A 57,671-nucleotide genomic window follows, 5' to 3' on the forward strand; every position below is an offset into this window, starting at 1 on the left:
AACATCCAGACCCGGCTTCACAGTCACCGTGCCATCCTCGTTAACAGTCGCCCACGCCGGAGCACCCTCACCGGCTGCGAACTTCGCACCCTCAGCCACGTCCTCCGGCTTCGCAGCGGTCTGCTCATCACCCTGCTTCACGGTCACATCCGTGTACTGCGGATCGTGGATCTCGTTAGCGGGCTTCACGGTCACGGTAACCACAGCAGTAGTGCGGTCAGCAGAGTCATCTCCGTAGATGACCGTCACCGGGATCTTGTACTCGCCCGGCTTAACCTCGAGACCCGGACGTGCCTCGAGGCTGCCTTCTTTGTTCAGAGTGACCCAGTTCGGTGCGCCTGCACCCAGGGAATACTCAGCGTCCGCAGTGCTGCCCTCAGGAGCAGCAACAGTGGCGGTCTCTTCCTGCTTTACCTCGATCGGCTTGTAGGTCGGATCATGTAGCTCGTTGATCGCGCGCTCCGTGACCGTGACCTTCAGCTCGCCATTGTCGATAGTGCCATCGGGGTAGGTGATGGTGACTGGTACGTCGTAGTTCTGCGGAGGAACATCGCCATCTGGGTTCAGTCGAACTACGCCCTGGTCGTCGATTGTTGCCCAGCTGGGAGCATCCTCTGCCAAGGCAAACTTCGTGCCCTCTGGCAGTCCTTCGATAGCGGGGGACTTTGCGGAGCGGTTCGCTTGAACGGTGATACTACCGAGCTCAGGGGAGTAGATCTCGTTGTCCGGCTTCTTAGTGACAGTCACCGTAGCGGTTACATCGTCCGTGGAACCATCCGTGTAGGTAGCAACAACTGGGATCTGGTAATTGCCAGGCGCGACCTGCAGGTCCGGCTTTACAGTAATGGTGCCGTCCGGGTTGACGGTCGCCCATGCAAGAGCGCCCTCTCCAGCAGCGTATTTCGTACCCTCGGCAGCCCCCTCCGGTGCAGCAACTGTCGCGTTGCTCTCCTGCTCCACCTTGGTGGTGCCGGTGTACTTCGGATCGTGAATCTCGTTCTTCGGCTTCACAGTAACGGTGACGTTCACAGTGGTGTCATCGCCAGACTTATCCGGGTAGGTCACCTGCACCGGAACGGTGTACTTGCCCGGCGCAACATCCAAGCCCGGATTCACAGTTACCGTGCCGTCAGCGGCAACCTTCGCCCATTCAGGAGCACTAGCACCAGCGGTGAACGTCGCACCCTCAGCCACGTCCTTCGGAGCCTCGACGGTCTCCGTATCCTGCTGCTTCACGGTCACATCCGCGTACTGCGGATCGTGGATCTCATTATCCGGCTTCTTCGTGACGGTGACCTTCAGCTCCGTCTTATCGGCGGACTGATCCGGGTATTTAACAACAACCGGGACAGTGTAATCGCCCGGCTTAATCTCCAGCCCCGGCTTCACGGTCACAGTGCCGTCGGTATTCACGGTTGCCCACGCCGGGGCACCCTCACCGGCTGCAAACTTCGCACCCTCAGCCACGTCTTCCGGCTTCGCAGCGGTCTGCTCGTCACCCTGCTTCACAGTCACATCCGTGTACTCCGGATCGTGAAGCTGATTATCCGGCTTCTTGGTGACAGTCACCGTAGCGGTCAGATTGTCCTTGGAACCATCGGCGTAGGTGGCAACAACTGGGATTTGGTAATCGCCAGGCGCAACCTGCAGGTCCGGCTTTACAGTAATGGTGCCGTCCTCGTTGACAGTCGCCCACGCCGGAGCACCCTCACCAGCAGCGTACTGCTTAACATCACCAGCCCCTTCCGGTGCGGCAATAGTCGCGTTGCCCTCCTGCTCCACCTTGGTGGTGCCGGTGTACTTCGGATCGTTCAGTTCGCTCTTCGGCTTAACAGTGACCTTCACCTTCACCACGGTGTTATCCACGGAGGTATCCGGGTATTTAACAACAACCGGGACAGTGTAATCACCCGGTTTAACGTCCAAGCCCGGGTTCACAGTCACAGTGCCGTCCTGACCGACGGTCGCCCACCCCGGAGCCTCTGCACCCTTCGCATAGGTGGTACCCGACGGGGCAGCAGCAGAGTTTGTGGAGGTCGCCGTATCCTGCTGCTTGACCTCAATGTCCGCGTACTTGGGCTCGTTTGCCTGAGCGTCGCTGCCCACCTGAGTCGAGCCCAAGGTCTTGAACTGATCGGTCATGCAGGTGACCTTCAGTCCTGGGGTCTTCCAGAGTAATTTGCCAGCGATACCTTGCCCCCAAACCATGTTGCTGGCGCTAACACGCCCCAGGTTATCCAGCTTCGGGTACTTCTTCGGCGTCTGGACTGCAAGGGTCCCCGAGCTCTTCGCCTTGAGCTTAAGCTTGAGCTCCTGGTAGCTAATCGTAACCTTGCTACCAGACTTGCTGGGCTGCATCATCCCATAGACTTCCAGGAGGCGACCGTTCAGCGTAGTTCCAGGCAGATTAGATTCGACCAATTCTGCGTCTGCGGAAAGAGCGAAACGAATCCTATTCGCCTTGGTGTTACCTTCCTCAAAGCTAGGCTGTCCGGGCACGGCGTCAGCCTGCTGATTCACGATGGACACCGGATCGATTTTGATCGTGACATCAATTTCCTCGCCCGGGCGGGCACTCTCAGGCATCGTCACGTGCATGCCAGTCGAGATGTCATAGTTCTCATTTCCCATACCCCCACCGGCATAGACGTTACAGCGGAAATCCAGGTTCGTATCCTGCGTCTTGTTGGCGGTCGCGGCCTGGGCAGCGGATGGGGACAGTGGAGATTCTGGAACCGCAGAGACGGTCAAGATCATGCTGGCTGCAGCCGCGACAGCAATCATTGCGCGGCGGGAACGAAGGTGCATCATAAGTGCTTCCTCAATTTAGAATGAGTCAATCCGAAAGCATGACGCGGCAGAAGCGTCATTCGCTGCTGAATTTACGCCCCACTCCCAGGAAGTTCCACCCGTATTCATATTCAATCTTAATCTATTACTAATTTTTACCCCCGTTTCCTTATCAACCCCCGCTCCCACTACTCTTAATCGTCCCACATCTCCGGCGGCTGCCACGGTCGATCCACCGTCGGACGTAGAAATGCAATGGCCGACTCACGCGAGTAGCCACAGATCTGCAGGGCGTCCACAATAATCGAGCGACACTGCGCCAACACCACCGTGCCCGACAACCCCGTCCCCTCCGCAATATGCAGATCCGCCTCCGCACCAAGCTTTTGCAGGGCGCGCACGATCTCCGGGATCTCCACCGCCTCATCGCGCGTACCACGGGTGCCGCCCTCGGCGAACAACGCACCCAAATGCCCCAATTCGTTGGAAATGCTACGCATCAGCTCAATCATCTCCTCCGGTGGCTCGATCTCGTCCAGCATCATGATCTCCGCCCGGCGCGCCAGCACGCGCGTGTTGCGCATGACATTATCCACGGGCACCAGGATGCGGTTCATCGTCTTCGCATGCCGTCTGGCCGTCCAATAGATCGGGGATACCGCCACCACTTCCGATCCCCCGCCCACGTTCGTTAGCAGTGCATTAACGTTGGTCTGCGTACCGCGGGCAACCTCCAGCGCCTTGGTAATCTTCTCCGCCTTGCGTTCCTCCATCCCCTGAGCCACATCATCCAACACCAGCGAGGCCTTAGACACCAGCGTGGAGACCTCCCGCCGGGCCGGGCGCAGCGGCGAATTCGGCACCAAGGCCAGAACCAAAATGCCAATCACACCACCAACCAGCGCATCCACCATGCGGTCGAAAGACCCCGAGGTGCCCGGAGGCAGGATCGTCGCCACCAACACCGCAGAACTGGAAGCCTGAAAAGCCACGGAGACGGACTTATCCACGAACGTCGCCACCAGAATTGCCACCAGCACCACCACTGAGACCTGCCAGTAGCCACTGCCGATATTGCTAATCAGCACATCACCGATACCCACACCCACCGCGGCGCCCAGCACCAGCTCAAAACCACGGCGCAAGCGCTTACCTGCGCTAACCCCCAAGCTCAACACCGCAGCGATCGGCGCAAAGAAAGCCTGCTGGTGGCCGCAAACCTGCACCGCAATAAGCAGCGCCAGCCCAGCACCGATTGCACACTGGATCGCAAAGACCAGACCCTCACGCACGCGGATCATGCCCTGCACAGGAGCAATGCGACGCAGGTTCCGCGCAGCGGCACGCACGCCGGGGCGCAGGCGGTTGGCCGGCTCGCCCCACATTTCCTTTGCGGTTCGTGGCCGCCGTTGTGGTTCTGCCATGCCCGCCAGTCTAGGTGGTCACATCCGCCCACACTGCCAGATGGTCCGTGCCGAGGATGCGCTTAGTCCCGCCACCCAAGCACTCACCGGTAGTCATGATGTGGTCCAGCCGAACCACAGGGAACACCGCCGGCCACGTCGGCGTGTGCGCCAGGTGCCCCGTACAGTCACTGAGCTCAAAATCGCGGTAGCGCGGGTGGCTGCGCGTAGCGTTGAAGTCGCCAGCCAGCACCAGATGGCGTCGGGAATTGGCCCAATCACTCAAGTTCGCCAGGTCGCGCTCCCACGCCGTACGATACTCCTTGACCGGCGCCACTGCGTGCACACCCACGAACTCGCTGTTGCCATGCAGCGGCGCGTTCACCCGGGGTGTTTGGAAACGGGTAAGGTCGCGCACCATGTTGCCGTGCGCCCCTGTTTTTTCTTTATATGACGCCGACACCAAGCCCACGACATTATCCGCCCGATCGTTGCCAGGCCGCGGCTTAGTCAAAGGCAGATAGCCAGTTTCCTCCGCTACGCTATCCACTTCCTCTTCATTCGTTTCCAAGAGGAAGACGACGTCCGGTTTGAGTTCCTCAATCGCACGGGCGATTCGCTTATCGTCAGCTTTCCCCCAGTATGTGTTGAGGGAAAATACTCGGGTGGAGTTGTGGGCGTCCGAAAAATTGGGGGCAGGTACGCGCGGGACGATCAAGACCGCCAACACAGCGAGCACCGCGCACAGCGCCGCGCGGCGAACTGAATTCAGAATGCCCAGGCCGGCGGCAGCCAGCACTCCGGCGACCCACGCGCTGGCTTGGATTTCCGCGACAAAGGGCCACGATGCGGTGGTTTGCGCGGGCCATAGGATGCTGGACATCCAGACGATCGCCACCACGACTGCGGCGATGCACAGGTTGCGGTTCGCCGCCGGGTGGGGCGTCGGCTGGGAGAATGAACGGCGTTTGCTCAATTTCCTATTGCAGGGGGATCACTAGCGCTCAGTAGAAGAGGCACCGGAGCCATCCAGCCCCAGGGCTGGAGCTGCGGCAGGATCACAGTCGTGCAGCAAGTTCAGGCAACGCACGACCTCATCGTCCTCACCGAGGGCGCGGGCGGTCTGCACCAATGCGCCAATTGCGCGGAGCACTCCCCGGTTAGGTACGTGATCCCAAGGCACCGGACCGGTGCCACGCCACGCGTTACCGCGCAGCGCATCGAGGCCGCGGTGGTAACCGGTGCGAGCGCAGGCGTAGGCCTGTACGGGCTGTCCTTCGGCCAGTAGAACCTCGGCCAGGGCGGCCCAGGCACCGGAATCCTTCAAGTTGGCGGAGACGGCCGCCTCCAAGGACTCGCGGGACTGTGCGGATGATTCCACCGCAACCGCACTGGCTAGTTCCTCCGGCAGACGCACCTCCGGGTGCTCTGCGCCGAAGAGATCTCGACTGTGACGAATCTGTTCTGCCATGGCTCCAGCGACGCTTACTTTGCGACGGAGGTGCCGGCAGAGTGCAGGTCGTTGCAGGCCTCAACAACGCGGACGGACATCGCTTCCTCAGCCTTCTTCAGGTAGGAGCGCGGATCGTACACCTTCTTGTTTCCGACCTCGCCGTCGATCTTCAGCACACCGTCGAAGTTGGTGTACATGTGGCGTGCAACCGGGTTGGTGAACGCGTACTGGGTGTCCGTATCAACGTTCATCTTGATAACGCCGTAGCGCAGCGCCTCTTCGATCTTCTCCTTCTCGGAGCCGGAGCCACCGTGGAAGACGAAGTCGAACGGCTTGTCGCCCTCGGACAGACCCAGCTTCTTCACGGCAGCCTTCTGGCCCATGTCCAGAACCTCCGGGCGCAGCTTCACATTGCCCGGCTTGTACACGCCGTGGACGTTGCCGAAGGTTGCGGCCAGCAGGTAACGACCGTTCTCGCCGGTCCCCAGAGCATCGACAGTCTTCAGGAAGTCCTCTTCGGTGGTGTACAGGTTGGCACCAGCCTTGGCCTCCACGCCGTCCTCTTCGCCACCCACGACGCCGATCTCAACTTCGAGGATGATCTTAGCCTTCTGCGCATCCGCCAGTAGCCCCTTGGCGATCTCCAGGTTCTCGTCGATCGGAATAGCGGAACCGTCCCACATGTGGGACTGGAACAGCGGGTTCTCGCCTGCCTCCACGCGCTTGCGGGAGATCTCCATCAGCGGGCGCACGTACTCGTCCAGAACTTCCTTCTGGCAGTGGTCAGTGTGCAGAGCAACGTTCACGCCGTAGTGCTTCGCAGCCTGGTGTGCGAAAGCCGCCAGAGCCTCCGCACCAGCAACCATGTTCTTCACGGCCAGGCCAGAACCGAACTGGGCGCCGCCGGTGGAGAACTGGATAATGCCGTCGGACTCAGCATCTGCAAACCCCTTCAGAGCTGCGTTGATGGTCTCTGAAGAGGTGCAGTTGATAGCAGGGTATGCGAAGCCATTTTCCTTCGCATTGTCCAGCATGTCGCGGTAGACGTCGGGGGTTGCAATAGGCATTTCGATGCTCCTTCAAATCCTTGACTAAGGCAGGTTGGTCTCCGCCAACAATTATGCCGACAAATTCCACACCGTGCAGTCGCCTCCGGTGAATACTCCCCCTACTCCCCCGGAAGATTCGCTTGGATAGCCTTCGGGCTTGCCTACTGGCCCGCCTGGATCGTGCGTACTACCGCTTCCATGAGCATCCAGCCGGAAAGCTGCACCGAGAGGTCCCTTTCTGCAATGTCAGAGCTCGCTACCGCCCCGGCAATTGTCGCCCCGACCAAGCCGCCGGACTGTGGCATGGTCGCATCCGTTCCCCAATCTGCGGAGAACACCGGCAGGCCATCGACCTCTAGCCGGTAACGCCACACCTTTTCGGCTGTGGCCAACACAATCCGCCGGGCTATGGCCACAGATTCAGCGCCGTGCCGACCTGGCGTCGGAACGCACTCAACAACAAGAGAAAGATAACGCGCAAGAATGCCATTAAATAGGCCGCCGTCCCCGCCCGCCGTGCGCACGTTAATGGCACCGTCGCGGTCGGTTAGGTGCGTTTCGATTGCGCGGAGGAGGCCATGGATGCGGGTGATTTCTTTGACGCCCACTTCTGAGACTTCTTCATCTCCAACCCCGGCGGCGCGTCTGCGCGCACGGGCGAGCTCCACGAGCGCGCCCAGAGTGACACCCTGACAATAAGGGTGCACCGCTGTGACGGGTTCTGGGCCGGCCATCCGCATGTGGATACCGTCCATGACCAGGCCATCTTCGTTGATGAGGTTGTCGAAGGTCCAGTCGACGAGCCGTTCCGCGGTGTCGATGTCTCCATTGCGGGCGGCCAGAATGGCAGCGGGGCCGTTGGTGGGGACGTTGTAGAAGGTCTCATTTGTGCGCCACGGCAGCACGCCGGTGAGGCTGTCCACGCCCTCGAATATGTTCTCCATCAGGGGCTCTAGGTCGCGCGGGGTGCCGAGTTTTTCCTGGATTTTGGGGGTATTTGCCACCCGCTGCAGGGCCAGCGCGAGCCACGCCTTGTCATCGTAATAGTGGTTGGCGGTCAGGCGGCTGATGTTGCGGAGCCGCATGGCGCGGATGTGGCGCTGGATGGCGCGGATCCGCGAGCTGGTGGGGCGGCGGAGAGCAGCATCGATGACGTTGTCGATGTAGTGGGCTTGCCACCAGTAGTGCCAGCGGACAAACATGCGATCGCGGGTGGTCGGCGGCCAGGCGATGACGCCCAGCGTGGTCCGCGGGATACCCCAGAGCCGGCTGGCGTGGCGCTCGTTAATCGCCTGGTAGGCCAGGTCTGCGCGGTGATCCCAGAGTTCCAAGAGTTGCTGTTTGGGATCGGCTGCGGCTGTAGTTTCCTTGTCACCAGCGGCAGCCTTGACGTCGCTTTTCTCTCGCTTGTCTGGAAGTTTGAACACTTCTGCACACCTCACTAGGTTGTCGCACTTCTGCTGTTCCGCCGTAGTGCCCCGGCTTCCACTGCAGACCAGTCTATCTACAGGCTCTCCGCTGCTGCATGCTGCTGTCCGCTGCTGCATGCCCGCAATCCCTGCTTCCCAGCCCTCATTACAGCCCCCTTCACAGAGGAAAATGTCGCTAGAACGGGAATGCGTTAAAGACAATCTCTTTCAACTACACAAACATGCAGGTCACGGCGCTAACGCTTTGTGCCAACCAGCCTGCACAACCAGCAGATTCCCGATTCAACGACATCCCCCCCCAAAGACGGCCAAATAGCCCCAGCTACCAGGCCTTATCCAGGTCCGCATGCTGGCGGATCCATGTATGCATCGCAATCCCCGCCGCCACACCGGCATTAATGGACCGCGTCGAGCCGAACTGTGCAATCGACACCGTCATGCGGGCAGCGTCCTGCGCCTCCTGGGAAACACCCGGCCCCTCTTGGCCAAACAGCAGCAGGCAGCGCTCCGGCAGTTCCGCAGTTTCCAGCGGAACGCACCCCGGGGTGTTATCCACCGCCACCACAGTTAGCCCCTCCCGGGCAGCGAACTCCAACACATCCGCAACCGTCGCATGATGCTGTAGGTGCTGGTAGCGGTCAGTGACCATCGCTCCCCGCCTGTTCCAGCGCCGCCGCCCCACGATATGCACGGTATCCACCGCAAACGCATTGGCAGTGCGCACAACCGTGCCAATATTCGAGTCGTTTTCGAAGTTCTCGATGGCGATATGCAGCGCGTGCCGCCGCGTATCAATGTCCTGAATGATCGCGGACTGCCGCCAATAGCGGTATGCGTCAACCACGTTGCGTGTGTCCCCGGTATCCAGCAGTTCGGGGTCGAAGCGCGGATCCGTCGGACGGGGCTGGTCGGGATACTCATCCTCCCAGCGGCGCACGCCATGGGGATGCTCCAGCCATTCCGTCGGCCCGGGCTTATCGTGTGCTTCGGGTGAAGTGGGCGTCATAGAAAAACTAAGCAAGCCCCAGGTCAGACAGGCCCAGCAGCGAGCGGTACTCAACCCCCTCGGCCTCAATAACATCCTTGGCGCCCGTCGCGCGATCCACAACTGTGGCCACACCAACAACAGTCGCGCCAGCCTCGCGAGCTGCGGCAACGGCTGTCAGCGGCGAATTGCCGGTAGTCGTCGTGTCCTCGACGATGAGCACTCGCTTGCCTTCAATGTCCGGCCCTTCGATACGGCGCTGCATGCCGTGCTTCTTAGCCTCCTTGCGCACAACAAAAGCGTCGATGGATTCCCCATCTGCGTGCATAATCGCCGTCGCCACCGGGTCCGCGCCAAGAGTTAGTCCGCCGACGTGCGCGTAATCCCAGTCCGCAGTCAGTTCACGCAGCAGCTCTCCGATCAGTGGAGACGCCTCGTGGTGCAAGGTAGCGCGACGCAGGTCAACGTAGTAGTCGGCCTCCTTGCCGGAGGAAAGCGTTACACGCCCGTGTACGACCGCCAGCTCTTTCACGAGTTCAGCAAGGCGCTGCTTCTTAGCTTCATCAATCATTGCGGTTTCTCCTTCTGGTTGCTGCTGGCTACTGCCTGGTTACTGCTGCTTACTGCTGATCGTCTTCGACGATCTCGCCGTCGACGGTTTCGTACTCGATCGGTTCGATAGGTTCGGGGCGGGCGTGGCGTGCTTCTGGCGCGCGATGACGCCCCCTGCTCCGTCGCCGTTGCGTCACAGGAGACAGGCGCACTGCAGTGGACTTAGTCTCCTCGACTTCCGCGAACTCATCGAAGTCCTCGAGCTCATCAAAAATTGTGGCTTCTTCCGCATCATCGCGGATGACCCGCGCGTATTGGGAAAAATGGGAGCTCATGTGTTCCGGATCTTCGCCCAGTCGCGGGATGCCTCCATCGCGGCGGCGCCGGCGCCCTGCGTGTGGGTCGTCATCCGCATCTGCGTCGTCGTAATCGCCTACGGCGAAGCTTTCGAAGCTTTCTGTATCCCCGCCTTCCCAGCGCGCGTGCGTTCGGGAGGGGAAGGCCACCGGCTCAGCGGGGCGAGTGATGTCGGGGCGTTCTGGGTTCGGCACCTCGGAGTGCGCGGCAACCTCTTCGGCCTGCTCTTCAGCAGCGCGGGCGGCGGTCGTGTCGGCTCCCTCGCCTTCAGCAGTGCCCTCGCCCCCGCTGCTGGTATTGCCATCTGGAACGGCCCGCAGGTGCGCGCGACGAGAGGAGGTCTCTGCAGCCTGCTCCTCAATCGCTTCCTGGTTCACCGGATCATTGGTGTGCACTTGCAGTGGCCCGCCAGGCAGCGGTCGCAGCTGATCGGCCACGAACATCTCCAACGGCGCACTGGTATGTGCCGGGGGTAGCACCATCGCGGCATCCACCAGCGAGCGCAGCTGTGGGAAGATCGCCTGCCACACGTGGAAATCTAGTTTCCGGGAGACCCGCACTACCGTCCAATTCTGCCCCCACGCCACATCCGTCGCGACCTGCGAAAGCGCGGCCAGAGCATCCTCCACGCGGGCATCCAGCATGCGGTCGAGCGCGCGGACGTCGGTGGTATAAGCCGCGAACGGCGGCTGATCCAGCAAGTCGGTTCGCCGCATACCCGCAGGTTGCGCTCCCCCTGCTGAATAAAGCACCTGAACTGGTGATTCTTCCACTCGCCGCATAGCCATCAACGTGGAAGAACCGAGGTCACCGATATGCACCTGGTGCCCGTCGATGAACCCGCTCACAACCTCTCGCAAGGTTGGCACCCCGCGCTGGTGGTCGCCGGTGATGGTGACGGGCCAGTCCCGCGCAACCTCACTGTCTTCCTTTGTGTATTCGAAGCCGTTGTCGGCTGCCCATTGACGACGCCGCCTGCGGGGAAAACCGAAAGCCGCCATCGCTGGCGCGGGAGCGGACGAGCGCGCGGGAACAGGTTCCTTTTCAGGCGTTTCCTCTTCCCCAGACCAGTCGTCAAACTGGGGGCCATCCCACGCCTCAGACCACTCTTCACCGTCTGGGTTGTCGGTGCTGTCTACAGCGTCCCCGTAATCCGGGTCGTCCTCCCAGTACTCGTCTTCCGGGTAATCCCCGTCGTACCCGTAATCCTCAAAGTCCGAGTATTCCTCGTAGTCCTCGTACTCCTCGTTTTCCAAGCCCTTTTCCAAGCCCTCTGGGTCTTCGGTGTGTACTGCGCCTTCTGCGCCCTGCGCTACGCCAGAGCCTGCGCCCTCGGCCTTTTTTGCGCGCAGCAATAACCACACGGCGAGGCCCAACAAGGCCAAGCCGAGGAGTAACGCGAAGATGGAACCGCCCATAGAGACTGTGAGGAAAGCTGAGGAGTTGGAGTACTGAGTACTAAGAGCTGACTTACTCGTTAGCCGCCTGGTAAGCCTCAGCGTCCATCAGATCACCGGACTCGGTGACCTTTACCTCGTACAGCCAGCCCTCGCCGTAGGGATCCTCGTTGATCAGGCCAGCGTTATCCTCCAGCTCCTCGTTGATAGCTACAACCTCGCCGGAAACGGGAGCGTAAATATCAGATACAGACTTGGTGGACTCGACCTCACCGAAAGCCTCGCCAGCCTCAACCTCAGTACCGACCTCAGGCAGTTCAACGAAAACGATGTCGCCCAGTGCCTCAGCGGCGATGTGGGTGATACCCACGCGCACGGTCTCGCCCTCCACAACGGCGGAGGTGTTAACCCACTCGTGCTCCTCGGAGTACAGGAAATCAGTTGGCAGTGCAGTCATTGTTTTTAGCCTCTCTTTTTCAAACTTTTGCGGTTATTTGTGGTTATCTGCCCAAACCATACACCAGCGGACAGACAACCCTTTTTCGTTACTTTTCGCGGGAGTAGAACGGCAGCGCCACAACCTTGTATTCGAAGCGCTTACCACGAATATCTACCTCAACAGTTGCACCCTCGGCAGCCGCACCGGAATTCACAGCAGCCTTCGAGACATACGCCATAGCCACCGGGTGTCCCAACGTCGGCGACAGCGCGCCGGAGGTCACGGAACCAATCGTGGTCTCGCCTTCCGCTGCGTACACCTCGTATCCCTCGCGGGCAGCGCGGCGTCCTTCGCCCACCAAACCGATCAGGGTCTGCTGGGTGCCCTTGTCCTTAGCGGAAACGATGGCGTCACGACCAACGAAAGAATCCTTGGACTTCGTCGCAGCAAGAATACCCAGCCCTGCATCAACCGGCGTCAGCTTCAGCGACAGCTCGTGGCCGTACAGAGGCATGCCCGCCTCCAAGCGCAGAGTGTCGCGGCACGCCAGGCCGCAAGGCAGGCCGCCCAGCTGTCCGGCCACGTCCATAGCCTTCGTCCACACAGCCTCCGCGCCATCGTTGTCCACGATCAGCTCAAAGCCGTCCTCGCCTGTGTAGCCAGTGCGCGCAACCAGTACCGGCTGGCCTGCGGCAATCCCCTGGAATGCCGCGTAGTAGCCCAGCCCCTCGATGGCCTCTGCCACGGTCTCGCCCGCACCGGATGCCTCAGGAGCTTCCACCACGTTGTCTACGATTTCCAGCATCGCCTGCGCGGCCTTCGGCCCCTGTACGGCGACCATAGAGGTCTTCTCCGACTCGTTTTCAACCTCTACATCGAAACCTTCGGTACGGCTCTGAAGTGCGGAAACTACGTTATCCACATTGCCTGCATTCGGCACGATCAGGAATTCATTATCTCCCAGGCGGTAGGTAATCAGATCGTCGATAATGCCACCGGATTCGGTGCAGATCATCGAGTACTTCGCCTTGCCGATCTTTACCGCGGACAGCTTGGAGATTAGCGCGTGATCCAGGTACTCCGCCGCCTGCGGTCCAGTCACGCGTACCTCGCCCATGTGGGAAAGATCGAATACGCCCACGGACTTACGCACTGCGTGGTGCTCATCAAGTTCGCTGCTGTACTTCAGCGGCATATCCCAACCGCCGAAATCGGTGAAGCGAGCGTCCAGCTTCTTGTGTACTTGGTACAGCGCGGTCTTCTTTAGTTCGGTCATATCTTATTCTCCTTCTTCTCGTTTTTTATGACGCCCCTAGGCCCCAACGATCCTTAGTCTTCGTTAATTGCGAAGTCTTCCAAGGGCGGGCAGGTGCACACGAGATTGCGGTCGCCATAAGCATTGTCGATACGACGCACGGGCGTGAAGTACTTGGTGTGCCGCAGGCTGGCCACTGGGTATGCGGCCTTAGCGCGGCTGAAGTGTCCACCGGATACAGCTTCCTCGAAGTCGTCCCGCACAACAGAATAAGCGGTAAACGGCGCATGGCGCAGAACGGACTGCTCGGCGGTCACCTTTCCGTCGATGATCTCCTGGATCTCGTCGTAAATGGTGACCATGGCCTCGATGAAGCGGTCCAGCTCCTCCTTATCCTCCGACTCGGTGGGCTCCACCATCAGGGTGCCGGCCACGGGGAAGGCCAAGGTCGGTGCGTGGAATCCGAAGTCCATCAGACGCTTGGAGACATCCTCCGCGGTAATGCCGGAGGCCTTCGTCAGCTCGCGCAGATCCAGGATGCATTCGTGGGCGACCAGGCCGGTATCGCCCTTGTACAGCGTCGGGTAGTACTCCTCCAGCTTTCGGGAAACGTAGTTAGCGTTGACCAGCGCCATGCGGGAAGCCTCGGTCAGTCCCTCGTCACCCATCAGAGCAATGTAGGACCAGGTGATCGGCAGCACGCCTGCGGAACCGTACAGGGCACCCGAAACCGGCTGACCAGTTTGCAGGGCGGCATCCCCGTCCAGGACGTCGGCGTTCGGGTCGGCGGGCAGGAACGGAATCAGGTGCTCCGCTACACAGACCGGGCCAACGCCCGGGCCACCGCCGCCGTGCGGGATGGTGAAGGTCTTGTGCAGGTTCAGGTGGGATACGTCGCCGCCGAACTCGCCCGGCTGGGCCAGACCCACTAGGGCGTTCAAGTTGGCACCATCGACGTACACCTGGCCGCCAGCTTCGTGGACCTTCTGGCACACGTCGCGCACCTGCTCCTCGAACACACCGTGGGTGGAAGGGTAGGTCAGCATGATGGCGGCGGTCTGCTCGCCGTACTTCTCCAGCTTGGCCTCCAGATCCGGGACGTCGATAGAGCCGTCCTCGGCGTTCTTCACAGCAACCACCTTCAGGCCCGCCAGGGCTGCGGAGGCGGCGTTCGTGCCGTGTGCGGAAGCCGGGATCAACACAATGTCACGCTGGTCGTCGCCACGGGACTGGTGGTAGCGGTGGATAGCCAGCAGACCTGCGAACTCACCCTGGGAGCCCGCGTTTGGCTGAACGGAAACCTTGGCGTAACCAGTGATCTTCGCCAGGCGCTCTTCCAGATCCTCGATCAGCTCAATCCAGCCCTGTGCCTGCTCCGTCGGAACCTGCGGGTGAATGCCCGCAAAGCCCGGCCAGGTGATGGGCTCCATCGAGACCGCTGCGTTCAGCTTCATGGTGCAAGAGCCCAGCGGGATCATGGTGCGATCCAGCGCCAGGTCGCGATCGGCTAGCTTGCGCATGTAGCGCATCATCTGAGTCTCGGAGTCAATGGAGGTGAAAATCGGGTGGGTCAGGATCTCCTCGTCAGCCGCGCGCAGCACGCCGGCCTGCCCCAGTGGCCCGGCGGTAACGTCGAAGCCCGCGGAGGTGACGTCGCCGGTGCGGGAACCCAGCACCTCGATCAGCTTGGCAATGTCCTCATCCGTGGTGGACTCGCCCACCGAGATGCCGACAAAGGAATCATTGACCTGGCGCAGGTTGTAGCCTGCCTCTGCTGCGGCGCGCAGAGCCGTGGGGGCGTCGCCCAGAGAGGAACCAGACACATCAACGGTGACAGTGTCAAAGAAAGTATCGTGCGCCAAGGTCAGGCCAGCCTCGGACAGACCAAGTGCCAGGGCGGTCGCACGAGCGTGGATGCCCTCCGCGATTGCGCGCAAGCCAGCCGGGCCGTGCCAGACCGCGTAGAAACCGGCGACGACAGCCAGCAGAGCCTGGGCGGTACAGATGTTACTGGTGGCCTTATCACGGCGAATGTGCTGCTCGCGGGTCTGCAGAGCTAGACGATAAGCCGGGGTGCCCTCTGCGTCCACGGATACACCCACAATGCGGCCCGGCAGCTTGCGCTGCAGGTTCTCGGTGCAGGAGATGAAGCCTGCGTGGGGGCCACCGAAGAACAGCGGCACGCCGAAACGCTGAGCCGAACCGACGGCGATATCTGCACCCTGGGAGCCGGGAGAGGAAAGCAGTACCTGAGCCAGTAGGTCGCAGGCGACCGTTACCAAGGCCCCGGCGGCCTTTGCTGCACCAATCACACCGGACAAGTCGCGCACGCGCCCCGTGGAGCCGGGGTTGGAAAGTACGACGCCTACCAGGTTCTCGTAGTCCTCGAAAGAGACATCATCAGCCAGATCTGCCACCTCCACCGGAATGCCCGCAGCCTCGGCACGAGCCAGGGTGACGGTGATGGACTGCTGGTGCAGGGCAGAATCCAGCAGCACCACGCCGCCCTTCTTAAAGGCCTTTGCGTTGCCGCGTGCCATCAACTGCACGGCCTCAGCCACGGCAGTGGCCTCATCCAGCAGGGAGGCACCGGCGACCGGCAGACCGGTCAGATCCTGCACCATCGTTTGGAAGTTCAGCAGAGCTTCCAGGCGACCCTGGGAAATCTCCGGCTGGTACGGGGTGTAGGCGGTGTACCAGCCCGGGTTCTCCACCACGTTGCGGCGGATAACGGCCGGGGTGATTGTGTCGTAGTAACCATTTCCGATCAGCTGCTGCTTCTGCACGTTCTTATCGGCGAACGCACGCAGGGCGGCGAGGGTATCAGTCTCGTCCAAGGGCTCCGGCAGACCGATCGGGCCGGCCTGGCGGATGGACTTCGGCAGGGCATCATCGGCCAGCGCGGCGGTGGATTCATAGCCCAGGTAGTCCAGGATCTCCTTGGTATCAGCCTGGTTCGGGCCGATATGACGCTGAACGAAGGGGGCAGAGTTACGGCGAGTAGCAGTAGACATTGCTTTTTCAGGGACTTTCCGGTCGTAAGTGCACGGTCGTAAAAAGGAGCCCTCCCCACTCTGTCGCTTGTACCTGAGAGCTTCACCCGGGCAACCCGGCTTTTCTCCTTCGGCGCCCGCGTGCACACGACTGCGCGCAGGTCTTTCCAGAGTTGCCTCACTGCGACGGTTCTTGGGGCCTGAGAGTGTCCCGGGGAGGAATTGCTCCGTCGGCGGCCGACGCGGTTCAAGCGCCGAGCCTCTCCCACCACAGCTAAAAGCGGCAAAAACATATGCAGTTTTCCCCCACATCATAGCGGGCGTGGGTCGGATCACTAAAGAATCCCAGCAATGGGGAAAATCTCATTCTGGCTCCGTACCCCCGCTTGAACCGCCAAAATGTTACGCATGGCAAAACTTCCTAGCTTCCTCCCCCACGCTCTTCCCGCCGTTAACGGCGGAGTCGCAATCGTCACTGGCGCGTCCTCGGGCATTGGACGCGCCACCGTCGCCGCCCTCGCAGAGCTTAAATCCAGAGCTGCTCCAACCTCCACGACCACTTACGCCCCAACCCACATCATCGGTACCAGTCGAAACCCCGACACCATCACTAACCCTGTCGATGGGGTCGATTACCTCCCCCTCGACCTGGCTGACCCTGCCAGCATCGACGAGTTCACCTCTTCTGCCCTGAGCTACGGCCCACCCACTGTGCTCGTCAACAACGCTGGCGAAAGCCAATCCGGCCCCTTGGAAGAGCTCCCCTATGGTGCCCTGCACCGTTTATTTGAGATCAACGTGCTGGGACAAGTGGGCGTCACCCAGAAAATCCTGCCGGAAATGCGACGTAACGGAGCAGGACGCATCGTGATGGTCGGCTCGATGCTGGGCTCATTTCCATTGGCCTACCGCAGCAGCTATGTCGCGTCGAAAGCCGCCATCAAAGGCTTTGCTTTCGCCGCCCGGCGCGAAGTCAGGCCATTTGGCGTGGGCATTTCCGTGGTCGAGCCTGGGTCGATCAACACGGGGCTTTCCACGCGGCGCACCAAGTACGTGGATCTTAATGGTCCCTACGGCGCCGAGTTCTCCACCATGCTAAAGAACCTGGATAACAACGAAGCCAATGGCATTTCGGCGGAGCGCGTGGCCATGGAGATCCTCAAGCCCATCACCACGCCTCGCCCTCAGCCGCTGTATGCGACGGGGTCGATGGCGCCGGTGGTGTTCCCCCTTTCCCGCGTGCTGCCGACAGCGGCTATGCATTGGCTCATCAATCGCAAGCACGGACTCTAAGACTCTTAGCTGTGCTAGGTTCTAAAGCTGGTGTCCCAGACGTCCTCGACCGGCTCCTCCTCCCAGCCAAAGAACTCATCGTCGAAATCGCGACCGCGACGAGTAGACCAGTCATCCCAGGGTGCGGCGAACAACGCCAAAATGCCCGCTCCCACAATTCCCGTGATCATCAGCGCCCCGGCCAACGTGATCAACCAGATGGTCGAGTGGAGATAGAAGACGAACATCAGCAGCAACGTTCCGATCAGCCCGACGGTCGCCAGCACAACGTATAAGCGATTCACAGGGTGCCGTCGGTGCCCGTAGCTATTGCGCATGGTGGCCAGAAGCGGCCATACCTGCACCCCAATCAGCACGACAAAGAAAACACCGGCGATCTTCTGAACCTGTTGCGGGGTGAAGATATCCACCGCACCGGACAGCGCCAGGAGCATCCCCAGCGTCGCAACCATGCTCAGAAATTTACGTACCATCGCCCGCGGACACCCCTACACCCAAAACAGGTTGTCGCCGCCCATCACGGGCTCGCCCGACATCACGTCTATCTTTATTTCCGACGCCCCCATCTGCAGCCCCAACACCATCACTACCGGGTCGAATCCCATCCGGCCCAGCTCCCGGGGAGTGTAAGTGCATAGGGGTGTTCCCTGTCGTACTATGTCGCCTTCCTGGACATGTACATCGAAGCCTTGCCCACCAAGGCGACCGGTATCCACGCCGAGCTGCATAAAGATGCATGGCTGGTCGGCCAGCATTTCCGCATGGCGGCCGTCTATGGCATGGGTACCAGAATCCGGGCGGAGGGTGGCTGGCAATGACTGGGCTTGAATGACATACATGTTCGGCGCCACGCGCTTCATCATTCCGCCAATGGGTGCGAGCGCTTGTACAACCTCCACGCCTGCGTCGGGGATTACGGCTATACCTGCGCCGATGGTGCCAGTGGCCAGCACGGGGTCGGGAACGGAATTGAGGCTAACGGCAGTCCCCGCCAGCGGGGTCACAACGGGATACTGAACTGGCAGCTCCTGTTGCAGGCCGGGCCTACGGGGATCCTGTGCGAAACGGGGATCCATACCTCCAGAGTCTAACCGCGTGCGATGGGTCGCGAGGAGGAAGCGGACCATTGAGACCAACCTCCTACGAAGTTTTTGGCTCCTGGCAGTCCCGCGTACTCCATTGCGGCAATAAACAGCGAGGAGTGCAGCCCGGATCCGGAGTAAACACACACGTCCTCACCACTGGTCACACCATGGTTGGCAAGGATCTGCCGGATCTCCTCCGGGGATCGCACCTTGCCGCTGGCGCTGCTGTCGCGCTCGCTACGGTTCTGGAATAGTTCCTTAACCGGAATGTTGATGGCTCCCGGAATGCGACCGGCCTGGTGGTCGAAGCGTTCCTTCTTGCCAGTGAAGCGAGAATTCTCGCGCGCATCCACCAGGATGTGATTCTCGCGCCACTCATTCACCTCGTCGAGTTCAAGGGTGGGCATGCTACCCGCACGAACCTCAGTGGTACCGCGGCCGCGCAATGCACCGATTCCGCCTGCGACGTCTCCGCCCGCCGCCTCCCACGCGCCTGTGCCGCCGTCGAGGATGCGGACGTTCTGCACACCTGCCCAACGGAAAACGAACCAGGCGCGAGCTGCATAGAGGTTGGCGCCGGCGTCATAAATGTATACAGGGCGACCATCCGTAATACCCCAATCGTTAAAGCTCTTCTGCAGCTCCTCGGGGGCGGGCAAAGGGTTACGTCCGACATGGCGGGAAGGGATGGAGGCCAGGTGCACCAGGGGGTTACAGAACATGGCGCCGGGAATGTGCTGGCCTACATAGGCCTCCCAGGCGCTGTTTTCGGTGCGCGCCCAGTGCGAGTCGATCACGGTCATACGCTCGCCCCGTTTGAATGCTTCTAGCATTTCCTCGCCGGTGACGAAGGGGCTAGCGGGCAGCTGTTGGGCAATAGGGTTGCTCATAGTTGCCAAGTCTAGAACCCCGCGTGCGCCGATGTTGCATACGTGTGGCTACAGTGGCGCTCCGTTACTCCGGTGCCCTATTGTTTATGCGCCTTACTCTTGTGCCACCGCGGCAGTTTTGCCGGGACGCCTTCCTGTTCTTTCTGGGAACCAACCCCGCACCGCCGCAAATCCGATGATCGCAATCGCTGCCACCGTCGCAATCCCCCCAATACCCCAAGCGAGTCCGGCTATCACGGCAATGGGTGCCACAAAATTCATGCCGATTTCGAAGGGAGCGAAGCCGACGTAGGCAATGCCATATTCATTCATGGTGCCGGACTTCAGATCCGGGTCCACGATCTTTAGCAGTGCAATACCTGTAGCCACTGCCGCGGTTGCCCAACCCCAACCAAAGATGCCGCGTTCTAGCCACTGATCGCCGAAGAACATTGGAGCGAAAACGAAGAAGAACAGGCAGCAGTAGGCAATGCCCAGCACGAACAGAATCAGCAGGGGCACTAGGTAGTTAGCCACCGCGTCCGGCTTAATTGAGGCAATGCCGAAGGCGATCATAAAGTCCGTCGACGCTCCGGAAATGGACTTCACGGTTTGCTGATCCAGGTACTTCGGACGTCGAATCACATGCAGGAAGACCTTGCCTCCGATACCGACCACGAAGGCCAGGGCAAACAGCGGTACGGAAACATCCGGGAAGAAGTGCCCGATGATCTGCTGACCGATGTAGGCAAACATGACGGTCACTGCAATGAAACCCGCATGCAGGGCAAGCGGCTCGATCGAGGATGGGTTTGTGGTGGCTCGGCCGATCGAGGGCTGTTTTTCCTCGTCTTCAATGTGACCCGAACGCAGTTCCCATGGCAGTTTCTCCGGCAACGTGGATGTGCGACCTGTTCGGATGCCCCAGTTCGCGAAGATGATTCCACCAATGATGGCGGCCAGTGTGCCGACGGTGGCGGAGGTAAAGCCCAAGGACATGGCGGCGTCCGCACCATGATCCCCAAACGCGCCACCGACGGCCGCAGCAGTTCCGAATCCACCTACGAAGCCGACGGGCAGCATCATGCCGAACCACTCCGGGGTGTCGAAGATGGGACCGAAGATGAAGATGCCTAGCAGGATGAATAGGCCCCACTGGCCGAGGAACATAGAGGTGGAAAATCCCCACATGTTCTTCGCTTTCGATGCATCGTTCGACGCGAAGGACATGCTGTACGGCATCGAGGCGAACACCACGGCAATTAATAGTGTGGAATAATCGCCGAGGGCTCCCGAGAACGGCAACCATCCCAGCACCTCGGGGCCGAAAATCAGAGCCAGCAGACCCGCAGTAATCGGCGCGGGAATCAGCAGGTTGCGGAACCATTCGAAGTGACGCCTCATAAACGTGCCGATAATCAGTAGCACCGAAATCATGCCGACATCCATCAGCAGGTCAAAGACCGTAAAGTCCACGAGGGCTCCTCTTCACTGTTTCTCTTCTCTTCAACGTTGCTGGAAGTCTATCGCACCTTCTTATCGACGCCCGCACATCCACCTCGCTCGTACGCCAGACAACATGCTGAGTGTTCGGTAAGTTAAGGCTGTGCATTTCTTTGTGGTCAGAGGAACAATTCGCCGTTGCATGGCATTTCACACCACGAGCCACTAACTGTCGAGAAGAGAAGGAGATCCCTCCCCATGACCATCACTCACGCTCCCGCCCGCTTCACCAACTTGGCCAAACGCATCAGCGCTGCTCTCCTTGCTGGCACGTTGGCTATCACCGGCCTTAGCGCCTGCTCCTTCAACTACGGCTTTGGAGGGGAAGACAAGGTAGCCAAGGAGGACGTTGAGAAAGAGATCTCTAAGCTCGTAAAGGACAAAGCCGGAAAGGCCCCCGAGAGCACCGAATGCCCCGATGGGCTTAAAGCCGAAGAAGGCGCCAAGCTGGAATGCAAGTTCACTTACTCCGGCGCCACCTACTCGGTAGACGTCACCGCTACCTCCGTCGATGGCAAAAAGGTCAATTACGACATTCAGGTCGCCGATCAGCCGGACTAAATCTAGTCAGAAGCGCTAGAACAGCCCAGAAGGCTCGTCCGAATAAGACCACAGCAGGTTCTTGGTCTGCTGGTAGTGCGCGAGCATCATCAGGTGAGTCTCGCGCCCCAGACCGGACTTCTTATAGCCGCCGAAAGCCGCGTGAGCTGGGTAATTGTGGTAGTTGTTCACCCACACTCGGCCAGATTGAATCGCGCGACCAGCCTTGTAGGCAGTCGTTCCATTACGCGACCACACACCTGCACCCAGACCGTATTCCGTGTCGTTGGCGATACGCATAGCCTCGTCAAAGTCCTTGAACGTGGTGACGGCCAGCACGGGCCCAAAAATCTCCTCTTGGAAAAGGCGCATGTCATTCGTGCCCTTGAAGATGGTGGGTTCGATATAAAAGCCACCGCTGCGACCCGAGATCTCATTAATGCCGCCACCGCATAGCACCTGCGCGCCTTCTTCGGGGCCGGCCTGCAGGTATCCAGTGATCTTATCCATTTGCTCCTGGGAAGCCTGCGCGCCCATCATCACATCCGTGTCCAGGGGATTTCCGACATTGATGGACTTCACTCGCTCAATGGCTAGTTCCAGGAACTCTTCGGCAATATCCTCCTGCACCAGCGCGCGGGACGGGCAGGTGCAAATCTCGCCCTGGTTGAGTGCGAACATAGCCAGGCCTTCCACGCACTTAGCGCGGAACTTGTCGTCGTGATCCATGATGTCGCTAAAGAACACTGACGGGGACTTCCCGCCGAGTTCCAGGGTGACCGGGATGAGCTTTTCCGCCACGGCCTTGTTGATGATTTTGCCGACTTCCGTGGAGCCGGTGAACGCGATCTTGTCGATGCGGTCGGAAGCAGTCAGCGCGGCGCCTGCTTCAGTGCCCAGTCCGTTGACGATGTTCAGCACACCCTCCGGGATGATGTCCTGGATAAGCTCCGCGAACAGCAGGATGCTGGCGGGGGTCTGCTCGGCGGGCTTCAGCACGATGGCATTGCCGGCAGCCAGAGCTGGGGCGAGCTTCCACGCCGCCATCAACAGCGGGAAGTTCCACGGGATGATCTGCCCCACCACACCCAGCGGCTCGTTGAAGTGGTAGGCGATGAGGTCTTCGCTGATCTGAGATGTGCGATCTTCCTGGGCGCGGAGGGCGCCGGCATAGTAGCGGAAGTGGTCAACAGCCAACGGAAGATCAGCTGCGAGAGTTTCGCGTACCGCCTTACCGTTGTCCCAGGTCTCGGCGACGGCCATCATCTCCAGGTTCTCTTCAAGGCGATCAGCAATCTTCAGCAGCACTCCGGCGCGATCCTGCACAGAGGTCGCGCCCCAACTGGGCTGAGCTTTTTCTGCGGCGTCGATGGCCTTCTCGATGTCAGCCGTCTTCGAGCGTGGAACCTGGCAGAACACCTCACCGTTGATGGGCGTGACGTTGTCCATGTATTCGCCATCGACGGGTGGTACCCACTGGCCACCGATGAAGTTGTCGTAGCGCTCCTTGAATTTGACGAGGCTTCCTTCGGTGCCGGGATCAGCATAGACGGTCATGCGCGTGCTCCTTGCGGTAACGAGATGGAATATTGAAACTGCAAAAGCTCCACCCCGAATACTCGGAGTGGGAACCTTTTGTCAGCCAATATAGTGACGCTCGTCACTTTTCACGACCATGCTGTTTTTATATTTATGTCGCCGACGGCCCCCGACCGTCACCAGCCTTTAGACCTCACCATCAGCAGCTCCGAGGGAGGTGATGACCAGACCTGCAGCCTCGTCGCCACCGCGATCAACGTCCACGCGCACCGTATCGCCGTCGCGCACGTCCCCAGCCAGTAGCTTCTTAGCCAGCTGGTCACCGATCGACTTTTGAATCAGTCGGCGTAGCGGCCGTGCGCCATAGGCTGGATCGTAGCCGTGCTCGGCCAGCCACGACTGGGCGTCATCAGTAACATCCAAGGTCAAACGGCGGGCCGCAAGGCGATCCGCCAGAGCGCGCACCTGGATAGACACGATGGACTTCAACTGCTCGGAAGACAGTGGCTCGAAGATCAGCACGTCATCTAGTCGGTTGATGAACTCCGGCTTGAAGGCGCGCTTCACCGCCTCCATGACCTCGTCGTCGGTACCGCCAGCACCAAGGTTAGAGGTCAGGATCAGGATGGTGTTGCGGAAGTCCACAGTCCGCCCCTGACCGTCGGTCAGGCGACCTTCGTCCAGCACCTGCAGCAGCACATCGAAAACATCCGGGTGTGCCTTCTCTACCTCATCGAACAGCACCACCGTGTACGGGCGACGCCGCACCGCTTCAGTTAGCTGGCCACCTGCGTCGTAGCCGACGTATCCCGGAGGAGCACCGACAAGGCGAGCGACGGAGTGCTTCTCGCCATACTCCGACATATCGATGCGCACCATGGCGGTCTCGTCATCGAAGAGGAAGTCAGCCAGAGCCTTCGCCAGCTCCGTCTTACCCACGCCCGTCGGCCCCAGGAAGAGGAAGGAGCCCGTCGGACGATTCGGATCAGCCACCCCGGCGCGTGCACGGCGCACTGCATCGGAGACCGCATCAACGGCGCTGTTCTGGCCGACCACACGGCTGCCCAGAACACGCTCCATGTTCAGCAGTTTCTCGGTCTCACCCTGCAGCATCTTGCCGGCGGGCACGCCAGTCCAGGCGGAGACGACATCGGCGATGGTGTCGGGCGTGACCTCCTCGGTCAGCATCATGCCTTCCTGCTGCTCAGCCACAACCTTCTCCGCTTCAGCCAGCTTCTTCTCTACGTCCGGAATATGTCCGTAACGCAGCTCAGCAACCTTGGCGAAGTCACCTTCCCGCTCGGCGATCTCGGATTCGCGACGCAGGTTATCCAGCTCCTCCTTCAGCTCGCGGAGGTTATCGATACTGCCCTTTTCGTTTTCCCAACGGGCGGTCAGCCCAGCGAGCTTTTCCTTTTCATCGGCCAGCTCGCTGCGCAGACGCTCCAGGCGATCCTTGGAAGCAGCGTCCGTTTCCTTGGCTAGTGCCATCTCTTCAATTTCCAGGCGGCGAACCACGCGCTCTACGTTGTCGATCTCCTCTGGGCGTGAGTCGATTTCCATGCGCAGGCGGGATGCGGCTTCGTCGACCAGGTCGATAGCCTTATCCGGAAGGAAGCGGCTGGTGATGTAGCGATCCGACAGGGTTGCCGCCGCCACCAGCGCGGAGTCCTGGATGCGTACGCCGTGGTGCACCTCGTAGCGCTCCTTCAGGCCACGCAGGATACCGATGGTGTCCTCCGCGCTCGGCTCACCAACGTATACCTGCTGGAAACGACGCTCCAGCGCGGCATCCTTTTCGATGTACTTGCGGTATTCGTCCAGGGTGGTTGCGCCGACGAGTCGCAGCTCACCTCGGGCCAGCAGGGGCTTGATCATATTGCCCGCGTCCATCGCGGAGTCGCCGCCGGCGCCAGCACCGACGATGGTGTGCAGCTCGTCAATGAAGGTGATGACCTCGCCCTCGGCCTCCTTGATCTCATCCAGGACAGCCTTCAGGCGCTCCTCGAATTCGCCACGGTATTTTGCGCCGGCAACCATAGAGCCCAGGTCCAGGCTGATCAGCTTCTTGCCGCGCAGGGACTCCGGGACGTCACCAGCTACGATGCGGCGGGCCAGCCCCTCTACGATTGCGGTCTTACCGACGCCGGGCTCACCAATGAGCACCGGGTTATTTTTCGTGCGACGGGAAAGTACCTGGACAACTCGCCGGATCTCCTGGTCACGTCCGATGACCGGGTCGATCTTGCCCTCGCGGGCGCGTGCTGTGAGGTCGGTGGAGTACTTTTCCAATGCTTGGAACTGCCCCTCCGGCTCTTCAGTGGTGACCTTTCGGTTACCGCGCACAGATTCAAAGGCGCCACGGATGGCCTCGAAGGTCGCGCCCGCCTCGTGCATCGCCTTTGCGGCGTCGGAATCACCCTTGGCGATACCGGCCAGCAGCACCTCGGTGGAGACATAGGTGTCTCCCAGCTGCTCCGCCAGTTCCTGAGCGGCGGTCAGTGCGTTCAGGGCATCACGGTTGAACTGCGGGTTTGCCATCTCGCTACCGGATGCCTGCGGGTATCCAGCTACCAGGTTCTTAGCCTTGGCTGCAATGGTCTGCGGCTGTACACCTGCAGCCTGCAATACGGGCAGGGCAATGGAATTATCCTGCTCCAGCAGCGCAACAAGCAGGTGCGCTGGTCGGATGTCTGGGTTGCCCTTGGCGGAGGCATCCTGAAGTGCAGCCTGCATTGCAGACTGGGTCATGGTGGTGGGGTTGAAGCTCGACATTTCTACATCTACCTCCTGCGGCTTCATTCAGGTCGCGCTTGCACGCTCCCGACTTTACTTGAGTACACCTCACTCAACCACTACAAGCTTGAGTCTATTCCGCTCAATTTACGTATATGAGTGTGATTTACCCCACAAATTCACCCCCGGCCTAGTTTTCTATACGAAAGCTATCGTTTCCTCGCGCTCCATTGGGTTAGATGAAGGTTATCCAAATCGGAAAATCTCTACATATATCCGTAAAAGGGGTGAAGGGATCATGCTCAGACTCCACAAGAAGAAAGCACCCGCCCGCCAAGTAGCCTCCGCCATAGCTGCTACAGCTTTGGCACTGGCGCTTCCCGGCGCGCTTACCGCCTGTTCGGACTCCTCCGCTGAACCTTATGGTCCAGGCAGCACCGCCAAGTTGAAGATGGCGGACAGCTACTCAATCACTCACCCTGTCGGCAAAGGTGGCACTCAACCTTTTCTCGATCAGGTCGAAAAAGACCAGTCAGTAGACATCGAGTACTTCTCTTCAGGGCAAATGGGCAAACAAGCAGACATCCCCTCCGTGCTCCGCAGTGGTGTGGTCGACCTGGCAGTCATCTCTCCTTCCTATGTCAGCTCCAGCTTTCCTCTCAGCAGCGTGGGCGATCTTCCGGGTTTTAGCTCCGATGCATGCGTGACCGCCTATGCACTTCGCGATCTAGTGAAGCCAGGGGGCGTCCTTTATAAAGAAGAACTCGAACCCATGAAGTTCATGCCGCTGTGGACAGGTTCGATCCCAGGCTACGAAGCGATGACCGGCGGCAAAGACCCATCTCACCCCGCCAACTTCCACGGCGCGGTACTGCGCTCCACGGGCGGCGCACTAGACCGCGTGATTGATGAGATCGACGCAGCAGGTGTAAGCATGCCCATTGGCGACATGTATGAAGCAATGTCGCGCGGCACAGTAGAAGGCACACTCGCCAGCCCGATCTCGATTACTCCCTACGGGTTGGAAGACGTCATACACGCCAGCACGTACGGAGCCCAACAGGGCAACTTCACCTTCTTCTACGGCATCAACCTAGATACCTGGAACCGCCTGAACGATCAGCAGAAGAAAGTGCTGACCGATGCGGCCGATAAATCACAACAGTCTGTCTGCAAGGAACTCAATTCCGCCCGTGAAAAGTCGGTGCAGAAGATGAAAGATGCCGGCGTGCAGTTCTACGACGTCACCGAAGACCAAAACGCCAAGGAATGGCAGAACATTTCGCAACCAGTTTTGGACAAGTGGATCGAGGTTGCCGAATCCAAGGGTCACCCAGCTCAACAGGTCGTGGATGACTTCAAAGCCGCCCTCAAGCGCCATGCACATCGTGCAGAGACGAAAGAGGCAACAGGAGAAGGAGCAGAAGAAGGGAAGGAGCAGTCATGACCAGTAGCAACTTGGTCCACCCCGGCCATCACGGCACCGCCGAACGCAGCAAATACGGCTACCAAACCCAGGATCACCCGGGCTTCGACAAGGTACAAAACACCATCTCCGCGGTATGTGCCTGGATCGCGGGCGCGGCGATTTTAGGGCTGGCGCTCGTCACGCTCGCTGAAGTCATTGCGCGCGAGTTCTTCAGTTCTCCCCTCGGCTGGAATATCTCCGTCACGGAGCGCTATCTACTTCCCATTACTGCCTTCTTTGGGCTGGTCACCACCTATCGAACGGGCACACATATCGCCGTGGAGTCGCTTTTCAACAAACTCCCGCTCCGAGTGCAAAAGACCATCCTGCTGCTTATTCATCTGGCTGTGGTTATTTCCATGGTGTTCGTCTTCATCGGTGGGTGGAACCAGACCTACATGGTGTTTACCCTGCACCACGCCACCCTTCCAGGCATGGCCGATCTCGCCACTCCCGACTGGACTTACCGCGTGATCGTGCCAATTGCAGCCGCGCTGTGCGCCTTTGTGGCGGCGCTGGATTTTCTCCGGGAGCTCATCACCCCATGGGATCACCCCTACACCGACTACGAACCCGGCGAGGAAGAGGTTTAAACCATGCTTGCGCTTACTATCGTTGTGCTGCTGGTCGCGCTGATTATCCTGCGCGTCCCCGTCAGCTTCGCCATCTTCGGCACGGCCACGGTCGGACTCATCGCCCTCGGCGGAGTCGAGCTGGCCATCGCCACGATGGAAACCTCGCCGTTCGCCGCCGTGCGTTCAAACTCTCTATCCGCTGTGCCCCTGTTTATTCTGATGGCGCAGTTGATGTTGATGTCTGGGCTCCTTAGTTCTGTTTTTGACGCCGCCAAGGCGCTCGTTGGCCGTATCCCCGGTGGTACCGCCATCGCCTCCATCGGCGCAGGCACCGCATTCGCAGCCGTCTCTGGCTCCTCCACCGCCGCGGCCGCCACGCTGGCGCAGACGTCCTCTACCCGCATGATCGATGAGGGCTACCACAAGGGCACCGCGACGGGCTTGGTGGCAGTGGTCGGCACGCTGGCAGCCATGATCCCGCCCTCGATCATTTTGGTCTTCTACGCGATTACCGCAGAGGCTCCAGTAGGCGATGTCCTGGTCGCGGGCTTCTTCCCTGGCTTGATGGTCGCACTGGGACTGGTATTGGTCATGTACATTGGCTTCCTCAAGGATCGCTCCCGTGCACCACAAGGCGAGCCGGTTCCCTTCAAGGAAAAAGGCCTCCAGCTGTTGAAATCATCCCCATTGCTGCTGATCTTCCTGGCGGTAGTCGGCTCCATCTTCACCGGCATCGCCACGCCCACCGAGGCCGCCGCCCTGGGCGTGCTGGCCGCGCTGATCCTGGTAGTCGCGAAAGGTCGTTGGGACCGCAAACAATTCGGACTTACTGTGCTGGAAACGGTGAAGACCACCGGCATGATCTTTGCCATCATCATGGCCGCTCACGTGCTGGGGCACTTCCTCACCGAAACCCGCGTGACCCCGAAGCTGGTCAGCGCCATCGGCGAGTCCTCCCTGCACCCGCTAGTGGTCATGGTTCTGATCGGTGCTGTGTACCTGGTTCTGGGCTTCTTTATGGATCAGATCGCCATTATCGCCCTAACCGTGCCGGTTACTCTGCCCATTGTCGAATCACTGGGCTACGATCCGGTCTGGTTTGGTATCTTCATCGTGCTGCTGGCCGAGACCGGCATGGTCACCCCGCCCATGGGCCTGAACGTATTTGTCGTCTCGAAGGCCGTACGTATCAACCCCATGATCGTGTTCAAGGGAGCATTCCCCTATGTCGTGATCATGCTGGTCATCGCCCTGGCTTTCCTGCTGTGGCCCCAGCTGGTGCTGTGGGTGCCGGAGTTAGCCGCTTAAGCTGGCCCGTGCCCATCGGGTATGGGGTTCCTTTCTAAAACACTAGAGAACGCATAGTGCTCAAAACCTGTTTAAGCTGCAGAGCATCCATTAGCGTTTACCCCATGTACAAAGATCGCTACATTATCCTGCAAGCATCCACCTTCACCGAAGAGAATGTGGATCCCGACCTTTTTTTCGACCGGTTTCGCTGGGCCGAATTATCCCTGGGTTTTTCCTACACCGGCGATTCCGACGGAAAGGTAATCCCTCTTAGCCTTTGGGAAATTAATGATGCTACCCACGACACTATTGAAGATCTGCAGACTATTCGCGCACACTTAACCGTGCGATCGAAAGAGGATCGCTTCCCTCTTCGCCCGTTATTTGCCGTGTGGGACTCCGCATTGCCAAGTTCCGCATTTTCAGCTCTCCACTCCATCAGTATGAGCGCGATTTCCGACTTCGGCATACCTTCAGTTTCCGATATCGAAGCTATCTCCGCTTGCGAGCGAAGCGTCAACGCATATGAACAGGACGAACCATGGGCCAGCTCCGTCAAATTGCTCGAACAGACCATCTCTCGTCACCACATGAAGCAACGAGGGAAGATCACCGCATTCTTCGGTGGAAAAGAGGTTTCCAAGGAGGCGTACTACGCGGAAAGCTTTCGCCCCGCACTAATCTCCAGCGCCTTTGAAACCATCTTGCACGCCCTCCCCCAGGGAGAGGACTGGCGAATCACCGCCACTTCTTCAACGACGAACTCAGCTTAAGCTGCTAACGGTTCCAGCGGGCACTGTGGCGTCTTAAAACCTCAATAATCCGATCCGCGTCGCGCGCGATCTGCTCGGTCGAGGCAATGACGGACACCGAGGCCACCGCCACCCCCTGACTCTCGACACGCACGGCCACACCATCCGCGCCGTTCAAGGCCACACCAGGAGCAATACACTCGCCGGTCGCGCGCATGTCTGGGTACCAGCGCTGGAACTTATTGATGGTCTCCTGCGAGCTTTCGGAAGCAGCCAGAATCCCCCACACTTGCTCGTGACCCAGCCCGGAGAGGATCGCCCACCCTGCCGACGTTTCGAGCGGCGGGCGCTGCAGACGGTTCTGCGCCAGATACTCGAACTCAGGATCCGACAGCGCGTAGTCGAGGTAGTAGACGTTGTCACCTACCAATGACGCCAACACGGCGATATAGCCCGTCTCTTCCACCACATCTTCCAGCATCTCGTGGGTGACCTGATCCACGGGTCGGCTACCGGCGAGGGTGCTCAGCAGGTAAGGGGCGAGGCCCAGGCGGAAGGCTTTATCCCGTTCCTCCAGGTATCCGGCCGCGACCAGACCATTTACCAGGGATTGGGTGGAACTTACCGGGGCGCCGATGGCCTTGGAAATGTCCGTGAGCCCGCGCGGCTGCGGATTGCGGGCCACGAACTCCAGGATGTCCGCGATCCGGTCGACGGTGCGGTGATGGGATCTACCGGGCTGCTGGTCGACGGGAAAGGGGAACCGGGACGCGTCGGGCATTGAGGGTTCCTTTCGGCTAGGTAGTTGACGTAGAGGGAACGGCGTAGCGAGAGCAACGTCGGGAGCGTGACTCAAACGATAGTAAAGGAAGATTTCACAAAAACCTTTCGCAACGAAATCACTTCCTCTACACTCAATGGTACACAAATCAGTATCGGAATCCCTATATATGTAAGGAACTGACTGGCATGACCTCCTCACCGCTCGACCTCACCTCCTTCAACAGCCTGCTCTCCGACGAAGAGCGCATGCTGCAGGAAGCCATGGCGGACTTCGCCCAGAAAACTCTCAAGCCCAATGTGCAGGAATGGTTCGACAAGGGTACCCTGCCCGCCAAGGAACTCGGCCCGCAGTTCGGGCAGCTCGGCGCTCTGGGCATGCACCTGGAAGGCTACGAGTGCCCCGGCGCCTCCGCTGTCGCCTACGGCCTGGCCTGCATGGAAATCGAGGCTGTCGATTCCGGCCTGCGTTCCTTCGTCTCCGTCCAGGGCTCCCTGGCTATGTTCGCCATCCACCACTGGGGTTCCGAGGAACAGAAGGAAAAGTACCTGCCGAAGATGGCCGCCGGTGAGTACCTGGGCTGCTTCGGCTTGACGGAGCCCGACGCCGGATCCGACCCGGCGTCCATGAAGATGCGCGCAACCCGCGACGGCGACGAGTGGGTCCTCAACGGCACCAAGATGTGGATCACCAACTCCCCCGTCGCCGACGTGGCCGTTGTGTGGGCTCGCACCGAGGACGGCTTCGCAGGTTTCATCCTGGAAAAGGGAATGGAGGGCTTCACCGCCCCGGAAATCCACAAGAAGCTCTCGCTGCGCGCCTCCATCACCGGCGAGATCGTGCTGGACAACTGCCGCGTACCGGATTCCCAGCGCCTACCGAAGATCGACACTCTCCGCGGCCCGCTGACCTGCCTCAACGAGGCTCGCTACGGCATCATTTGGGGCGCCCTGGGTGCCGCCCGCGACAGCCTGGAAACTGCCATTGAGTACACCGAGACCCGCGAGGTATTCGGCAAGTCCCTCTCCAGTTACCAGCTCACCCAGGCGAAGCTGGCCAACATGTCCGTCGAACTCAACAAGTCCGTCCTGTTAGCCCTGCAGCTCGGCCGACTAAAGGATAAGGGCGAACTCGCCCCGCACCAGGTTTCCGTCGGCAAGCTGAACTCCACCCGTGTGGCCCTGGAGATCGCCCGCGAGTGCCGCACCCTACTGGGCGCTTCCGGCATCACCCTGGAGTATTCGCCGCTGCGCCACGCCAACAACCTGGAATCCGTGCTGACCTACGAGGGCACCGCAGAGATGCACCAACTGATCATCGGCCAGGCTCTCACCGGCAAGGGCGCATTCCGCTAAGTCCCGCGCACCCCAGCCTCACCCCACTCCAACCCAACCCTCCCCAACCAGAAAGGCACAAATGGGCCCCCTTGAAGGCATCGTCGTGGCCGATTTCTCCCGCGTCCTCGCCGGCCCCTACGCAACCATGATGCTGGCGGACATGGGCGCACAGGTCATCAAGATCGAGCGCCCCGGCATCGGAGACGACACTCGCTCGTGGGCACCACCCGTCAACACCCAGGGCATGTCCACCTATTTCGCGGGTGTGAATCGCAATAAGAAGTCGGTGGAGATCGATCTCTCCACCGATGAGGGCCGCCAGCAGGCCCGCCGCATCGCCGAAGAAGCCGACATTCTGGTAGAGAACTTCCGCCCCGGCACGATGCAGCGCATGGGATTGGATTATGAAACACTCCGCCAGCACAACGAAGGCCTGATCTACGCCTCCCTCTCCGGCTTCGGCTCCGGCAAGGGCGCAGACATCGGCGGCTACGACCTGATGGTGCAGGCCGTCGGCGGCCTCATGTCTATCAATGGCGAAAAGGACCACCCCGTGAAGGTCGGCGTAGCACTCGTTGATGTACTTACCGGACTGCACATGGGCATGGGCATCCTCGCGGCGCTACATTCCCGCACCTCCTCCGGCAAGGGCCAGCACATCGAGATCAACCTGTTGCACACTCTGCTTTCCTCCCTAGCCAACCAGGCCAGCGCGTTCGTCGGCGCGGGAGTCATTGGTAAGGCCATGGGCAATACCCATCCCTCCATCGCCCCCTACCAGGTGTTTAAGACCCAGGAGGGCGACCTCGCCATCGCCGCCGGCAATGACTCGCTATACCACCGAACCTGCCGGGTGCTGGGGATTGAGGAATATACTGATGACGCCCGCTTCGCCACCAACAGCGACCGAGTCGCTCACCGCGCCGAATTGGCTGCAATCATCGAACAGGCATTGGCTCAAGGCAGTGCGCAGGAATGGTTTGAGAAGCTGCGCGCCGCTGGAGTCCCCGCAGGCCCGGTAAATAACATCAAACAGGCTTTTGAATTCGCCGAATCCCTCGGGCTGGACCCGATCGTGGAGGTCGAGGGCATGCGTAGCGTGCGTAACCCGATCAACTTCTCGGAGACCCCCGTCGAGTACCACACAGCACCTCAACAGCTGGGCAATCAGGCGTTCCAATAGGGGAAGTTCCCATTCACAGGTTCAGGTGAGACAATGAGGGCAACCAGCCGGCCCCTCACCCGGTTGCCTCAACCCGCCCCTGGAGAGCAAGGAGACTTCGAGTCCGTGGCACGCCACTCTTCACAAGACGAATACACCTTCGCTGAGTTGCTCGCGCTCATTGAGGAACACCGCCACGATCTGACTCAGCTCACCCGCGCGAAGCTGAATTCCATGGATCTGAGGCCCCGACCTGTGCACTTTCCGCACGTCGCGGGCACTGAGTACACCAATCCCTCCCCGGATTTCTCCCAGACTTTGGATCTAGATGAGGTATATCTGGATCGCACCATCCGCTTCGTTCTCCGCGGCATCACCCGTGGCGGCGAGTTCGCCTCTGCCCAGGGGGAATTCCTGGTGGCGACGGGCAAGGATTTCCGCAAGTTCGGCATGGGGTCGGAGCATTATGCCGCGCTAGAGTCCGCGTTAGTGGAGGCCATCGGCGAGCATATCGGCGTCACCAAAAAGCTCAGTGACACGATCAACCTGGGGTGTAGCCTGCTTGCGTATGGCGCAATCGAGGATGAGGAAGCCGAGCTGCCCGCCACCTCTGCCGCGAAGGTACTCGAGGTTCTTCATCCCTGTGACGCCGTCGCGGTGGTCCGCACACAGGTCGATCCGCCGTTGCCGTATTGGTCGGGTCAACATGTGGAGGTGCGCACTCCGCACACCCCCGAGCTGTGGCGTGCGCTGTCCCCCGCTATCCCTTTTAATGAGGACGGATTGGTGGAGTTTCACGTACGCGCGGTCGGACCGTTTTCCCGTGCAATCGTGGAGGGCACCCAAGTCGGCGAGCAGTGGGTGCTGGCTAACCCTTATGGGGATCTGCAGATTTCGGGGGAAAAGCCGGTGGTGATGGTGGCGGGCTCCACGGGTTTGGCTCCGGTGCGGGCGATTCTATTGGATCTGGTTCAATCCGAGGAGCGGCCTCCCAAGGTGCAGCTCTTCTTCGGGGCACAGAACCCGGACGAGCTCTATGAGTGGAAGAGCCTGGTGGCCTTTGAGGAGGCTTTCGACTGGCTAGACGTGTACCTGGTGGTGCAGAACGACGAGCCGGCGGCGGAAGAGTTCGATGCTTTCACTGCACGTGGCCTAGTAGGCGAGGTGGCTGCCGAACAGGGCGCATGGCGAGATGCCGAAGTGCTGATCACGGGAAACCCAGACATGAAGCAGCACACTGTGGAGGCTTTCCTGCGTGCGGGCGCGAACCGAGAGCAGCTGCGCTTCGACGTACCGCACAGCTAGTGCATTACTGCACTATTTCTCTTTGCTCTTCAACCTCACCGATCAGATCGACCCCTACGCCGAGTTCGCGATCGATGCGGTGGCCATCGAGGACCGGGAGAGACTTGCGAACCTTGTCCACGTAATTCGGGTCAATATCGATGGTCAGCACCTGTGCGGCATAGCCAGTCTCCGCTAGCCGGGCGCCGTTCGGGCCGATGGCCACAGAGTGGCCGATGCCGGTAGGACCGTCCGCAGTGCCGTAACGCTCCGGTGAACCAGGACGCGCCATTCCCGCGGCGATCAGGTAGCTAGTCGAATCCAGCGCACGGGCTGCCGTAAGCTCGCGCCACTGCTCCAGCTTCCCAGGACCGTCCGCCCAGCTAGAGGGCACAATCATCACCTTGGCGCCCGCGGCTGCCATGGCCACAAAGTGCCCTGGGAAGCGGATGTCATAGCAGGTAGCCAGCCCCACACCCACGCCGCCGACGTCAATAACCACGCGACGCTCCCCGGGCTTGACGGTGTCCGACTCTCGGTAGCCGAAGGCATCGTAGGTGTGAATCTTGTCATAGTGCGTCACATAATCCGGTCCCGCGACCAGCAGGGTATTGTGCACGCGGCGGAACTGATTGGCCTCCGGGGAGTCGCTGGGCTGCTCAGTTACCAGCTTCCCACTCGGAGTGCGATAAACGGTATCCGCCGGGGTGAACATGCCGACAACGGCGGTCGTCCCGTGCTTCTTGGCCGTATCGATCACCGCCTGGGCGAAGGGCCCATCCAGCGGTTGGGCGACTGTATCCAGCCGTCCGCTATCGAAGGGGAACATAGCCGCTTCCGGGAAAACGACCAGGTCAGCACCATTTGCCGCACCGGACGCAATGTACTTCAGGACGCGAGCCAGGTTAGCTTCCACATCCGGTTCGGCCTTCATCTGGATGACAGCGATACGCATACAGACCACCCTAGCGATTCTGCCGACATCGTGCGCTCTTTTGCCTTCCGCTTACCGAAGGCCTGTGGATAAAACTGAGTTATCCACAAGCTCCCAGGTTTTCTCTTTATTGACGCCCCTTGGTCTCCCTACACTCCCTTTTCAAAAGCACGGTCTAAAGATGCGTAGAGCACAGGGGGTTTGCATGCAATATTCGGCAATGGGGTTTCTAAATTATCTGGACACAATGGAAATCGATTCGGCAGCGGTACAGAAACGATGCGAGAAAATCACTGAGAACGGCGTGCAGTGCGCTTCGGCTGGCTATTCGGTGGCGAACGCAGAAGCTCCTGGAGTGCCTGGCGGATCAACAACCAGTGGAATTGCCACGGCGGCGGATAAGCTCCACGCAGCTTTCACCGGTTTCGGCCGGCAATTGAGCACAATGAGCCAGAGCATTAGCGCCTTCACCAACGACGTGGACTTCGCCGACAATGATGGTTCCGATGCACTCTCAGGAGCGAACCGATGAACGAGTATGGAGGTTCCGGTTCCAGTAGCTTCGGAAAAACAGTCACGGTCCACGATGTGGAACATGCCAATGTAGAGGCTCTGCGCACCGCCGCCGGACTGTTTAAAAGCAGCGGCGAGAAGACCTCTCGCCATGCAGGAGAAGCGCGAAAGACAGCCCAATGGGAAGCCGACTGGTCGGGGCAAGCAGCCGATGCAGCTAAACACGCCACTGATTCAGCGGCGAACCAACTGGACACCGCTGGTTTTAGCAGCAGCACAATTGGGAAAGTGGCGAATATTCACGCCGATATTCTTACCCCCACCAGGTTGGCAGTGAGGACGACGGTAGGGCTTGCCCGGATGGCACTCATGTCCGTCCAGCAGGATGGTGAGGTGTCAGCTAAACACCTTGGATTGATTCCCGGAATCGGCGAGGCTGCACAAAGCATGGCTCTAGCGCTAACGAATGTTCTGCGCGGGGCGCTGAAGTTGGCGGGTCTGTTGGATCGAGCCTCGGGCGGAATCATTCATTCGATCAGTAACTCCGTTGCCCTACCCCGAAGTGATTTTGCAGAAGGCGAAACCGAAGGGGCGTCACTACCGCTAGTTTCCAAAGACCTGCCAGTAGAGCGCGTGGATTCTCCTCATGGCCCCGTGGTGACGGTGGGTGATCCCAAGCATGCGGATGAGGTAATTACGCTGGTCAGTGGCGTGGGTTCCAATAATCCGGAGGCACTCCAGCGCACAGAGGCGTGGGCGCGGGCAACGGCGGCGGACGCCGCAGCACAGGGCAAGAACGTGGCGGTGGTGGCTTGGCATGGTTATGCGGCGCCCGAAGATCTCACAAGTGCGGTATCGCGGGAACCAGCAAAGGCCGGCGCTACGGCACTGCAGGAGCATCAACGTCAGCTACGCGAAAGGAACCCGAATGCAAGATTGCAGGTAGTGGGCTATAGCTACGGATCCGTGGTGGTCGGTGAAGCTGCAGCTCGCAGCGGTGCAGGCCTCACCGCGGACGAAGTCAGGCTATGGGGCAGCCCGGGCGTCCACTCCGAACAGGCGGAGGACTTGCAACTGCATGCGAAAGATGGGCACGCGGAGGTGTACAACGAGCACGTCCCCGGCGATATGATTCGGCTGACGACTACTCCTGAGCTCGGGGTGCATGGGCGAGATCCAGCCGCACCCGATTTCCATGCCCCACCGCACGAGGCCGATGCAGGCGATTGGTCCAGCTACGGTTGGGGCCGAATTTTGGATCTCTACCTGCTACGCCGCGGGGAGACAGATGCGCATAGCTCCTACATGTGGTCTCCAGAGGTGAATGCTCACTAGCGAAAACCACTATGCACAGTGCCGGCGTTCCATATCGATTAGCGCCTGCTTCAGCTCAGCTCCGCCCAGATACTTTCCGATGTGCCCATCGCTGCGCACTACGCGGTGACAGGGATAGAGAATCGGGAGTGGATTGTTTGCGCACGCCGAGGCAGCAGCACGGATGGCACGCGGGCTGCCTGCCTCAGCTGCAAGCTTGGCATAACTCCATGTCTGGCCGTAGGGAATCCGCGCCATTGCTTGCAGCACTCGTCGCTGGAACGGGGTGGTAACACGACTGAGATCCACAGGAACGGTGAATGTGCAGAGTTCGCCGGAGAAGTATGCGCGCAATTGTTCTGCAGCTTCTGCCGCGTAACAACTGGCGGCATTACCGGGGTTGCCGGCGCCGCTTTCCTGCTGAACACCTTCGAACTCAACGGCCAACACGCCTCGGTCGGTGGCCAGCACTCGGAGCGCGACGTCATCCAGTCGAACTACATTCTGACCGATTTGTGAATCCATACTGTTATTATGCCCAACCATTATGCCCCCTCACGCGAGCATCCACGCGCCGGTTGGGTCAAAGCGCCATCTACGTTGTACGGTACTAACCGTGAATATCTCTAATAATGGGGATACCCCATCTACTTCGAACGCATCGCAGGGAAAGCGCCTGGGCGCGTCCGCCGGTGAATCGACCGGGGCGCACCACCCCCAGGCCTCTACTGCGGAGGTACTGATTAAGGACGACCCGCGCACCGTTCGCATGGGCACGCTGGTCAGCCTTATCGTTGGCTCCACCGTCGGCGCGGGCATATTCGCCCTGCCGCAAAATATCGCGTCGGTGGCCTCGCCCGGTGCCGCTCTCATCGGCTGGGGCATCACGGGCGTGGGCATGCTGTGCATCGCCTATGTCTTCCAGGCTCTCGCTCTGCGCAAGCCGCACTTGGATTCCGGCGTGTATTCCTACGTGCGCGCCGGGTTGGGGGACTTCGTGGGCTTCGCCTCTGCCTGGGGATATTGGCTGGGCACCATCATTGCCCAGGTGGGTTATGCCACATTGTTCTTTAGCTCGCTCAGCTTCTTCTTCCCCATCTTCAGCAGCGACCATCCGCTGGTGCAGTCGATCTGTGTTTCGGCGCTTACCTGGGGAATCTTTATCGTCCTTTCCCGAGGCGTGCGTCAGGCAGCGATCATGAACGTCATCACCACTGTGGCGAAGATCCTGCCGATTCTGGCTTTCCTGGTGCTGGTTGCCTTCGCCGGCTTCAACACGGACGTCTTCACCTCAGACTTCTGGGGCCGTGCCGCAACCTTCGGCGAGAATCAGGATCAGGCTTTCTCCCTGGGCGACCAGGTAAAGGGCATGATGCTGTTCACTGTCTGGGCTTTCATCGGCGTGGAGGGCGCCTCGACTTACTCGAAGCGCGCACGCCACCGCAAGGACGTGTCGCTGGCGACCTTCCTCGGATTCATCGCAGTGTTCTTCCTACTCAACGCCGTGAGCTTCCTTTCCTTCGGTGTGGTCTCCCGCGAGGAGCTGGCTGCTATGGGCGACAATTCCATGGGAACGGTGCTGGAGCACGTCGTTGGCCCGTGGGGCGCTGGGTTGATCTCCATCGGCCTGTGCATCTCTGTTCTGGGCGCCTATGTCTCCTGGCAGATGCTATGTGCCGAGCCAATCACGCTCATGGCGCAAGATGGACTACTACCAAAGACAGTTGGACGCACCAACGATATGGGCGCCCCCTATGTCTCACAGTTCCTTTCCGCCGTGGTGATCCAGGTGTTCATTATCGTGTTCTACCTCAATGAATCCACGTACACCACGATGGTGCAGCTGGCTACGTCGCTCTATCTGGTGCCTTATGTGTTCTCCAGCCTGTACCTGCTGTTCCTGGCCACACGTGGCCACGGCTTCAAGCACCCGGACGCGGGCTCGAAGTTCGATATTTCCGGACCGGATGTAAGCAAGGGCACCAACCGCATTCACCTGCTCATCAGCGCGGTGGCTTTCGGCTACTCCTTGTGGCTGCTCTACGCCGCCGAGCTGCAGTTCGTCCTACTTGGCACATTGCTCATTGTGCCGGGGCTGGTGGTTTACGTATCCACCCGCATAAAGGCCGGCGGGCGCATCTTCAACACTTTCGAGTGGATCATCAGCGCCATCGTCGTTATTTCGTCGATCGGCGCACTGTACCTGATCCTCACCGGCCAGGTCAGCCTCTAAACTAGCGTCGCTTCTGTCTGTCCCACAGAACTACCGACGTCGAACGCGGGACATGCACGATCTCACCACGTGGCCGCCCGCCCGCACCTTCGCCACGCTCCATGCGCGCCTGCATATCCGCCAACCGGCGACGCAGGGCAGCGTTTTCCTTCTCCAGCTCATCCAGCCGGTTCTGCTGGGCAATGATCGTTTTAATGCCCGCCAGGTTTACGCCCTCCTCGTGGGAAAGGCGCTGGATTTCCTGCAACTGCTCAATATCCTCACGCGAGTAGCGACGGCCACCGCCACTGGTGCGTTGGGGCGTCACTAAACCCATCCGGTCATACGTGCGTAGCGTTTGGGCATGCATTCCGGTGATGCGCGCGGCGACAGAGATCACGAAGACCTCCCTTTCGCCGCCGGTCTTTCCAGTACTCATTAGTTACCCTCCCATCCTTCGCGGGGGTCGAATCCAGAGCGCTTTTCCTCTTCCGAGTACTTTCGCAGCGCACTCATCGCTCCCTCGTCCAGGTTCTTTGGTACCGCCACCTTGACGGTCACCAGCAAGTCGCCACTGGCACCGTTGCGCTTATTCACGCCGTGGCCGCGCACACGCAGCGTGGTGCCGTCCTGCGTGCCCGCAGGAATACGAACCCGCACCTTGGAAGCCAAGGTAGGCACCGTCACTGCCCCGCCGAGCACCAGCTCGGGGTAGCTCACCGGCACGGTTAGCTTCAAGTCATCGCCGTCGCGGCTGAACACCTTGTCCGGCTTTACGTGCACAGTCACGAATAGATCGCCAGCCGGCTTGCCACGCTGCCCTGCCGACCCCTGTCCAGCCAGGCGCACCTTCTGCCCGTCGACCACACCGGCCGGCACGCGCACCGTGATCGTGCGTGCCTGAGTGGTGCGGCCCGTACCAGAACAGTCTGCGCATTTGTCCTTAATTACCGACCCCGTACCCGAGCACTCCGCGCACGGGCGGGAAAAACCGAAAGCACCCTTGTTCTCACTGACCATGCCGTCACCACCGCATGCACCACATGTGTGCGGCGCGGTGCCCGCCTTGGCGCCGGAGCCGTGGCAGTTTTCGCAGGGCTCGGGTTTAGTGAGGCGGATCGGAACGGTCACGCCTCTTGTAGCCTCGCGGAACTCGAGCGTCAGCTCCGTCTCCACGTCTGCCCCGCGGCTGCGCTGGGTACGGCGGCTACCCCGCCCTCCGAAGCGGCTGCGGGAGGCGCCGGCGGTCGGATCCTCACCGAAGATTCCGCCGAAGATGTCGCCGAATCCACCACTGTGGGCGTCATTGCCAAAAAGATCAGAGACGTTAAAGCCGCCTGCACCGCTGAATCCTGCACCGCCGAATCCTGCACCGGTCGAATATGCACCGCTAGCAAGCATGCGCTTCAGCTCGTCATACTCCGCGCGCTTTTCCTTATCGCCCACCACACTGTAGGCTTCGGAAGCCTTCTTGAACCGCTCCTCCGCCACCGTATCGCCCGGGTTGGCATCCGGGTGATTTTCGCGAGCGATCTTGCGGTATGCCTTCTTGATCTCCTCTGCCGATGCGGTGGAGGACACGCCGAGGTCTTGGTAATAATCCTTCTCGGCCCATTCACTGTGCGCCATGTGTCGCTCCTTCCTTCTTGCGCTGTTCACGCGGGGTATCACTCATTAACCTTGAGTCTACCGCGCTGAACTTTTGATATCTAATCTTCTATAACGACGCCCCTACGCTTTTATTCCCTTGCAGCGTCGCTTCGGGGCCAGACGAAAGCCCACTCGAGCAGAACTGACTAGGGTGGGGCCATGGCACCCAAAAAGCGCAGTTGGTTTAGCCGACTTTTCGGCTCCCACAATTCACCATCCGATCTCGGCAGCTCTGACAGCTCGGTTGATAGCTTTTCTGCTCCCGGCACACCTGCTCCCGGCCCGGAGGATCCACCAGTGCCGTTGAGCGGCCTGGACTTGCACCAGTCCACCGCGATGATTCGCCACATCGTGCGCGCGCTTAACGATCTCGGCTATGGCGCGAACCCCACTCCTGAGGTGGTGTATTTCAGCAAGCCTGAGGACATTGAGAAGCCCCTGAAATATGTCGGCCGCACCCCTGGCCCCTATGGCGGCAGACTTCCGGCACCGGACGATGGCGAGGGTTCACTAATGGGCCTTGAGAACATCACGAAGCAGGTCGCGAGCGCCGAGGACTTTGCCAGGGACATGCCCGAGATGGTCAATAACTTCGTTTCCACGCTTGTCTCGTCTATCCAGATCACGACGGATATGGGCTCAATCCCCGACGCGGAGTTCTACTCCTACCTGCGTGTGCGCCTCACGGCGATCGAACTTCTGCCGGAGAGCGCGCAGGCGGATGCGTTCGAGTTCAACCCAGAATCCCCCATTCGTCCTTTTTCGGACGCCCTTTGCATCCACCTAGTCCTAGACTCACCCAACGCAGTGTTGGGCCTGACCCCGGATTCGCTGGAGGATCGAGGGCCCGTAGAGGACCTCTTCCGGATCGGCTACCGCAACCTATGGCAGGATCTGATTGATTCCGATCTTGAGGTGCAGTCCATCCAGGCGGACAAGAGCAAGCCCGGAGAACGCGTGTGGTTGTTCGTTGGATCCTCGTACTACGTGGGGTCTATTCCGATTCTGTTGGATGACATCGTCGAGCGTTACCTACCCCAAATCGATCGCGAGTCTGGGTTGTTGCTGGCAGCTCCGCATCGCCATGTAACGCTGCTCCGCGAGATGGATGAGGGCAGCGATCTCATGGGATCCATCAAGATGATGGCAACCCTGGCCGCCAACCAGTTCTCCCAGCAGGCAGGCGCGTTGAGTCCACGCCTGATGATCTCTCACATGGGCGAGGTGACTACGTTCACCAATGTGAAGTGGAATAGCGACCACACTGCGGAGCTTGAGGTCAAGCCGACCGCATACCTCACCGAGAAGCTTCATCTCGGTGACCTAGGGGATGGAGGCGGCCTCGCCTAGAACGGTGGCTCTTCCTCTTGGTTGCGCTGTTGTTTCCGCTGGTTGAACTCCACCACCCTCCGCGTTCGCTTTATGGCTCGGTGCCGGAATGTGAATCTTCCCAGCGGGCCGTTCGGAGTGGTGATCACGGTGTGGCCGTCGCCGTGGCTGCTCCAGGTTTCCACTCCATCGGAGGAGATCTCCACATCCCATGCTCCGGTCGTCTTCGCATTGTGATGCTTTGCACAGAGACAGTGGAGGTTTGACGTATCAGTCGGCCCGCCTTCCGGGTTGTTATGCACGAAGCGTTTGACGTGATCCAGCTGGCATTTGTGGGCAGGCACGTCGCAACCGGGGAACCGGCAAGTCCCGTCCCGCCCTTCCACGCTCGCGCGAATCAGCGGCGTCGGAGTATAACCAGCCGTGGTGGCCTTCCCCGGAGCCTGCAGATGGGTCACGCGAGCCATCCATTCCTTCGTAGCCAGCGGACTAAGCCAGGTGCCAGCGGCCCAGATCTGGGAATCCGGAATATCCACCCGGCGATATAGGTTGAGGTTCACTTCTGCAGTAGCACTCCCCCGCACCAGACTTAGCAGCGCCCGCGCCCGCGAGCAGTTCTCTTTCTTCCGCACGCCATCAACCGCTTGAATCAGCTCTAGCGCCTCCAACTTAGGGAGAGTCAGATAAAACTCGGTATGGTCGCTTGGCCGGTCATCAATACTCAGCCTTGCTGCATTTCCCAGCGCATCTTCGGCACCCTCCTCATTCGCATCGTCCGAGAGCATGGGCCGATCTGCAGGATCGATCGGACAAGCCAAAGGCTCGCGCTGCATGACGATCTTCTTCAGCCGCTGACGGATCGTGCCATGCCCAAGCATTGCCTGGTTAGGTCGAGTAGGTGAAAGTGCAGTGTATACATCGGCTTCTATGACGGAGGCGTGGGCGTCACTAATAGCGACAAGGCTCTGCGCGACAATCCGCCAGATTTCTATGGAGTAAGCCCCCGTTTCGGCAAGCTTCAACAACGATGGGAAGCGGCGGAAGGTTGCGCCGACGTCAATAAGCTGGATGACCCGAAACTCCGGTAGTCCCAGGCGGACACACAAGCGGGTGGTGACATCGCCGACGCATTCATGGTCGCGAGGCGTGCATGCCACGGCAAGGCGCGCATTGTTGAGATTGATGTCGCAGACTGCTGCGCTTATCGGGTCGGTAGGGTCGGTTACTTTCCAAAAAGGCTTCTGCGCCTGATCGGCGGATTGGTTGGGCGGACGCTGGTCTGGTGGCGATTCTTCTGGTGGTGTGGGTTGGTCGAACATCTTTCCCCTTTGATGATCAAAGTCCCCTGTGTTGCATGGTTTTCGTCCCGTGGTTTTCCGTGCGCAATAAGCATAGAAAACGCCCCCGACAACCCTTCCGAAAAAACACTACAAAATCGAACACTCGTTCTAAACATGTGTGTTCTAGCCATAAGAAAGGGCCCCACGGTAAAACCATGGAGCCCTCTTAAGGGGTTAACTCAGCGGTAGACCGCCAACAGGACTACTGCGGGTCGCCGATAATAACCATCGCATTGCGCAGCACCCGATCTTCTAGACGGTAGCCACGACGTAGAACGGTGGCCAGCACCTTCTCGTCACCACTACTAGTGTCCTGCACTGCCTCGTGGCAGTTAGGGTCGAATTCGTCGCCTTCCTCGCCGAACTTCTCCACCTTCATGGAGGCCATCACGGAGTGCAGCTTATCCGACATGGACTTCAGCGGACCGGTCAGATCGCCATGCTGTTCTGCCATCTCCAGGTCATCCAGGATCGGCAGCAGCTCGGAGGCTACGTCAGCCTTCGCGCCGGTAATCACGCTCACGCGGTCGCGCTCTACGCGACGGCGGTAGTTGGTGTACTCCGCCGTCACGCGCTGCAGATCTTCGGTGCGCTCGGCCAGCTCGGCCTCGATGTTGTTCTCGGCCTCGTCTGCGGCGTTGTTGTCGACGCCCTCATCTTCAGCCAGATCAGCTTCTGCCAGACCCTCGTCGACCCCTTGTGCCTCGGTTACTTCTGGTTCGGTATTTTCCGGGGCGTCCGGGTTCTGATTCAGATCTTCAGACATTACTTCTTATCATCCTCTGCGGAAGTGTCCTCATCGACAACTTCGGCGTCGACAACGTTCGGGTCATCGGTTGCAGCGGCACCTTCAGCACCGGATGCTGCTTCTGCCTCGTAGATAGCCTTGCCCATCTCCTGAGACTCAGCGTTCAGCTTCTCCACAGCGTCCTTGATGGCCTCGATGTCATCACCCTTCAGAGCCTCGTCCACAGCCTTGGCTGCTTCCTCGACCTTGTTCTGGGCGTCTTCGCTGACCTTGTCCTTGTTCTCCTCGACGAACTTACGGGTCTGGTAAGCCATAGACTCTGCAGAGTTGCGGACTTCCTGCTCCTCGCGGCGCTTCTTGTCCTCCTCTGCGTGAGTCTCAGCATCCTTGACCATACGGTCGATCTCCTCCTGGGACAGGCCGGAGCCTTCCTGGATCTTGATCGTGTTTTCCTTGCCGGTCGCCTTGTCCTTTGCAGATACGGAGACGATGCCGTTGGCGTCGATATCGAAGGTGACCTCGATCTGCGGAACGCCGCGCGGTGCAGGGGCGATGCCAGCCAGCTCGAAGGAGCCGAGCAGCTTGTTGTGCGCAGCCATCTCGCGCTCGCCCTGGAAGACCTGGATCTGCACGCTGGGCTGGCTATCCTCAGCAGTAGTGAAGGTCTCGGAACGCTTCGTCGGGATGGTGGTGTTGCGCTCGATCAGCTTGGTCATCACGCCACCCTTGGTCTCAATACCCAGGGAAAGCGGGGTGACGTCGAGCAGCAGCACGTCCTTCACCTCGCCGCGCAGCACACCGGCCTGCAGGGCAGCACCCACGGCAACAACCTCGTCTGGGTTGACGCCCTTGTTGGGCTCCTTACCATTGGTCAGCTCGGTGACCAGCTCGGATACGGCAACCATGCGGGTGGAGCCACCGACCAGCACGACGTGGTCGATCTCGTCCACGCTAACCTCAGCATCCTTCAGCACCGCCTGGAACGGAGCCTTGGTGCGATCCAGCAGATCCTGAGTGATCTTCTGGAACTCGGTGCGGGTCAGGGTTTCGTCCAGGAACAGCGGGTTCCGATCCTCGTCCACCGTGATGTACGGCAGGTTGATGGAAGCCTGCTGGGAGCTGGACAGCTCAATCTTGGCCTTCTCCGCTGCCTCGCGCAGACGCTGCAGAGCCATCTTGTCCTTGGTCAGATCCACACCGTGGGAGGCCTTGAACTTCTCGGCCAGCCAATCGACAATGCGCTGATCCCAGTCGTCGCCACCCAGCTCGTTGTCACCAGCGGTTGCGCGAACCTCTACCACGCCGTCGCCGATTTCCAGCAGGGAAACGTCGAAGGTACCGCCACCGAGGTCGAAGACCAGGATGGTCTGCTCCTTGTCGCCCTTCTCCAGACCGTAGGCCAGAGCAGCTGCGGTCGGCTCATTGACGATACGCAGGACGTTCAGGCCGGCAATCTGGCCCGCATCCTTGGTTGCCTGACGCTGTGCGTCGTTGAAGTAAGCGGGGACGGTGATGACCGCGTCGGTTACATCCTCACCCAGGTAGCTTTCCGCGTCGCGCTTCAGCTTCTGCAGGGTGCGAGCGGAGATCTCCGGAGCGGTGTACTCCTTGTCGTCGATGGAGATCTTCCAGTCCGTACCCATGTGGCGCTTAACGGAGCGGATGGTGCGATCCACGTTGGCAACCGCCTGGTTCTTAGCGGACTGGCCAACCAGTACCTCACCGTTCTTGGCGAAAGCCACGATGGACGGGGTGGTACGGGACCCCTCGGAGTTGGCGATGACCTTAGCCTCGCCACCTTCCAGAACAGACACCACAGAGTTGGTGGTGCCCAAGTCAATTCCTACTGCGCGTCCCATATCAGTTCCTCCTATTACTTCTGGGGCGAATAAAATCTATCGAGCCTTAGTCGAGCGGACTCAACTTCGCCCGCCTCTGCACACTAGTATCCGCGTTTTTCGCGTCTAGTCAAGCCGACTTGAGTTTGCTCCACTCAACTTGCTCACACCCTACTCAACTCATCGCACCTCAAACTTGTTCCCGATCGACTCAACTTTTTCAAAAATACTTTTAGATTCACCCCTGAACCTCCCCTGAAATGCGCAAACCCGCCCCACCTGTTTTGATAGTGGGTATGAAAAACCGCATACGCATAAACCGCGCCCTCATTTCCACCCCGCTGGCAGCCGCCCCACTTGTCGCTACCTCGATTCTCGCTGGGTCGGTCATTGCCGCTCCCACAGCCCTTGGCGCAACCACAGCCACCGCCCCTTTTTCTTCCGCTACCCCTTTTGGTTCCGACGCCTCACTCTCCGCACCGCAATTCCCCGCAGGATCGGCTTTCCCACCTTCCGGCGCTCTGAAAACTGGTGGCCAGGAACAAACTCACTACAACGGCGCATTCGACCTCGGCCAAGCGAGCAAGGATCCCAACGTGGGTGGGCTATCCGGGCTTACTGCCCTCACCGATGGCTCCTACCTCGCCATCTCGGATGACAAAGGCGATCATGGCCCCACGCGCGCCTACCGCTTGAACATCGACAGCAACGGGCGGGCAAAGGTCACCGGACAAGTTAATTTCACCAAGCCAGATGGCAGTGCATACAACCCCAAGGAATACGATGCGGAGGAGATCCAGCAGCTACCTAACGGCCATTTGCTATGGACCACCGAGGGCGAATCAAAGGGATCGAAGAACCGCTCACCCCTTGTCATCGAATCCGATAGCAACGGGCGGGAAATCCGGCGCATCCATCCCCCGCACTATCACGTCCCCGACCACAATGCAGCAAAAGATGTTGAACAAACTAAAGGTATAAGCCCCAACAAAGGCCCGGAGGGCATGACAATTTCTCCTGATGAGGAAACTTTTTACACTCTCAACGAGAACTCATTGGTGCAGGATGGGCCAATCAATACTCCCGAGGCGGGGTCCAAAACTCGGTTGACCGCTTACAGCACTACAACCGGCAAGCCCAAGGCTGAGTATGTGGTCGAGGTGGACCCCACGTACGCCCCCAAGGCCGATCGCGGGTACGCTTCCTTGGCTACTTCCCCGGATGGCAGCCTCTACGCGCTGCAGCGCGGTTACATCCCCAAACAAGGTAACCGCGCCGAAATCTACCGTTTGAGTCTGGAAGGGGCCACCAATGTGCTTGGCCGGGAGCGCTTGGACGGTAGCGAGGTGCCCGTTAACCGCGAGAAGGTCTTCGATTTCGCTGGGCAAAAAACCAGTGACATTCACAAGCTCGGTGACAACCTAAGCTCGAGTGGCGATAAGGCTAACACTGAGGCAAGCCCTAACATCTCTGCATCCCCCGAAAATGTTGAAGGCTTAACCTTCGCGGCCCCGCCTGCCCACTCTGCCGATGTGCCGGCTCACGGTTCCGTCACCACCGGCTCCCTTCCTGCGGGCTCCTCCGCCATCGGAAACCACGCCGGCAGCTCCACTTCCCCGGCGGAGTTAAACCGCGTGTACTTAATCTCGGACAATAACTTCAGTGATTCGCAGCGTACGTTGCTCCATTCTTTGGACATCCCCCGGCGCTAATTACCGCTCCTCACCAGCACAGGCGCGGAACGCAGAGTTCTAAGCCTGCGGGATGGTTTCTATAGCCACTGTCCGGTCAGCGCACGCTGTCAATAACCGATAGTCGTGGGAAATCAATAGCACTCCGCGGTTCGCCCGCACGGTCTCGCGCAACATCTCCACAATTTTCGCCGTCGCAATTGGGTCGAACATTGAAGTCGGTTCATCGCAGATGAGGAAGGCCGGATCCATCACAGTTGCGCGGGCCAAGCATGCTCGCTGCAGTTGCCCATCGCTTACCTGTGCTGGTCGACGATCAAGCAATTCCCTATCCAGCATTGCTCGCTTCGTATGATCCTCCACGCACTCGCGAATCACTTCCCTATTGTGCTCCCCGGCGATCAATAAGGGTTCGGCGATGATCTCTCGGAGAGTCCACCGCGGATTGCACGCATCCCGCGGGGATTGGCTCACCAACGCTATTCGTGATCGCCGGCGATCTCGCCCCGTCACCACAGGTTCTCCGTCAATCGTGACCTTTCCCGAATCTGGGAGGAAACGCCCGGAAAGCAACTTGGCCAACGTCGTTTTGCCAGATCCTGAAGGTCCAATCAGCCCCACGAGCTCACCGCGTTCAATGATCAGTTCAATTTTCTCCAAGACGGGTTTCCCTGCATAGGAATAGGTCACCTCGGTAGCTTTAAGCATTTCTCTCCCCTACCTCGGTTTGGTATTCAATGCCTCCGCTGGGCAAAGCCGCAACCAACGCGTGACTAAAGTCGGTTTGCGGTGCATCCCAAAACTCGCTGGCCTGTCTACTTTCCACTACTTCGCCCTCATGCAGCACAAAAATGTGGTCGCACACTTCCCATTCTCGAAGGTCCTCTAGATCGTGACTTATCAGCAATACTCCGAGCCCCAAATCCTTGGCCGCGGACCGCAGTAGCTCCAGCGTCTCCTTCGTTAATTGTGGGTCCAATGCTGCGGTGGGCTCGTCTGCGATAAGGAATTGCGGATTTCCCGCCAACGCCGCAGCCAGCGCCGCTCGCTGCGCCATGCCGCCCGATAGCTGGTGTGGGAAATACTCGCTGACCTCAGAGTCAAGGTGAACGCGTTCTAACAACTCCTCCACATCCAAGCCACTGCCATGCCGATCGATAATCTCTTGGAGCTGGGTTCCAATTCTCCTCACGGGCGTAAAGGACAACGCCGCGGCTTGGGGAACAAAACCCACCATTGAGCCCCGCACACTAGCTAAATCAGTACTGTTCCAGTCTGCTTCATCAGCAGTGGTTTTATCGGCTTCCGCAACGTGAGCGGATCCACCAGCTTCCGTATCTTGGGTGACCCCGCTGGGTTCAAGGTGCCCTTTGGTCGCCCCGTGCGCTGCACAATTCCCATCAGGCGCCCCAGCCGGATAAAGCGAGACCTTCCCTTCTACTCGAGCCCCTGTTGGGACCATCCCAATCAACGCGCGCCCCACGGTCGATTTACCAGAACCGGAGGTTCCGATCAGCCCGGCCACTTCCCCACGGCGCACGGTCAGGTTCACCCCACACACAATGTTTTTTGCCCCCACCTCTACGCCAAGCCCGCGAGCACGTAGCTCCCCCAACTCGCTCGTCGCCTCAGTTGGCTCCGCAGGCTCCGACCTACGCCCTCTGCGGCCTGCCCCGGCTTCTTTCTGCAGTGCTGACTTCTTCTTTTGCTTTCCGACGCCACGCTCTGCCCGCGCTGTCGCTCCTCGGGTCAGCGATACCCCAGACATCGTGGTGAGCAGCAAGATCATCGCTGGGAAAGCCAAAGCCCACCACGCCCCACGGGTGATGTCTTCGCGCGCCAAATCCATGAGCGTTCCCAGTGATGGCTCGTCAGCCTGGATGCCCAGGCCAAGGAAGGACACGGTGGATTCGTGCCACGCAGCATGGGGAGTGAGCATCGCCATCGCTACCAGTGCTTGACCAGAAGCCGCTGGTGCCAAATGCTTACGCAGCACCCAGCCAAACGAAGCCCCTGCACCGTACGAGCACTGCACCATTTCGGACGCGCGGACCGTCAACACCGCAGATCGCACGATACGCGCAACCGGTGACCAGTGAGTCAAAGCGATGGACCCCACGATGGCAGCAACGGATCCCTGGAATAGTGCGACAATAACCACTGTCAAAATGAGGTGCGGAATGGCACTCACGGCATCGTTGATGCGCATAACAATGCGATCGACCACGCCACCGAGCCCCGCCAATAACCCGACGAGCACGCCCAATGCCGTAGCGGCAACCGCAGCCGTAAGCCCGATGAAAAGGGAAACCCGCAAACTTTCCGCGGTTCGTACGAATAGGTCGAACCCAAAGTGATCAGTACCGAAAATATGCGCGGCAGTCGGTGAACGCAGGGAATTGGCGAAACTTGGAGTTCCCGCCTCGAAGACGGCGGGAACTATAGCTGCATACAGCACCAGAAGTGCAAAAACGCTTAATCCAATGAGGTGCCCACGCATCCACCTGCGGGCACTCTGTGTCTGCGAGTGCGCGCTAAACCCCTGTGCTTCGGCGCTGCCAATATCTAGATGAGCACTATGTGCTTTCACGGCTGAGTTATTTGAACTAGGGCTGTGATCATCGATCGAACTAGAGCTGTGCTCATCGGGGGAAAGAGAATTCTTGTTAGACATCGCTTACCCTCGGGTCGATCAATACGTAGGACAGATCGCTCAATAGGGATCCCAACATCACCACTACCGTGGTCGCGACCGTGGTGAATGCCAGCAGGTGAAAGTCCACGGCCACAGCCGATTCCACCGTGGCTTGCGCCAACCCCGGCCAGGAGAAAACCGTTTCCACGATCACTGCTCCGACGACCATCTCGCCGAGGCGCGCTCCGATCAAAGTGATCAGCGGCATGAGCGACATAGGCAGCACATGCCGAACGAGGATCGTGTGTTCGGAGAGACCACGCAAGCGCACGTTGGCAACCGCTGGCGACTCAACGGCTTCGGCAGTAGCGCGTTGCATCGTCAACAAAGGCCACGACAGCTGCGAGATCGCTAGAACGACTGCCGGTGCGATGAGGTATGGCCCCCGTTCCCAGTGACGGGGACTTACCGACCGGCGCGGCCCCTCCCACGGGGATGAGGTGCCAGAACACGCCAAAAAACAGCACGCTTCCTAGGGCATAAATATAGGAAGGAGTGGCTGCCACAAATACACCCAACGCGGTTATCGCCCGATCCACCACTCCGCCGGGTCGGCGAGCAGCACTCAAGCCGAGAAGCGCTGCAATCGCCAGCATCAGCAGCAGGCCCGCTCCGGATAGCAGCATCGTCCACGGCAGGCGCTCGCCAATAACTTCAACAACCGGTTTGCTGTACACCCGGAACCACCCCAGATCACCTGTAAAAACGTGCCCCCACCAGGAGACCCATTGCTGGTACCACGGGGCGTCGAGGCCCAAGGAAGAGGCAATGCGCGCACGTTCTTCGGCAGTGTAGTTGCCGTAGTTCGCGCCGAGGTGGTGCGCAAGGGGATCAAACGGCGACAAGGCAGCGAGGCCGAACATAATGAAGCTGACCACCACGGTTGTCACGGCAATGAGCAACAAGCGCGTACCAACCATCCGGCCGATCCCGCCGAGGTTATCCCGGCGCCCCGGCAATACAAACCTGCGCCAGGACTGCCGAGTTTTTGCTGAAGTGAGAACCCCGTCTGAACCGTCAACTCCGTTTGAATGGGGGGCTCCAGCCGAGCTTGCCTTATCTGCAATCCGAACAGCACCAACGTGACCAGGAGCAGGATGACCAGCACCAGAGTGACCTTCAGCGGTGTGAACGTCCGCAGTATTCACAGCGGCTCCGCCATGAGCGGAGTTAGCAGCAGAAGAAGTGGTAGAAACCGCTCTCATGTGTTATTTCTTCCAAGCGGCTAGGCGCCACCAAGCCCCCCACGTCACGCCGTGAATATGGGGTTCGAGCAGGAGATTCGGTTTCTTCCACGAATTTTCCTTTGAGACGTAAATGTGGTTGACGTTCGCCAAAGCCAGCATGGATGGGTTTTCTGCGTGCTCGGCTTGGATCTTGCGCCACAGTTGGTTGCGCTTCGCCTCGTCGTTCTCACTGCGCGTCTCATCCAGCAGGTCATCCAATTTCTTGGAGCCGTAGTTGCCTGGATTAGCCCACTTACCCGTCGCGGGTGTGCGTGTGTGCAAATACTCATAGGCCATCACCGTGGCGTCATAAGGGGCCGATCCGCCGCCCAAAACGACCGACACATCGTGTACCTTCGGTTCGATGTCTTGCCACGTGCTGGACTTGGTTTCGAACTCTAGGCCCAGCTTCTTCATCTGCGAGGCGAACTCGATGGCGATGTCTCGGCGCAGCGTGTCGTTGCCTGCATAGTAGAGGTCTACGTGGAAGGGCTTACCGTCTTTTTCCCGCACACCCTGGCTGTTCTTCTTCCACCCAGCTTCATCGAGTAGTTTCTCCGCTTTGGCCACGTCGTGTTGGAAATCCAGGGCTGGATCGTGGGCATCACCGTAGATTGAGGACAATAGTCCAGAGATCGGAGTGCCCTGCCCCGCCAATGGTCCATCAATAAATGCCTGCCGATCAGCGGCGAGGTTCAAAGCCAAGCGCACCTTCGGATCGGCGAACTCGGGCGTTTCAGGGAAGGAAATACCCCGCCAATCAGCCGTCTTGGTGACATCTACGCTGATGCCGTCCTTACCTTCTAACCCCTTCAGTTGGCTGGGCGGAATAGCGGCACCATCAATTTCACCAGCAGCTACGCGCTGCGCGCGGGCCGTATCATCCGCAGCCGTCGTAACAACCAATTCCTTGACTTCCGGCGCACCGTCAAAATAGTTGTCGTTGGCTTCAAAGATCGTTTCATCACCCCGGCGCTCCTTCAGGTGGTAAGCGCCAGTACCCACGGGTTCGGTATTCAGCTTGCTTTGGGTAACGGCCCCTTTGTCCAGCATCTCGGAGGGAGCGATCGCGTAGGTGAGTCGCGACAACATTTCGGCAAGTGGGGAACGCAACTTAAACACCACGGTGTGCGGATCTTGGACCTGCACCTCGTCGATGATGTCGTAGCGGCTGACTACTTCGGAACCGGCGGAAATGTCTTTGGCTACGTCATACGATGCCTTCACATCTTCGGCATCGAAATCAGAACCATCGCTGAACTTCACTCCCTCTTTGAGCTTCACAGTCCACTTCGTGGAGTCAGCATTGTGTTTCGGCATTTCCGCAGCCAGTGCTGGCATAAAGTTCGGAACCTTGTCTGACGACGATGGCTCTGGTCGCAGCAGACCGTCGTAGATCGGGCTCACACCGGTTTGGGCATATCCCGTCGCTGGGTGGAATCCATCGCCAGCTTTACGGTCTGCCAAAACCAGCCGGGTGGGGTACTGGCCCTCCCCACCGGAAGCTTGGCGGCTCGGGTCACCGCAGGCTACCAGCGCCCCTCCAATCATCACGCCGGTTTAGGCACATGCTGCCCTTCGCCGCAGTTTTGTTCGCATACGTCATTCCTGTCCAGCACCCTATTTAAAGCACTTATTACAAATTCATTGTCATTACTAGAAGAAGAAACTACCTTACGGCATATTTAGATTTCAGCCCCTTGAACTTTTCTCGACAGCACCGCAGGGTGCCTTAAGCTTGGATGCCATGGACATCTTCACCCGCGCCACCCCTGAACCCCCTCATGCGTTGCGACAGCATTTCGCAATGCGCTCCCACTCCTGCGATACACATACCGTCTACTCCATTGCCCCTATGCAGTTCGGGGGCTCTCATTCCACCGACGCCACGCGCAACAGCCCGCACACTTCCGCCTTGGCGGAGATTCCACCCGAACACGCAGCTTCACAGGCTGTTCTTTTTATTGCGCCACACTCCCCCTCAGAGCCATTCACAAACAGACATTGGGATCTCGCCTGGCAACTCGCGGAAACCGATCTTCGAGTTGAAATACCAATCCCCCGCGCCAATAAAACTTCCACATCACCTTCCACTCCTCCCCCACACCCCACCACAGCATCTTCAACGCACCCCGGCACACCATCTTCAACCGCTACCGCCTCCTCCACAGGCTCTGCGACCATCCGTCAGACCTACCGCAACCTCCTAACGGACCACGGCCCTCAACTCGTAACAGCCATAGCGGAATCGTCTTGCATCCCCGAGTTATTGGACGCACTCCAGGAAGCGACCGCACCGCGCACCATTGTGCTACTGGCGCCCCACGCTAAAGACATAACTCTACTGAAACAGCTCTTCAGAGCCGATAGCCCGATCGCAGACCGTGCGCTAGACACTGAAGTACACATCTTCTTCGCCAAGAAGGATAAGGGAAGCCCGGGGATCGTCGACGAAGCGTCGAAATTAAAGAAAATTGGAGCCACAGTCATCCTCCACGAAAGCGCTAGCGGCGACCGCCTATACCATCTGCGACGTTCAAAGGCAGGGCGCGCAGCCCGGAAAGCGATCATTTCTGTGGCGCACAACACAGCAGCTCGGGATATTTAAGCAACATCATCGTTTCTAAAATACTGCCAAAAAAATAGGCGCGACCAGCGGAGAAAACTTCACCAAAGCCCTGTTCAATTGTTAATCTACCTAGCAAGTAATTAGTTCATACATATTCCGATTCCAGCTCGGATGTGAACTACTTGACTGAGTCACCGTGGCTCATACAGGACTTGCGAGGAGCACAACATGGACCTGCTTGCAGCAGGGCAGGCGACCTCCAATGACATTCCATGGAACATCACCGTTCCACTGGGCATCATTGGCGCGCTGCTTTCACTGCCCGCCTGGATTTTCTTCATCCGTGGCGCGGCGCAGATCTTTACCACGATCCGCCTCGGCCAACCGGCGCTGAAGAGGACGGACAATCCCGCCGGCCGACTGATGAACCTGATTAAGGAGATCGTCGGCCACACCAAGATGGCTAAGAAGCCGGGAGTAGCGATTGCTCACTGGCTGGTCATGGTCGGATTCCTGCTGGGATCCATGGTGTGGTTCGAGGCCTACATCCAGATCTTTGACCCCGAGGGTGGCTGGCCCATCATCGGCGGCTGGGGTGTATACCACTTCATCGACGAGCTGCTGGGCCTTGGCACTGTCATCGGCATTATCGCGCTGATCATCGTGCGCCAGAACATCGGCGACAAGGACAAGAAGGCTCGCTTCTACGGCTCCAACTCCGGCGCAGCGTACTTCGTCGAAGCCGTTGTGCTGATCGAAGGCCTGGGCATGATCTTCGTAAAGGCCTCCAAGATCGCGACCTTCGCGAGCTACGAGGGCGGCCACGCTGCCACCGACTTCTTTACGATGCAGCTGGCCAAGATCCTGCCGGAGTCTCCTCTACTGGTCTCCATCTTTGCGCTGATCAAGTTGCTGTCCGGCATGATCTGGCTGTTTATCGTGGGCCAGAACATCAAGTGGGGCGTTGCATGGCACCGCTTCATGGCTTTTTTCAACATCTTCCTGAAACGCAACTCCGATGGCCGCAACGCCCTGGGTGCAGCGAAGCCGCTGACCTCCGGTGGTCGCATGCTGACCATGGAGAATGCAGATCCGGAGGAAGACGCGATCGGCGTAGGCAAGATCGACGACTTCACCTGGAAGGGCTGGATGGACTTCACCTCGTGTACCGAGTGTGGTCGCTGCCAGGAGCAGTGCCCGGCGTGGAACACCGCGAAGCCGCTAAGCCCGAAGCTGCTGGTCACCAACCTGCGTGACCACGCCATTGAGTCCGCACCGTACCTGAAGGCCACCCGCAAAGACGAGAAGCACAGCGGTGGCATGTTCTCCGGCGATGGCGCTACCACTGCCGTTCTGGATGACCCTTCTGTTGACGCCCACGCGGACATGCCGTTGCTGCAGCTGGTAGCTGCGGGCGAGATGGGTGTTATCGACCCCGACGTACTGTGGTCCTGCACCAACTGTGGCGCCTGCGTGGAGCAGTGCCCTGTCGATATCGAGCACATCGACCACATCGTCGATATGCGCCGTTACCAGGTACTCGTTGAGTCCGACTTCCCAACCGAGCTGGGTGGCCTGTTCAAGAACCTGGAAACCAAGGGCAACCCGTGGGGCCAGAACAACAACAAGCGCTCCGACTGGATCCAGAAGGCCAAGGAAGATGGCATCGAGGTGCCGGTATTCGGCGAGGACATCGAGAACTTCGACGACACCGAGTACCTGTTCTGGGTTGGTTGTGCGGGCGTCTACGACGACAACGCAGTAAAGACCACCCGTGCTGTCGCCGACCTGCTATACACCGCCGGTGTGAAGTTCGCCGTACTGGGCGAGGGCGAAGGCTGTACTGGTGACTCCGCCCGCCGTGCCGGCAACGAGTTCCTCTTCCAGATGCTGGCAGAGCAGAACATTGAAATGCTCGACAACGCTTTCGACGGCGTTCCGCCGAAGCAGCGCAAGATCGTCGTGACCTGTGCACACTGCTTCAACACCCTGCGCAACGAGTACCCGGACCTGGGCGGTAACTACCAGGTTGTCCACCACACGCAGCTGCTGAACAAGCTGATCCGCGAGGGTCGCCTGGAGCCGGTTGCCGCACCGCAGAGTGGCCGCCAGGTCACCTACCACGACCCGTGCTTCCTGGGCCGCCACAACAAGGTCTTTGAGGCTCCACGTGAGCTGATCGGCGCTTCCGGCGCCAACCTGGTGGAGATGGATCGCAACCGCGATACCGGCTTCTGCTGTGGTGCCGGTGGTGCTCGCATGTGGATGGAAGAGCACCTGGGCGAGCGCATCAACCTGAACCGTACCGACGAGGCTCTGGCAACCGGTTCGGATGCCATCGCCATCGGCTGCCCGTTCTGTAAGACGATGATGACGGACGGCGTGAACAACCGTCAGTCCGACATCGAAGACAAGAGCCAGCGCACCCAGGTTATGGACATCGCCCAGATGTTCCGCGAGTCCGTCTTGGTTGACGGCGAACTGCCAGCACCGAAGTCTCCGGAGTTCCTGGTTGCGCCGGAGCGTGGCTGGGTAGACGAGGAGAAGCTGGCCCGCGAAGAGGCTGAGCGCAAGGCCGAGGAAGAAGCCAAGAAGAAGGCTGCCGAGGAAAAGAAGCGCAAGGCTGAAGAAGCTAAGAAGAAGGAAGCTGCTGGTGGCGCCGCCGCTGCTGGAGCCGCCGCCGCTGGTACCGCTGCTGCAGCACCGAGTGCACCGAGTGCTCCTGCTGCACCGGGTGCTCCAAAGGCTCCGTCCGCTGGCGCTCCGGCTGCACCGGGTGCTCCGGGCGCTCCTGCTGCACCATCTGCTCCGGGCGCTCCAGGTGCTCCGGCTGCTCCGTCCGCGGGCGCTCCTGCTGCGCCATCTGCTCCGGGCGCTCCAAAGGCTCCGCCCGCTGGCGCTCCTGCTGCTCCGTCCGCTCCAGGTGCTCCGGCAGCTCCATCCGCTGGCGCACCATCTGCTCCGGGCGCACCTGCTGCACCGGGTGCTCCAAAGGCTCCGTCCGCTGGCGCTCCTGCTGCTCCGTCCGCTCCAGGTGCTCCGGCAGCTCCATCCGCTGGCGCACCATCTGCTCCGGGCGCTCCTGCTGCACCGGGTGCTCCAAAGGCTCCGTCCGCTGGTGCTCCTTCTGCACCATCTGCTCCGGGCGCTCCAGGTGCTCCGGCAGCTCCGTCCGCGGGCGCTCCGGCAGCTCCGTCCGCTCCTGCTAAGGAAGAGCCAGCAGCAGCTGAAACGACTTCTGATGGCAAGATCAAGCTCGGCGCAACCGCACCGGCGGCACCAGGAGCTCCCGCAG

Annotated in this window: 45 protein-coding genes, 1 pseudogene and 1 riboswitch (1 of these 47 running past the window's edge); of the genes and pseudogenes, 16 read left to right on the forward strand and 30 right to left on the reverse strand. The window is 59.7% G+C overall.

From position 1 onward, the window contains the following. The 12 genes from ACWXWJ_RS05945 to gcvP all read right to left on the reverse strand — a co-directional run. Positions 1-2,811, reverse strand: a 2,811-nt coding sequence (locus tag ACWXWJ_RS05945; protein ID WP_473963823.1) for a Rib/alpha-like domain-containing protein, incomplete at its 3' end; no start/stop codon positions are given. 173 nt (positions 2,812-2,984) lie between these two features. Further along, entirely contained in the window at positions 2,985-4,214 is a 1,230-nt protein-coding gene (locus tag ACWXWJ_RS05950; RefSeq protein WP_473963824.1) for an FUSC family protein, read from the reverse strand. Positions 4,215-4,224: 10 nt separating this feature from the next. Further along, entirely contained in the window at positions 4,225-5,169 is a 945-nt protein-coding gene (locus ACWXWJ_RS05955) for an endonuclease/exonuclease/phosphatase family protein (protein WP_473963825.1), read from the reverse strand. Positions 5,170-5,190: 21 nt separating this feature from the next. Beyond that, on the reverse strand, positions 5,191-5,664 hold the full coding sequence (locus ACWXWJ_RS05960) for a DUF3151 domain-containing protein (protein WP_473963826.1): 474 nt from the start codon (positions 5,662-5,664) through the stop codon (positions 5,191-5,193). Between the two features lie 14 nt (positions 5,665-5,678). Then, positions 5,679-6,713, reverse strand: coding sequence for a class II fructose-bisphosphate aldolase (gene fbaA, locus ACWXWJ_RS05965; protein WP_293790665.1), 1,035 nt, complete (start codon positions 6,711-6,713; stop codon positions 5,679-5,681). 143 nt (positions 6,714-6,856) lie between these two features. Next, positions 6,857-8,122, reverse strand: coding sequence for a glycoside hydrolase family 76 protein (locus ACWXWJ_RS05970; RefSeq protein ID WP_473963827.1), 1,266 nt, complete (start codon positions 8,120-8,122; stop codon positions 6,857-6,859). 325 nt (positions 8,123-8,447) lie between these two features. Beyond that, positions 8,448-9,131 carry a TrmH family RNA methyltransferase gene (locus ACWXWJ_RS05975; protein WP_293790664.1) on the reverse strand — a complete coding sequence of 228 codons (684 nt, stop codon included), beginning with the start codon at positions 9,129-9,131 and terminating at the stop codon, positions 8,448-8,450. A 7-nt stretch (positions 9,132-9,138) separates the two neighbouring features. Then, on the reverse strand, positions 9,139-9,681 hold the full coding sequence (gene pyrE / locus ACWXWJ_RS05980; protein ID WP_293790663.1) for an orotate phosphoribosyltransferase: 543 nt from the start codon (positions 9,679-9,681) through the stop codon (positions 9,139-9,141). Between the two features lie 49 nt (positions 9,682-9,730). Continuing rightward, positions 9,731-11,437 (reverse strand): hypothetical protein, encoded by a 1,707-nt coding sequence (locus tag ACWXWJ_RS05985; RefSeq protein WP_473963828.1) that lies wholly within the window; start codon positions 11,435-11,437, stop codon positions 9,731-9,733. A gap of 52 nt (positions 11,438-11,489) precedes the next feature. Then, a complete protein-coding gene (gcvH, locus tag ACWXWJ_RS05990) occupies positions 11,490-11,873 on the reverse strand; it encodes a glycine cleavage system protein GcvH (protein ID WP_293790661.1) in 384 nt (127 codons plus the stop codon). A gap of 88 nt (positions 11,874-11,961) precedes the next feature. Continuing rightward, the gene (gene gcvT / locus ACWXWJ_RS05995; protein ID WP_473963829.1) at positions 11,962-13,131 is read right to left on the reverse strand and encodes a glycine cleavage system aminomethyltransferase GcvT; all 1,170 of its coding nucleotides are present in this window, start codon (positions 13,129-13,131) and stop codon (positions 11,962-11,964) included. A 53-nt stretch (positions 13,132-13,184) separates the two neighbouring features. Beyond that, complete coding sequence (gene gcvP, locus ACWXWJ_RS06000; protein WP_473963830.1) at positions 13,185-16,124, reverse strand: aminomethyl-transferring glycine dehydrogenase; 2,940 nt, start codon at positions 16,122-16,124, stop codon at positions 13,185-13,187. 50 nt (positions 16,125-16,174) lie between these two features. Continuing rightward, positions 16,175-16,284: riboswitch (glycine riboswitch) on the reverse strand. A 227-nt stretch (positions 16,285-16,511) separates the two neighbouring features. Here gcvP and ACWXWJ_RS06005 point away from each other — a divergent pair. After that, positions 16,512-17,396 carry an SDR family oxidoreductase gene (locus ACWXWJ_RS06005; RefSeq protein ID WP_473963831.1) on the forward strand — a complete coding sequence of 295 codons (885 nt, stop codon included), beginning with the start codon at positions 16,512-16,514 and terminating at the stop codon, positions 17,394-17,396. 14 nt (positions 17,397-17,410) lie between these two features. Here the strand turns inward: ACWXWJ_RS06005 and ACWXWJ_RS06010 are convergent, their stop codons facing one another. The 4 genes from ACWXWJ_RS06010 to ACWXWJ_RS06025 all read right to left on the reverse strand — a co-directional run bounded on the left by ACWXWJ_RS06010 (position 17,411) and on the right by ACWXWJ_RS06025 (position 20,826). Further along, positions 17,411-17,848: a hypothetical protein gene (locus tag ACWXWJ_RS06010; RefSeq protein WP_473963832.1), complete on the reverse strand. Its 438-nt coding sequence runs from the start codon at positions 17,846-17,848 to the stop codon at positions 17,411-17,413. A gap of 36 nt (positions 17,849-17,884) precedes the next feature. Beyond that, positions 17,885-18,472, reverse strand: a complete 588-nt coding sequence (locus ACWXWJ_RS06015; protein ID WP_473963833.1) for a PTS sugar transporter subunit IIA — start codon at positions 18,470-18,472, stop codon at positions 17,885-17,887. Positions 18,473-18,483: 11 nt separating this feature from the next. Then, complete coding sequence (locus ACWXWJ_RS06020; RefSeq protein ID WP_473963834.1) at positions 18,484-19,371, reverse strand: sulfurtransferase; 888 nt, start codon at positions 19,369-19,371, stop codon at positions 18,484-18,486. 93 nt (positions 19,372-19,464) lie between these two features. Beyond that, entirely contained in the window at positions 19,465-20,826 is a 1,362-nt protein-coding gene (locus ACWXWJ_RS06025) for a sodium/glutamate symporter (protein ID WP_473963835.1), read from the reverse strand. A 225-nt stretch (positions 20,827-21,051) separates the two neighbouring features. On the opposite strand from ACWXWJ_RS06025, the gene ACWXWJ_RS06030 reads away from it, so the two are divergent. Beyond that, complete coding sequence (locus tag ACWXWJ_RS06030) at positions 21,052-21,414, forward strand: DUF4333 domain-containing protein (RefSeq protein ID WP_473963836.1); 363 nt, start codon at positions 21,052-21,054, stop codon at positions 21,412-21,414. 15 nt (positions 21,415-21,429) lie between these two features. Here the strand turns inward: ACWXWJ_RS06030 and exaC are convergent, their stop codons facing one another. Both exaC and clpB read right to left on the reverse strand, forming a co-directional pair. Beyond that, positions 21,430-22,950 carry an acetaldehyde dehydrogenase ExaC gene (exaC, locus tag ACWXWJ_RS06035; RefSeq protein ID WP_473963837.1) on the reverse strand — a complete coding sequence of 507 codons (1,521 nt, stop codon included), beginning with the start codon at positions 22,948-22,950 and terminating at the stop codon, positions 21,430-21,432. Positions 22,951-23,118: 168 nt separating this feature from the next. Beyond that, the gene (clpB, locus tag ACWXWJ_RS06040) at positions 23,119-25,707 is read right to left on the reverse strand and encodes an ATP-dependent chaperone ClpB (protein WP_448306903.1); all 2,589 of its coding nucleotides are present in this window, start codon (positions 25,705-25,707) and stop codon (positions 23,119-23,121) included. 259 nt (positions 25,708-25,966) lie between these two features. Between clpB and ACWXWJ_RS06045 the strand changes: the two genes are divergently transcribed. The 4 genes from ACWXWJ_RS06045 (at position 25,967) to ACWXWJ_RS06060 (ending at position 29,774) form a co-directional block, all read left to right on the forward strand. Continuing rightward, a complete protein-coding gene (locus ACWXWJ_RS06045; RefSeq protein ID WP_473963838.1) occupies positions 25,967-27,115 on the forward strand; it encodes a TRAP transporter substrate-binding protein in 1,149 nt (382 codons plus the stop codon). Next, positions 27,112-27,729: a TRAP transporter small permease gene (locus ACWXWJ_RS06050; protein ID WP_293790649.1), complete on the forward strand. Its 618-nt coding sequence runs from the start codon at positions 27,112-27,114 to the stop codon at positions 27,727-27,729. Before ACWXWJ_RS06045 ends, ACWXWJ_RS06050 begins: the two co-directional genes overlap by 4 nt. 3 nt (positions 27,730-27,732) lie before the next feature. After that, the gene (locus tag ACWXWJ_RS06055; RefSeq protein ID WP_473963839.1) at positions 27,733-29,019 is read left to right on the forward strand and encodes a TRAP transporter large permease; all 1,287 of its coding nucleotides are present in this window, start codon (positions 27,733-27,735) and stop codon (positions 29,017-29,019) included. A gap of 104 nt (positions 29,020-29,123) precedes the next feature. Continuing rightward, positions 29,124-29,774 (forward strand): hypothetical protein, encoded by a 651-nt coding sequence (locus tag ACWXWJ_RS06060; protein WP_473963840.1) that lies wholly within the window; start codon positions 29,124-29,126, stop codon positions 29,772-29,774. Between the two features lie 4 nt (positions 29,775-29,778). On the opposite strand, the gene ACWXWJ_RS06065 is transcribed toward ACWXWJ_RS06060, so the two are convergent. After that, complete coding sequence (locus ACWXWJ_RS06065) at positions 29,779-30,534, reverse strand: IclR family transcriptional regulator (protein WP_473963841.1); 756 nt, start codon at positions 30,532-30,534, stop codon at positions 29,779-29,781. 188 nt (positions 30,535-30,722) lie between these two features. Here ACWXWJ_RS06065 and ACWXWJ_RS06070 point away from each other — a divergent pair, with 188 nt between their 5' ends. From ACWXWJ_RS06070 to ACWXWJ_RS06080, 3 genes are all read left to right on the forward strand, one after another. After that, positions 30,723-31,889, forward strand: a complete 1,167-nt coding sequence (locus ACWXWJ_RS06070) for an acyl-CoA dehydrogenase family protein (protein ID WP_293790645.1) — start codon at positions 30,723-30,725, stop codon at positions 31,887-31,889. A gap of 61 nt (positions 31,890-31,950) precedes the next feature. Further along, a complete protein-coding gene (locus tag ACWXWJ_RS06075) occupies positions 31,951-33,054 on the forward strand; it encodes a CaiB/BaiF CoA transferase family protein (RefSeq protein ID WP_473963842.1) in 1,104 nt (367 codons plus the stop codon). A 105-nt stretch (positions 33,055-33,159) separates the two neighbouring features. Then, positions 33,160-34,338 (forward strand): FAD-binding oxidoreductase, encoded by a 1,179-nt coding sequence (locus ACWXWJ_RS06080; protein ID WP_448306895.1) that lies wholly within the window; start codon positions 33,160-33,162, stop codon positions 34,336-34,338. A 4-nt stretch (positions 34,339-34,342) separates the two neighbouring features. On the opposite strand, the gene ACWXWJ_RS06085 is transcribed toward ACWXWJ_RS06080, so the two are convergent. Beyond that, complete coding sequence (locus ACWXWJ_RS06085) at positions 34,343-35,272, reverse strand: carbon-nitrogen hydrolase family protein (RefSeq protein WP_293790642.1); 930 nt, start codon at positions 35,270-35,272, stop codon at positions 34,343-34,345. 226 nt (positions 35,273-35,498) lie between these two features. Here ACWXWJ_RS06085 and ACWXWJ_RS06090 point away from each other — a divergent pair, with 226 nt between their 5' ends. Both ACWXWJ_RS06090 and ACWXWJ_RS06095 read left to right on the forward strand, forming a co-directional pair. Then, entirely contained in the window at positions 35,499-35,783 is a 285-nt protein-coding gene (locus ACWXWJ_RS06090; RefSeq protein WP_293790640.1) for a hypothetical protein, read from the forward strand. After that, entirely contained in the window at positions 35,780-37,099 is a 1,320-nt protein-coding gene (locus ACWXWJ_RS06095; RefSeq protein WP_473963843.1) for an alpha/beta hydrolase, read from the forward strand. Before ACWXWJ_RS06090 ends, ACWXWJ_RS06095 begins: the two co-directional genes overlap by 4 nt. A 9-nt stretch (positions 37,100-37,108) precedes the next feature. On the opposite strand, the gene ACWXWJ_RS06100 is transcribed toward ACWXWJ_RS06095, so the two are convergent. Next, positions 37,109-37,603 carry a methylated-DNA--[protein]-cysteine S-methyltransferase gene (locus ACWXWJ_RS06100; RefSeq protein WP_448306892.1) on the reverse strand — a complete coding sequence of 165 codons (495 nt, stop codon included), beginning with the start codon at positions 37,601-37,603 and terminating at the stop codon, positions 37,109-37,111. Positions 37,604-37,625: 22 nt separating this feature from the next. Here ACWXWJ_RS06100 and ACWXWJ_RS06105 point away from each other — a divergent pair, with 22 nt between their 5' ends. After that, entirely contained in the window at positions 37,626-39,311 is a 1,686-nt protein-coding gene (locus tag ACWXWJ_RS06105) for an amino acid permease (protein ID WP_473963844.1), read from the forward strand. 1 nt (position 39,312) lies between these two features. Here ACWXWJ_RS06105 and ACWXWJ_RS06110 read toward each other — a convergent pair whose 3' ends face one another. Together ACWXWJ_RS06110 and dnaJ are read right to left on the reverse strand one after the other, a co-directional pair. Beyond that, entirely contained in the window at positions 39,313-39,729 is a 417-nt protein-coding gene (locus tag ACWXWJ_RS06110) for a heat shock protein transcriptional repressor HspR (RefSeq protein ID WP_448306891.1), read from the reverse strand. Then, positions 39,729-40,919, reverse strand: a complete 1,191-nt coding sequence (dnaJ, locus tag ACWXWJ_RS06115) for a molecular chaperone DnaJ (protein ID WP_473963845.1) — start codon at positions 40,917-40,919, stop codon at positions 39,729-39,731. The genes ACWXWJ_RS06110 and dnaJ overlap by 1 nt, the downstream gene beginning before the upstream one ends. A 180-nt stretch (positions 40,920-41,099) precedes the next feature. Here dnaJ and ACWXWJ_RS06120 point away from each other — a divergent pair, with 180 nt between their 5' ends. After that, positions 41,100-42,290 carry a DUF3899 domain-containing protein gene (locus tag ACWXWJ_RS06120; protein WP_473963846.1) on the forward strand — a complete coding sequence of 397 codons (1,191 nt, stop codon included), beginning with the start codon at positions 41,100-41,102 and terminating at the stop codon, positions 42,288-42,290. On the opposite strand, the gene ACWXWJ_RS06125 is transcribed toward ACWXWJ_RS06120, so the two are convergent. The 3 genes from ACWXWJ_RS06125 to dnaK form a co-directional block, all read right to left on the reverse strand. Continuing rightward, positions 42,287-43,588, reverse strand: coding sequence for an HNH endonuclease signature motif containing protein (locus ACWXWJ_RS06125; RefSeq protein ID WP_473963847.1), 1,302 nt, complete (start codon positions 43,586-43,588; stop codon positions 42,287-42,289). The two genes, ACWXWJ_RS06120 and ACWXWJ_RS06125, sit on opposite strands and share 4 nt — an antisense overlap. Before the next feature lie 223 nt (positions 43,589-43,811). After that, positions 43,812-44,375, reverse strand: coding sequence for a nucleotide exchange factor GrpE (grpE, locus tag ACWXWJ_RS06130; protein ID WP_473963848.1), 564 nt, complete (start codon positions 44,373-44,375; stop codon positions 43,812-43,814). After that, positions 44,375-46,216, reverse strand: coding sequence for a molecular chaperone DnaK (gene dnaK / locus ACWXWJ_RS06135; protein ID WP_448306886.1), 1,842 nt, complete (start codon positions 46,214-46,216; stop codon positions 44,375-44,377). The genes grpE and dnaK overlap by 1 nt, the downstream gene beginning before the upstream one ends. Positions 46,217-46,491: 275 nt before the next feature. On the opposite strand from dnaK, the gene ACWXWJ_RS06140 reads away from it, so the two are divergent. Further along, positions 46,492-47,907 carry an esterase-like activity of phytase family protein gene (locus ACWXWJ_RS06140; protein WP_293790620.1) on the forward strand — a complete coding sequence of 472 codons (1,416 nt, stop codon included), beginning with the start codon at positions 46,492-46,494 and terminating at the stop codon, positions 47,905-47,907. Between the two features lie 39 nt (positions 47,908-47,946). Here ACWXWJ_RS06140 and ACWXWJ_RS06145 read toward each other — a convergent pair whose 3' ends face one another. From ACWXWJ_RS06145 to ACWXWJ_RS06160, 4 genes and pseudogenes are all read right to left on the reverse strand, one after another. Then, the gene (locus ACWXWJ_RS06145; protein WP_473963849.1) at positions 47,947-48,594 is read right to left on the reverse strand and encodes an ABC transporter ATP-binding protein; all 648 of its coding nucleotides are present in this window, start codon (positions 48,592-48,594) and stop codon (positions 47,947-47,949) included. Beyond that, on the reverse strand, positions 48,587-50,386 hold the full coding sequence (locus ACWXWJ_RS06150; protein WP_473963870.1) for an ATP-binding cassette domain-containing protein: 1,800 nt from the start codon (positions 50,384-50,386) through the stop codon (positions 48,587-48,589). Before ACWXWJ_RS06150 ends, ACWXWJ_RS06145 begins: the two co-directional genes overlap by 8 nt. Positions 50,387-50,552: 166 nt before the next feature. Next, positions 50,553-51,501: pseudogene (locus ACWXWJ_RS06155) on the reverse strand (ABC transporter permease). A 288-nt stretch (positions 51,502-51,789) separates the two neighbouring features. Further along, the gene (locus ACWXWJ_RS06160) at positions 51,790-53,358 is read right to left on the reverse strand and encodes an ABC transporter substrate-binding protein (protein ID WP_473963850.1); all 1,569 of its coding nucleotides are present in this window, start codon (positions 53,356-53,358) and stop codon (positions 51,790-51,792) included. 718 nt (positions 53,359-54,076) lie between these two features. Between ACWXWJ_RS06160 and ACWXWJ_RS06165 the strand changes: the two genes are divergently transcribed. Beyond that, complete coding sequence (locus ACWXWJ_RS06165) at positions 54,077-54,415, forward strand: hypothetical protein (protein ID WP_473963851.1); 339 nt, start codon at positions 54,077-54,079, stop codon at positions 54,413-54,415. A 189-nt stretch (positions 54,416-54,604) separates the two neighbouring features. Beyond that, positions 54,605-57,671 carry the 5' portion of a (Fe-S)-binding protein gene (locus ACWXWJ_RS06170; RefSeq protein ID WP_473963852.1) on the forward strand. 485 nt of this gene lie beyond the right edge of the window, so only the first 3,067 of its 3,552 coding nucleotides appear in the window; the start codon lies at positions 54,605-54,607; its stop codon lies off the right edge, out of view.

The sequence above is a fragment of the Corynebacterium sp. p3-SID1761 genome (assembly GCF_055862885.1).

Bases quoted from the DNA above. Each gene is read 5' to 3' on its own strand.
- ACWXWJ_RS05950 (WP_473963824.1), bottom strand. From the start codon at position 4,214: ATGGCAGAACCACAACGGCGGCCACGAACCGCAAAGGAAATGTGGGGC.
- ACWXWJ_RS05960 (WP_473963826.1), bottom strand. From the start codon at position 5,664: ATGGCAGAACAGATTCGTCACAGTCGAGATCTCTTCGGCGCAGAGCAC.
- fbaA (WP_293790665.1), bottom strand. From the start codon at position 6,713: ATGCCTATTGCAACCCCCGACGTCTACCGCGACATGCTGGACAATGCG.
- ACWXWJ_RS05975 (WP_293790664.1), bottom strand. From the start codon at position 9,131: ATGACGCCCACTTCACCCGAAGCACACGATAAGCCCGGGCCGACGGAA.
- pyrE (WP_293790663.1), bottom strand. From the start codon at position 9,681: ATGATTGATGAAGCTAAGAAGCAGCGCCTTGCTGAACTCGTGAAAGAG.
- ACWXWJ_RS05985 (WP_473963828.1), bottom strand. From the start codon at position 11,437: ATGGGCGGTTCCATCTTCGCGTTACTCCTCGGCTTGGCCTTGTTGGGC.
- gcvH (WP_293790661.1), bottom strand. From the start codon at position 11,873: ATGACTGCACTGCCAACTGATTTCCTGTACTCCGAGGAGCACGAGTGG.
- gcvT (WP_473963829.1), bottom strand. From the start codon at position 13,131: ATGACCGAACTAAAGAAGACCGCGCTGTACCAAGTACACAAGAAGCTG.
- gcvP (WP_473963830.1), bottom strand. From the start codon at position 16,124: ATGTCTACTGCTACTCGCCGTAACTCTGCCCCCTTCGTTCAGCGTCAT.
- ACWXWJ_RS06005 (WP_473963831.1), top strand. From the start codon at position 16,512: ATGGCAAAACTTCCTAGCTTCCTCCCCCACGCTCTTCCCGCCGTTAAC.
- ACWXWJ_RS06010 (WP_473963832.1), bottom strand. From the start codon at position 17,848: ATGGTTGCGACGCTGGGGATGCTCCTGGCGCTGTCCGGTGCGGTGGAT.
- ACWXWJ_RS06015 (WP_473963833.1), bottom strand. From the start codon at position 18,472: ATGGATCCCCGTTTCGCACAGGATCCCCGTAGGCCCGGCCTGCAACAG.
- ACWXWJ_RS06020 (WP_473963834.1), bottom strand. From the start codon at position 19,371: ATGAGCAACCCTATTGCCCAACAGCTGCCCGCTAGCCCCTTCGTCACC.
- ACWXWJ_RS06030 (WP_473963836.1), top strand. From the start codon at position 21,052: ATGACCATCACTCACGCTCCCGCCCGCTTCACCAACTTGGCCAAACGC.
- exaC (WP_473963837.1), bottom strand. From the start codon at position 22,950: ATGACCGTCTATGCTGATCCCGGCACCGAAGGAAGCCTCGTCAAATTC.
- clpB (WP_448306903.1), bottom strand. From the start codon at position 25,707: ATGTCGAGCTTCAACCCCACCACCATGACCCAGTCTGCAATGCAGGCT.
- ACWXWJ_RS06045 (WP_473963838.1), top strand. From the start codon at position 25,967: ATGCTCAGACTCCACAAGAAGAAAGCACCCGCCCGCCAAGTAGCCTCC.
- ACWXWJ_RS06050 (WP_293790649.1), top strand. From the start codon at position 27,112: ATGACCAGTAGCAACTTGGTCCACCCCGGCCATCACGGCACCGCCGAA.
- ACWXWJ_RS06055 (WP_473963839.1), top strand. From the start codon at position 27,733: ATGCTTGCGCTTACTATCGTTGTGCTGCTGGTCGCGCTGATTATCCTG.
- ACWXWJ_RS06060 (WP_473963840.1), top strand. From the start codon at position 29,124: ATGTACAAAGATCGCTACATTATCCTGCAAGCATCCACCTTCACCGAA.
- ACWXWJ_RS06065 (WP_473963841.1), bottom strand. From the start codon at position 30,534: ATGCCCGACGCGTCCCGGTTCCCCTTTCCCGTCGACCAGCAGCCCGGT.
- ACWXWJ_RS06070 (WP_293790645.1), top strand. From the start codon at position 30,723: ATGACCTCCTCACCGCTCGACCTCACCTCCTTCAACAGCCTGCTCTCC.
- ACWXWJ_RS06075 (WP_473963842.1), top strand. From the start codon at position 31,951: ATGGGCCCCCTTGAAGGCATCGTCGTGGCCGATTTCTCCCGCGTCCTC.
- ACWXWJ_RS06085 (WP_293790642.1), bottom strand. From the start codon at position 35,272: ATGCGTATCGCTGTCATCCAGATGAAGGCCGAACCGGATGTGGAAGCT.
- ACWXWJ_RS06090 (WP_293790640.1), top strand. From the start codon at position 35,499: ATGGAAATCGATTCGGCAGCGGTACAGAAACGATGCGAGAAAATCACT.
- ACWXWJ_RS06095 (WP_473963843.1), top strand. From the start codon at position 35,780: ATGAACGAGTATGGAGGTTCCGGTTCCAGTAGCTTCGGAAAAACAGTC.
- ACWXWJ_RS06100 (WP_448306892.1), bottom strand. From the start codon at position 37,603: ATGGATTCACAAATCGGTCAGAATGTAGTTCGACTGGATGACGTCGCG.
- ACWXWJ_RS06105 (WP_473963844.1), top strand. From the start codon at position 37,626: ATGCCCCCTCACGCGAGCATCCACGCGCCGGTTGGGTCAAAGCGCCAT.
- ACWXWJ_RS06110 (WP_448306891.1), bottom strand. From the start codon at position 39,729: ATGAGTACTGGAAAGACCGGCGGCGAAAGGGAGGTCTTCGTGATCTCT.
- dnaJ (WP_473963845.1), bottom strand. From the start codon at position 40,919: ATGGCGCACAGTGAATGGGCCGAGAAGGATTATTACCAAGACCTCGGC.
- ACWXWJ_RS06120 (WP_473963846.1), top strand. From the start codon at position 41,100: ATGGCACCCAAAAAGCGCAGTTGGTTTAGCCGACTTTTCGGCTCCCAC.
- ACWXWJ_RS06125 (WP_473963847.1), bottom strand. From the start codon at position 43,588: ATGTTCGACCAACCCACACCACCAGAAGAATCGCCACCAGACCAGCGT.
- grpE (WP_473963848.1), bottom strand. From the start codon at position 44,375: ATGTCTGAAGATCTGAATCAGAACCCGGACGCCCCGGAAAATACCGAA.
- dnaK (WP_448306886.1), bottom strand. From the start codon at position 46,216: ATGGGACGCGCAGTAGGAATTGACTTGGGCACCACCAACTCTGTGGTG.
- ACWXWJ_RS06140 (WP_293790620.1), top strand. From the start codon at position 46,492: ATGAAAAACCGCATACGCATAAACCGCGCCCTCATTTCCACCCCGCTG.
- ACWXWJ_RS06145 (WP_473963849.1), bottom strand. From the start codon at position 48,594: ATGCTTAAAGCTACCGAGGTGACCTATTCCTATGCAGGGAAACCCGTC.
- ACWXWJ_RS06150 (WP_473963870.1), bottom strand. From the start codon at position 50,386: ATGCGTGGGCACCTCATTGGATTAAGCGTTTTTGCACTTCTGGTGCTG.
- ACWXWJ_RS06160 (WP_473963850.1), bottom strand. From the start codon at position 53,358: ATGATTGGAGGGGCGCTGGTAGCCTGCGGTGACCCGAGCCGCCAAGCT.